General features: G+C 63.0%; 49 protein-coding genes (1 of these 49 only partly in view). 13 read left to right on the top strand and 36 right to left on the bottom strand.

What is annotated here, in order from left to right; genetic code table 11:
* Nucleotides 1-304: 304 nt before the first annotated feature.
* The 14 genes from C7I87_RS27820 to C7I87_RS27755 all read right to left on the bottom strand — a co-directional run bounded on the left by C7I87_RS27820 (nucleotide 305) and on the right by C7I87_RS27755 (nucleotide 15,897).
* Nucleotides 305-1,504: a mandelate racemase/muconate lactonizing enzyme family protein gene (locus C7I87_RS27820; protein WP_149907233.1), complete on the bottom strand. Its 1,200-nt coding sequence runs from the start codon at nucleotides 1,502-1,504 to the stop codon at nucleotides 305-307.
* Nucleotides 1,504-2,400 (bottom strand): D-2-hydroxyacid dehydrogenase, encoded by an 897-nt coding sequence (locus C7I87_RS27815; RefSeq protein ID WP_188394018.1) that lies wholly within the window; start codon nucleotides 2,398-2,400, stop codon nucleotides 1,504-1,506. Before C7I87_RS27815 ends, C7I87_RS27820 begins: the two co-directional genes overlap by 1 nt.
* An 11-nt stretch (nucleotides 2,401-2,411) precedes the next feature.
* On the bottom strand, nucleotides 2,412-3,917 hold the full coding sequence (locus C7I87_RS27810) for an aldehyde dehydrogenase (protein WP_149907231.1): 1,506 nt from the start codon (nucleotides 3,915-3,917) through the stop codon (nucleotides 2,412-2,414).
* A gap of 29 nt (nucleotides 3,918-3,946) precedes the next feature.
* A complete protein-coding gene (locus C7I87_RS27805) occupies nucleotides 3,947-4,690 on the bottom strand; it encodes an ABC transporter permease (RefSeq protein WP_149907230.1) in 744 nt (247 codons plus the stop codon).
* A gap of 49 nt (nucleotides 4,691-4,739) precedes the next feature.
* On the bottom strand, nucleotides 4,740-5,507 hold the full coding sequence (locus tag C7I87_RS27800) for an ABC transporter ATP-binding protein (RefSeq protein WP_149907229.1): 768 nt from the start codon (nucleotides 5,505-5,507) through the stop codon (nucleotides 4,740-4,742).
* Nucleotides 5,508-5,572: 65 nt separating this feature from the next.
* A complete protein-coding gene (locus C7I87_RS27795) occupies nucleotides 5,573-6,571 on the bottom strand; it encodes an ABC transporter substrate-binding protein (protein ID WP_149907228.1) in 999 nt (332 codons plus the stop codon).
* 51 nt (nucleotides 6,572-6,622) lie between these two features.
* Nucleotides 6,623-7,585, bottom strand: a complete 963-nt coding sequence (locus tag C7I87_RS27790) for a dihydrodipicolinate synthase family protein (protein ID WP_149907227.1) — start codon at nucleotides 7,583-7,585, stop codon at nucleotides 6,623-6,625.
* 99 nt (nucleotides 7,586-7,684) lie between these two features.
* Entirely contained in the window at nucleotides 7,685-8,785 is a 1,101-nt protein-coding gene (locus C7I87_RS27785; RefSeq protein WP_149907226.1) for an ABC transporter ATP-binding protein, read from the bottom strand.
* Nucleotides 8,772-9,923: an exo-alpha-sialidase gene (locus C7I87_RS27780; RefSeq protein WP_188394016.1), complete on the bottom strand. Its 1,152-nt coding sequence runs from the start codon at nucleotides 9,921-9,923 to the stop codon at nucleotides 8,772-8,774. The genes C7I87_RS27785 and C7I87_RS27780 overlap by 14 nt, the downstream gene beginning before the upstream one ends.
* 42 nt (nucleotides 9,924-9,965) lie before the next feature.
* Entirely contained in the window at nucleotides 9,966-11,174 is a 1,209-nt protein-coding gene (locus tag C7I87_RS27775; RefSeq protein WP_149907224.1) for a sialidase family protein, read from the bottom strand.
* Between the two features lie 35 nt (nucleotides 11,175-11,209).
* A complete protein-coding gene (locus C7I87_RS27770) occupies nucleotides 11,210-12,679 on the bottom strand; it encodes an aldehyde dehydrogenase family protein (RefSeq protein ID WP_149907223.1) in 1,470 nt (489 codons plus the stop codon).
* Nucleotides 12,676-13,545 carry a carbohydrate ABC transporter permease gene (locus tag C7I87_RS27765; protein WP_149907222.1) on the bottom strand — a complete coding sequence of 290 codons (870 nt, stop codon included), beginning with the start codon at nucleotides 13,543-13,545 and terminating at the stop codon, nucleotides 12,676-12,678. Before C7I87_RS27765 ends, C7I87_RS27770 begins: the two co-directional genes overlap by 4 nt.
* A complete protein-coding gene (locus C7I87_RS27760) occupies nucleotides 13,542-14,444 on the bottom strand; it encodes a carbohydrate ABC transporter permease (protein ID WP_149907221.1) in 903 nt (300 codons plus the stop codon). The genes C7I87_RS27765 and C7I87_RS27760 overlap by 4 nt, the downstream gene beginning before the upstream one ends.
* 112 nt (nucleotides 14,445-14,556) lie before the next feature.
* A complete protein-coding gene (locus tag C7I87_RS27755) occupies nucleotides 14,557-15,897 on the bottom strand; it encodes an extracellular solute-binding protein (protein ID WP_149907220.1) in 1,341 nt (446 codons plus the stop codon).
* A gap of 540 nt (nucleotides 15,898-16,437) precedes the next feature.
* On the opposite strand from C7I87_RS27755, the gene C7I87_RS27750 reads away from it, so the two are divergent.
* Entirely contained in the window at nucleotides 16,438-17,166 is a 729-nt protein-coding gene (locus C7I87_RS27750) for a GlxA family transcriptional regulator (RefSeq protein ID WP_188394015.1), read from the top strand.
* A gap of 95 nt (nucleotides 17,167-17,261) precedes the next feature.
* Here the strand turns inward: C7I87_RS27750 and C7I87_RS27745 are convergent, their stop codons facing one another.
* The 5 genes from C7I87_RS27745 to rocF form a co-directional block, all read right to left on the bottom strand.
* On the bottom strand, nucleotides 17,262-18,062 hold the full coding sequence (locus C7I87_RS27745; protein ID WP_149907218.1) for a hypothetical protein: 801 nt from the start codon (nucleotides 18,060-18,062) through the stop codon (nucleotides 17,262-17,264).
* Nucleotides 18,052-18,612, bottom strand: coding sequence for a HupE/UreJ family protein (locus tag C7I87_RS27740; RefSeq protein WP_149907217.1), 561 nt, complete (start codon nucleotides 18,610-18,612; stop codon nucleotides 18,052-18,054). Before C7I87_RS27740 ends, C7I87_RS27745 begins: the two co-directional genes overlap by 11 nt.
* Before the next feature lie 555 nt (nucleotides 18,613-19,167).
* Nucleotides 19,168-19,578, bottom strand: coding sequence for a hypothetical protein (locus C7I87_RS27735; RefSeq protein ID WP_149907216.1), 411 nt, complete (start codon nucleotides 19,576-19,578; stop codon nucleotides 19,168-19,170).
* A 322-nt stretch (nucleotides 19,579-19,900) separates the two neighbouring features.
* A complete protein-coding gene (locus C7I87_RS27730) occupies nucleotides 19,901-20,956 on the bottom strand; it encodes an ornithine cyclodeaminase (protein ID WP_149907215.1) in 1,056 nt (351 codons plus the stop codon).
* Nucleotides 20,957-20,958: 2 nt separating this feature from the next.
* On the bottom strand, nucleotides 20,959-21,891 hold the full coding sequence (gene rocF, locus C7I87_RS27725; protein WP_149907214.1) for an arginase: 933 nt from the start codon (nucleotides 21,889-21,891) through the stop codon (nucleotides 20,959-20,961).
* Nucleotides 21,892-22,024: 133 nt separating this feature from the next.
* On the opposite strand from rocF, the gene C7I87_RS27720 reads away from it, so the two are divergent.
* The 8 genes from C7I87_RS27720 (at nucleotide 22,025) to C7I87_RS27685 (ending at nucleotide 30,708) form a co-directional block, all read left to right on the top strand.
* Complete coding sequence (locus tag C7I87_RS27720; protein ID WP_149907213.1) at nucleotides 22,025-22,465, top strand: Lrp/AsnC family transcriptional regulator; 441 nt, start codon at nucleotides 22,025-22,027, stop codon at nucleotides 22,463-22,465.
* Between the two features lie 323 nt (nucleotides 22,466-22,788).
* A complete protein-coding gene (locus C7I87_RS27715; RefSeq protein ID WP_149907212.1) occupies nucleotides 22,789-23,610 on the top strand; it encodes an SDR family NAD(P)-dependent oxidoreductase in 822 nt (273 codons plus the stop codon).
* A 99-nt stretch (nucleotides 23,611-23,709) separates the two neighbouring features.
* The gene (locus C7I87_RS27710) at nucleotides 23,710-24,375 is read left to right on the top strand and encodes an EAL domain-containing protein (protein ID WP_149907211.1); all 666 of its coding nucleotides are present in this window, start codon (nucleotides 23,710-23,712) and stop codon (nucleotides 24,373-24,375) included.
* Nucleotides 24,297-24,668, top strand: coding sequence for a PLP-dependent transferase (locus C7I87_RS36540; RefSeq protein ID WP_306440520.1), 372 nt, complete (start codon nucleotides 24,297-24,299; stop codon nucleotides 24,666-24,668). Before C7I87_RS27710 ends, C7I87_RS36540 begins: the two co-directional genes overlap by 79 nt.
* Nucleotides 24,669-25,582: 914 nt before the next feature.
* Complete coding sequence (copC, locus tag C7I87_RS27700) at nucleotides 25,583-25,951, top strand: copper homeostasis periplasmic binding protein CopC (protein WP_149907210.1); 369 nt, start codon at nucleotides 25,583-25,585, stop codon at nucleotides 25,949-25,951.
* Between the two features lie 85 nt (nucleotides 25,952-26,036).
* Nucleotides 26,037-26,927: a copper homeostasis membrane protein CopD gene (copD, locus tag C7I87_RS27695; RefSeq protein WP_149907209.1), complete on the top strand. Its 891-nt coding sequence runs from the start codon at nucleotides 26,037-26,039 to the stop codon at nucleotides 26,925-26,927.
* Nucleotides 26,928-27,103: 176 nt separating this feature from the next.
* Nucleotides 27,104-29,254: an oxidoreductase gene (locus C7I87_RS27690; protein WP_149907208.1), complete on the top strand. Its 2,151-nt coding sequence runs from the start codon at nucleotides 27,104-27,106 to the stop codon at nucleotides 29,252-29,254.
* Nucleotides 29,170-30,708, top strand: a complete 1,539-nt coding sequence (locus C7I87_RS27685) for a trimethylamine methyltransferase family protein (RefSeq protein ID WP_149907207.1) — start codon at nucleotides 29,170-29,172, stop codon at nucleotides 30,706-30,708. Before C7I87_RS27690 ends, C7I87_RS27685 begins: the two co-directional genes overlap by 85 nt.
* 75 nt (nucleotides 30,709-30,783) lie before the next feature.
* On the opposite strand, the gene C7I87_RS27680 is transcribed toward C7I87_RS27685, so the two are convergent.
* Genes C7I87_RS27680 through C7I87_RS27670 form a run of 3 tightly spaced genes read right to left on the bottom strand, consistent with a single transcriptional unit; the run spans nucleotide 30,784 to nucleotide 32,909 of the window.
* Nucleotides 30,784-31,413: an HD domain-containing protein gene (locus C7I87_RS27680; RefSeq protein WP_149907206.1), complete on the bottom strand. Its 630-nt coding sequence runs from the start codon at nucleotides 31,411-31,413 to the stop codon at nucleotides 30,784-30,786.
* Nucleotides 31,414-31,446: 33 nt separating this feature from the next.
* The gene (locus C7I87_RS27675) at nucleotides 31,447-31,824 is read right to left on the bottom strand and encodes a Rieske (2Fe-2S) protein (protein ID WP_149907205.1); all 378 of its coding nucleotides are present in this window, start codon (nucleotides 31,822-31,824) and stop codon (nucleotides 31,447-31,449) included.
* Entirely contained in the window at nucleotides 31,824-32,909 is a 1,086-nt protein-coding gene (locus tag C7I87_RS27670; protein WP_149907245.1) for an amidohydrolase family protein, read from the bottom strand. Before C7I87_RS27670 ends, C7I87_RS27675 begins: the two co-directional genes overlap by 1 nt.
* Nucleotides 32,910-33,077: 168 nt before the next feature.
* Here C7I87_RS27670 and C7I87_RS27665 point away from each other — a divergent pair, with 168 nt between their 5' ends.
* Nucleotides 33,078-33,923: a LysR family transcriptional regulator gene (locus C7I87_RS27665; protein WP_149907204.1), complete on the top strand. Its 846-nt coding sequence runs from the start codon at nucleotides 33,078-33,080 to the stop codon at nucleotides 33,921-33,923.
* An 83-nt stretch (nucleotides 33,924-34,006) separates the two neighbouring features.
* Here C7I87_RS27665 and C7I87_RS27660 read toward each other — a convergent pair whose 3' ends face one another.
* From C7I87_RS27660 to C7I87_RS27625, 8 genes are all read right to left on the bottom strand, one after another.
* On the bottom strand, nucleotides 34,007-34,687 hold the full coding sequence (locus tag C7I87_RS27660; RefSeq protein ID WP_149907203.1) for a TetR/AcrR family transcriptional regulator: 681 nt from the start codon (nucleotides 34,685-34,687) through the stop codon (nucleotides 34,007-34,009).
* A gap of 44 nt (nucleotides 34,688-34,731) precedes the next feature.
* Nucleotides 34,732-36,294 (bottom strand): ABC transporter substrate-binding protein, encoded by a 1,563-nt coding sequence (locus tag C7I87_RS27655; protein ID WP_149907202.1) that lies wholly within the window; start codon nucleotides 36,292-36,294, stop codon nucleotides 34,732-34,734.
* The gene (locus tag C7I87_RS27650; protein WP_149907201.1) at nucleotides 36,291-37,325 is read right to left on the bottom strand and encodes an oligopeptide/dipeptide ABC transporter ATP-binding protein; all 1,035 of its coding nucleotides are present in this window, start codon (nucleotides 37,323-37,325) and stop codon (nucleotides 36,291-36,293) included. Before C7I87_RS27650 ends, C7I87_RS27655 begins: the two co-directional genes overlap by 4 nt.
* Nucleotides 37,322-38,287, bottom strand: coding sequence for an ABC transporter ATP-binding protein (locus C7I87_RS27645; RefSeq protein ID WP_149907200.1), 966 nt, complete (start codon nucleotides 38,285-38,287; stop codon nucleotides 37,322-37,324). The genes C7I87_RS27650 and C7I87_RS27645 overlap by 4 nt, the downstream gene beginning before the upstream one ends.
* A complete protein-coding gene (locus tag C7I87_RS27640) occupies nucleotides 38,284-39,171 on the bottom strand; it encodes an ABC transporter permease (RefSeq protein WP_149907199.1) in 888 nt (295 codons plus the stop codon). The genes C7I87_RS27645 and C7I87_RS27640 overlap by 4 nt, the downstream gene beginning before the upstream one ends.
* The gene (locus tag C7I87_RS27635) at nucleotides 39,155-40,105 is read right to left on the bottom strand and encodes an ABC transporter permease (RefSeq protein WP_149907198.1); all 951 of its coding nucleotides are present in this window, start codon (nucleotides 40,103-40,105) and stop codon (nucleotides 39,155-39,157) included. Before C7I87_RS27635 ends, C7I87_RS27640 begins: the two co-directional genes overlap by 17 nt.
* Nucleotides 40,106-40,123: 18 nt before the next feature.
* Complete coding sequence (locus tag C7I87_RS27630) at nucleotides 40,124-42,133, bottom strand: CocE/NonD family hydrolase (RefSeq protein ID WP_149907197.1); 2,010 nt, start codon at nucleotides 42,131-42,133, stop codon at nucleotides 40,124-40,126.
* Between the two features lie 245 nt (nucleotides 42,134-42,378).
* Nucleotides 42,379-42,636 carry a hypothetical protein gene (locus tag C7I87_RS27625; RefSeq protein ID WP_210250656.1) on the bottom strand — a complete coding sequence of 86 codons (258 nt, stop codon included), beginning with the start codon at nucleotides 42,634-42,636 and terminating at the stop codon, nucleotides 42,379-42,381.
* A 19-nt stretch (nucleotides 42,637-42,655) separates the two neighbouring features.
* Here C7I87_RS27625 and C7I87_RS35390 point away from each other — a divergent pair, with 19 nt between their 5' ends.
* Nucleotides 42,656-42,874 carry a hypothetical protein gene (locus tag C7I87_RS35390; protein WP_188394014.1) on the top strand — a complete coding sequence of 73 codons (219 nt, stop codon included), beginning with the start codon at nucleotides 42,656-42,658 and terminating at the stop codon, nucleotides 42,872-42,874.
* A 1-nt stretch (nucleotide 42,875) separates the two neighbouring features.
* On the opposite strand, the gene guaA is transcribed toward C7I87_RS35390, so the two are convergent.
* From guaA to C7I87_RS27600, 4 genes are all read right to left on the bottom strand, one after another.
* Nucleotides 42,876-44,438, bottom strand: a complete 1,563-nt coding sequence (gene guaA, locus C7I87_RS27615; RefSeq protein WP_149907196.1) for a glutamine-hydrolyzing GMP synthase — start codon at nucleotides 44,436-44,438, stop codon at nucleotides 42,876-42,878.
* Nucleotides 44,439-44,493: 55 nt separating this feature from the next.
* Entirely contained in the window at nucleotides 44,494-45,159 is a 666-nt protein-coding gene (locus C7I87_RS27610; RefSeq protein ID WP_149907195.1) for a 5'-methylthioadenosine/S-adenosylhomocysteine nucleosidase, read from the bottom strand.
* 4 nt (nucleotides 45,160-45,163) lie between these two features.
* Nucleotides 45,164-45,622, bottom strand: a complete 459-nt coding sequence (locus C7I87_RS27605; RefSeq protein ID WP_149907194.1) for a PaaI family thioesterase — start codon at nucleotides 45,620-45,622, stop codon at nucleotides 45,164-45,166.
* 141 nt (nucleotides 45,623-45,763) lie between these two features.
* Entirely contained in the window at nucleotides 45,764-47,053 is a 1,290-nt protein-coding gene (locus C7I87_RS27600) for an RsmB/NOP family class I SAM-dependent RNA methyltransferase (protein WP_149907193.1), read from the bottom strand.
* 321 nt (nucleotides 47,054-47,374) lie between these two features.
* Between C7I87_RS27600 and C7I87_RS27595 the strand changes: the two genes are divergently transcribed.
* The gene (locus tag C7I87_RS27595) at nucleotides 47,375-48,052 is read left to right on the top strand and encodes an MIP family channel protein (protein WP_149907192.1); all 678 of its coding nucleotides are present in this window, start codon (nucleotides 47,375-47,377) and stop codon (nucleotides 48,050-48,052) included.
* A gap of 70 nt (nucleotides 48,053-48,122) precedes the next feature.
* On the opposite strand, the gene katG is transcribed toward C7I87_RS27595, so the two are convergent.
* On the bottom strand, nucleotides 48,123-50,330 hold the full coding sequence (katG, locus tag C7I87_RS27590; protein WP_149907191.1) for a catalase/peroxidase HPI: 2,208 nt from the start codon (nucleotides 50,328-50,330) through the stop codon (nucleotides 48,123-48,125).
* Between the two features lie 179 nt (nucleotides 50,331-50,509).
* Here katG and C7I87_RS27585 point away from each other — a divergent pair, with 179 nt between their 5' ends.
* Nucleotides 50,510-51,418 (top strand): hydrogen peroxide-inducible genes activator, encoded by a 909-nt coding sequence (locus C7I87_RS27585; RefSeq protein WP_149907190.1) that lies wholly within the window; start codon nucleotides 50,510-50,512, stop codon nucleotides 51,416-51,418.
* A 19-nt stretch (nucleotides 51,419-51,437) separates the two neighbouring features.
* Here the strand turns inward: C7I87_RS27585 and C7I87_RS27580 are convergent, their stop codons facing one another.
* On the bottom strand, nucleotides 51,438-51,812 hold the 3' end of the coding sequence (locus tag C7I87_RS27580; protein WP_149907189.1) for an amino acid ABC transporter ATP-binding protein. Its footprint extends 432 nt past the window's final position; 375 of the gene's 807 nt are visible here — the last part of the coding sequence; its start codon lies beyond the right edge, outside the window — the gene reads right to left on this strand; its stop codon occupies nucleotides 51,438-51,440.

Below are 51,812 nucleotides of genomic sequence, written 5' to 3'. Positions count from 1 at the left end.
CACGTACTTCTAATATAATCCAATTTAGCGAAAACGATACCGAGTGTCCGTTTTCGACATTCGCCGGTGCAACTCGCAACCGTCCGATGGTGGCACCTGGCGTTCGGCAACGCCGGACAGATGATGCAGCGTCTAGTCTAGCAAACGGCCAAAGCGAGCTGTTGTCGCCGAATTGCGCCGACGCCCGTCTCCATGGCCGAACGGCGAGAATGACTTCAGGCTAGACGCCATAGCGCCTCCACCGCCATAGGGCATGGGGGTGTCACAGCCGGCTAGCCTTCCCCAAGGTGGCGAGGCTAATGGGTCAATCTCGCCAATAAGTGTCGAGCGGCGGGCCCCAGTCCGTGAGGACGCAGGAATAGACAGCTGTTTCGTCGAAAGGATAGCGCGCTTCCATTTCGGGAGTGAGCGTAAGACCGAGTCCCGGCGCGGTTGGGCGGATCAGGCGGCCACCCTCGATGCGTCCCTGGTCGCCGATCATCTCGGCGCCGAGCGGAAAATACAGCATCGGATATTCGACTAGCTTTCCGCCCGCAGCGAAGGCGGCGTGATAGCTGGCCATGATTGCGGCGGCACCGCCCCAGGCATGCACCACCACGTCGGTCCCCTTGGCCCTGGCCGCCTCGAATACGTCCATGACCGCCGAAATTCCGCCCATCACCGAGGCGTCGGGCTGGACGAAATCGTAGACATCGGCGTTGATGCGCTCGATCATCTCCTTGGGCGTGGTGACGATCTCGCCCCCACAGACCGGCACGTCGATACGGCCGCGCAGTTCACGAAAAGCATCGGGCTGGTCAGGACCCAGAGCTTCCTCGAGGAAGACCATCCGCTGATCGGTCAGCGCATGCACGGCTTCGACGAAGGCGACGACGTCCTCGACCGCCTGTGGCGGATCGGCCAGATTCTGGCACATGTCGACGCCGACCTTGATGCCGCGTCGGCCTGCTTCGTCCAGAACCCACGCCGTGCGCAGGATGTCGCGCTTGACCGAACGGATCTTGTAGATCTCGATACCCAGCGATCCGAGCATGTCCATCTCACGCATGAACTGGTGTTTCTGGTCGCAACACCCGCCTGAACCATAGATTTGTATAGAGTCCGATTGCGCGCCGCCGAGCAGTTCATGGACGGGAATGCCGAGACTCTTACCTTTCGCATCCTGCAGCGCGATCTCAAAGGCCGCGATGACATGGCGCGCGGCTCCTTGAAGCGACCAGTAATCGCACAGGCTGCGGAGGTCCTTGACCCTGCGGTCTATGTCGAAGCCGTCCTTGCCGAGCACCTGGGGGCGGCAGAGGTCGACGATCGACTGGAAGACCAGCGGCGCGAACACCGCCAGGTAGCCCTCTCCCAATCCTGTCACGCCATTGTCGAGCGTGACCTCGACCATGCCAATGGTGCGCTTGGGACCGTTGGGAAAGCATTCCTTGATCTCGGGGTCGTCCGCATCGGCGTAGGGCGACGACAGCAGGATGCAGCGGATTTGGACGATGTCGGTCATCAGTATCCTCGTGAGAAATCGACGACGCCTTCGAGCGGCACGCCGGCGCGGAAGCGCGAAAGGTTGGCGAGAAAGAGATCGATCTTGCGGTCCAGCTCGTCGGCCGTCCCGCCGCCTGAATGCTGGGTCAGGATCAGATTTGGCGTTGCCCAGAAGCGGTGGCCGGACGGCAGCGGCTCCTGGCGAGTCACGTCGATCACGGCTCCGCCCAGGCGACCCTCTTCCAACGCATCGGCAAGCGCGTCTTCGTCAACGATCGACCCGCGGCCGAAATTGCAGAAGACCGCTCCGGCCGGCAGCTTGGCCAGCCGCGCGACATCGAACAAGCTTTTTGTCCCAGCGGCGTCGGGCGCCGTGCAGACGACAAGATCCGCTTGGCCCAAAGCCTCATCGAGGACCGAGGCGGGGCTGCTTCGCGTGATTGGCTTGATCGAGCACCCGAAGGGCACCAGCAATTCGGCGAGACGCCGGTTTATCGCGCCGTGGCCAACGAGCACGACCGCCGCGCCCTTTAGGCTGCGCAGGCTCGCCCTCAGCGGATCCCCTACCCAGCGATGCTCGGACTGGAACCTGACCAGGACATCGATGCCACGATAAAGCGCGAGGATGCCGGCAAGCGCGGTCTCGGCCACCGGATCGGCGAAGAAGCCGGCAAGATTGGTAACGGTGACCCGGCCCTCGGGACGCGTCCAGTCGAGGCCAACATATTCGCCGAAGCCAACGGACTCGAGCTGCATCCAGCGCAGTTTGGCATTGGCCGAGACAATGGACGCTTCTGGATTGCCGAAGACGATCTCGCAATCACATGGCGCATCCTCGGCAAACAGCTTGACGGGAAGGTCCCCGACCCCGCTTGTGAGGCGGGCAAGCTGCTCACGCGAGAGCGTTGCGCACACCGCGATTTCCATCACCGCGCGCCCGTCGGCGGCGTCGTGCTGATCCAGATCGTCTTGGTCTGCACATACTGGTCCATGGCCTCCGTGCCATTGTCGCGCGCCAACGAGCCGGAGCGCTTGTAGCCGCCGAAAGGTGTCTTGATGTCGCCTTCGGAAAAGCCGTTGACCGAGACTGTCCCGCAAGGCAATCGCCGCGCCATGTGGATGGCGCGGTCGATGTCCTTGGTGAACACGGTCGCGTGCAAGCCGTAGTCGGTATCGCGCGCGATCCGCAGCGCCATCTCCATTCCAGTCACCGGCAGGATGCCCAGGACAGGGCCAAAGATCTCCTCGCGGGCAATGCTCATCGTGGGCGTCATATCGGCGAAGACAGCCGGTTCGATGAAGTAGCCAGGCCCCGCCGTGCCGCCGCCGGTCAGCAAGCGGGCGCCTTCGGCCGATCCGCGCTCAATGTAGCCCATCACGCGGGTCTGGTGTTCGGCGGTGACCATGGCGCCGATGTTGGTCTCGGGATCGAGCGGATCGCCGACCCGGAATGCCTTGGCGCGGACGGTGACGCGATGCGCGAACTCCTCGGCCAGGCCGCGGTCGACGAGCTGCCGCATGTTCGCGGAACAGTTCTGGCCGCCATTCCAGAACGCCGACATCGCGGCATGCTCGATCAGGTCGTCGGTGAGATCGGCATCATCCAGTACGATGAACGGGCTTTTGCCGCCCATCTCCAGGCCAATCACCTTGAGATTGCTTTCGCCGGCATAGCGCAGGAAATAGCCGCCAACCTCGGTCGACCCGGTAAACGACACGATATCGATATCGGGGTGTCGGCCGATCGCCTGACCCGTTGTTTCGCCGAGGCCCGGCAACACGTTGAGCACACCATCCGGGATGCCGGCTTGCTGTGCCAGTTCGGCCAGGCGCAGGACGGATAATGGCGTCTGCTCGGCGGGCTTCACCAGGACAGAGCAGCCGGCGGCGAGCGCGGGCGCCATCTTCCAGGCCGCCATCAGCAGCGGGAAATTCCATGGCAGGACGAGGCCGACGACGCCGGCCGGCTCCTTGACGATAAGCGCCAGTGCATTTTCGCCCGTGGGTGCGACCTTGCCGAATGACTTGTCTGCGAGTTCGCCATACCACTGGAAGAAGTTTGGAACCTCGCGCCCGATCTCGTTGGCGCAGTCGGTGACGGTCTTGCCGCTGTCGATGCTTTCGAGGACGACGAGTTCGTCGGCATGGGCGCGTACGAGGTCGGCGAGCCGCAACAGCGCCTCCTTGCGAAACTCGGGAGCCGCGCGCGACCATGCGCCGTCGTCGAAGGATCTGCGGGCGGCCTGAACGGCGCGATCGACATCGGCGCTGCCGCAGTGCGCTACAGCCGCGATGACCTCGCCGGTCCCCGGGTTGATGGTGTCGAAGGTCGCGCCGTCCGCTGCCGCGGTGAATTTGCCGTCGATGAAGGCCAGACCGTTTGGGGCCAGCTTCGAAGCGATCGCGTGGGCGCTGTCTTTGGTCAGGGTCACGTCTTATCTCCGTCGGATGCGTTACGAGTTCAGTGTGACTGGCGCCGCACCGAAATATGCCAGGGAATGAGAAGGCGCTCGGCGAGCGTGACCACGCCAAACAGAGCGAGGCCCAGGATTGTCAGGAAAAAGATGCCCGCGAAGGCAAGGTCTGGACGCATGTTACCGGTGACGATCTGGATGTAGAAGCCGAGCCCCTGGTCCGAGCCGATGAACTCCGCGATGGCGGCGCCGACTGTCGCGTTGATCGCGGCGTATTTGAAGCCGACGAAGCATTGCGGCAGCGCCGCTGGCAGCCGGACCTTGACGAAGGTGCGCCATACGCCCGCGCCGGTCGAGACGCTGAAGCGCGATAGCTCCTCGCTAAGCGAACTGAACGCGAGAATGGCGTTGAGCACGATGGGAAAAAAACAGACCAGGAAGACGATGATCACCTTGGGTAGCAGGCCGAAACCCAGCCAGGAGATGAAAAGCGGCGCAAAGGCGATCTTGGGCACCATTTCGACGCAGACGATAAACGGATAGATCGTTCGACGCAGGACGGACGAGAATGCGATGGCGAGACCAAGCGGCAGCGCCAGAATCACCGCCACCGCATAACCCAGCACGACCTCCACGCCGGTAATCCAGGTGTAGTAGAGCAGCCGGTCGATATCCGCCCAGCCCTTCGTAACGATCACCGACGGGGGCGTCAGGATGTAGCGCGGGATTCCGAACCAGACGATGGAGTACTGCCAGACCAGGAAGAACGCCGCGAAGAAGGTAATGGACATCCAGGACCGCGCAATCCAGCGGGCCGCGCGCTCCGGTCGAGAGGGGCGATCAAAGGACGCCATAGCCGCGAAATATCTCCTGTGCCTGTCGGACGTAGCCGATGAATTGCGGACTGCTCTTGACCTCGAAATCGCGTGGATAAGGCAGATCGAGGGAAATGATGCGCTCGATGCGTCCGGGTCGCGGCGTGATGATGGCAACGTGGGTCGAGAGCTGGATAGCCTCCTCGATGGAGTGGGTTACGAACACAACCGTCGGATGGCGCTGCATCCACAGTGCCTGCAGGTCGGTGCGGATTGCTTCCCGGGTCATGGCGTCGAGCTTGCCGAGCGGCTCGTCGAGCAGCATGGTCGCGGGCTGATGCACCAATGCCTGGCAGAAGGCGGCGCGCTGCTGCATCCCGCCGGAGAGCTCGTGCGGGTAGCGTCGCTGGAAATCCTGAAGGTGGACCGAAACAAGCAATTCGTCCACGCTGGCGCGATGGGTGGCCAGCGACAGACCTCTCAGTTCCAGCTGCAGCTCGATGTTTCCTCGCACGGTGCGCCACGGCACCAGCGTGTTGTCCTGGAACATAATGCCGATGTCGGTTTGCGGTCCGGCGACGGTGCGCCCGTCGATGGCGATACGCCCCCTCGTAGGGTTGAGCAGTCCGGCGATCATAAGCATGAGGGTGGATTTGCCGCATCCGGACGGCCCGAGCAGCGAGACGAACTCACCCTTCTCGACCTTCAGGTCGACCGGTCCGAACGCGTGCAGGGCGCCCGGGCCTGATCCGAACACTTTCTGCACGCCCTCAAGTTCGATAAGCGGATTCATCGGTCCAATCTGTTACTGCACGGCGCGAGGAACCGGAGTGACGGCAAGCCACTCCGGTCCGCCGATTACTTGACGAAGTCGTTGGTGTAGAACTGCGTGGCCGCGACCTTGGGGTCGAGGTCATTGTACTTCTTCATCAGGGTCACCATGCTTTCCCAATCGGAGGGCACGTTGAGGCCGAGGGTCTTGTCCTTGTTCGCGGCCGAATAGAGAAGGCTGAGCGTCACATCGAGCACCGCGCGGGCCTGCGCTTTTCCCTCGTCCTCGTTCATCGTTCCGCCGACGATGTCGCCGATCGCCGCGATCGCGGCATCAGGATTGGCCTCGGCCGCCTTGTAGGACTTGATGGTCGCCTGCACGAAGCGTTTTACGAGGTCTGGGTTTTTCGCGACCATCTCCTTTCGAGCCACGATGCAATATCCGATCTGGTTCACGCCATAGCTCGAATAAGGAAAGACCACCGGCGCGGCGCCGCCGTTCTTCTTGATCTCGGCCGGCTTGTCGTCGATGCCGCCAAGCATGCCCACCGTGTCGCCGGCACCTTGCAGATAGCTCGATACGAGCGCGCCGTCGGGCACGTTGGTGAGCGTGATGTCGGAAGACGCAAGGCCGGCCGTGGAAAGGACAATCGGGAAGAAGGTGTTGACGCCGGCATTGGATGTGGTGAGCAGCTTCTTGCCCTTGAGGTCTGATATTTTCGCAATGCCCGCGTCGGGGCGAACCAATATCGCATCCGATCCCATGGCGTCGATCACCGCTACCGAGATCAGCGCGGCGCCCTGCGAGGCGAGATTCACCATCGATCCGCACGAGCCATAGGAAAAGTCGCTGTCGCCATTCGCGACGAGGCGGTGAGCGGAGCCCGAACCGTTGCCTGAACGAATATCGAGATTGATCCCGGCATCCTTGTAGAAACCCTTCACCTTGCCGAGGGCGAAGCCGGCATGGGAGCCGTAATACATCCAGTTGAGGCGTAGCTTCACATCGTCGTCGGCTTTGGCGGCGCTGACGAGCAACATGGTGGTTGCCACGGCTCCGAGCATCAAATTCTTGAAATTGGTCATAGCAGTCGCTCCTGTTGGTTTGTTGCTTCTTGTTATGTTCCCTATGCTTTCCTAGTTGGCCACGAGGCGCGGCACGCCCGCGGCTCGCATCATGTCAAGCGTCCTGGCACGATAGTTCTGGCGAATGTCACGCGTCGGCGGGCGGCAGCGGCTCGACGGCAGCCCGATCAATTCCATGCACAGTTTGTCGAGATAGCCGTCACCGCTCGTGTAGCCTTTCTCGATCTCGACCCATAACTTGTAGAACGGCATGGCCTCCTCCACCATCATGCGCGCGATCTCGGTGTAGTTCTGCGCCTTGACCTCATCGATCAGCTTTATTCCCCATTCCGGCCAATAGTTGCAGAGATGCACCTCGAAGGCTTGCGCGCCCAGCGACGGCATCGCCGAGTAGGGAAAGAACAGATTGTTGTCGATGATGGTGAAGCGCTTGGAGAAATTGGACGTGACGTCCTCGAACTCCATGGCGTCGGTTCGCGGCGTCGCCCATTTCAAGCCGACGACATTGTCGATCTTGGCCAGACGATCGATCATGCCGAATGACAGGCTCGTCGACGTCCAGAACGTATTGTAGACGATGATGCCGATGCGGGGCGCCGCCTTTGCCGCGGCCATGACAAACTCCTCGAAATCGGCTTCCGTATGGGTGAAGTAGAACGGGCACGAGACCTGCAGGAAATCAAACTCCATCGACTGCGCCGCCTGCGCCAGCCGCACCAGTTCCAGCGTGCTGGTCGATTGCCCGCCAAATGCCAGGGGAACACGCCCCCGTGCTTCGTCGACAACGGTTTCGCCAACGCCGATCCGCTCTTCGAACGACATGGTCGAAAAGTCGCCGGCCGCCCCGCCAGCCAGCAGCGTGGCGTATTCGGTGTTAAGGCCATTTTCGATCAAAAAGCCCACATAGGCCCTGATCGCCTGATGATTAATCGGAAAGCCGGTGCTGTCCTCGAATGCCGTCGGTATCGTCACGTAGCATCCAGCCAGCCGCGATTTCAGTTTTTCAAAGTCCACGGTCATCTCCTCTTGCGGGCCGGCGCCGGCGCCATCCAGTGTTTCGCTTTGACCCTCACTCGCGCACGTAGGACACGCGGCGCGAAGGAGGTCCTGACCCTAAAGTTCCCGTTTGAGCGCAATCGTCTTGCCATCCTTGGCGAACAACTGCGCCTTGCTCCAATCGACCCCTACCTCGCATGGTCCCGTCCCGACGGTTCTCGCGTCCTCGTTGCCCTGGCGCATGATGAGAGCGCCGGCCGGATGCGCCGGCGCATGCAGGAAACTCTCGCCGCCGAGCCGCTCCACGAACTCGACGACGGCCCGTAGCCGCGGACCGGCCGCGCGGTGGGTGTTGAAATGCTCGGGCCTGATGCCGACGGTCACATTGCCGGAGAGCGCCGTCGGGCGCGCTAGGTCGACTTCGAGGCCGCCGGTGGTTCCCGGGATTTGCAGCGTCAGGCGCGTGCCATCCTGCCTCTCGATCGCGGCCTCGAGGAAACTCATCTTGGGCGCCCCCATGAAGCCGGCGACGAAACGGTTGCAGGGCGCGTCGTAGATCTGCGCCGGGGTTCCGAACTGCTCGATCACGCCATCGCGCAACACCACGATCCGGTCGGCCAGCGTCATCGCCTCGGTTTGATCGTGCGTGACATAGATCATCGTGGCGCCAAGGCTTCTATGCAGCTTGGCGAGTTCGAGCCGCATTTGAACGCGCAACTCGGCATCGAGGTTCGACAGCGGCTCATCGAACAGGAACACTTCGGGTTCGCGCACGATCGCCCGGCCGATCGCCACGCGCTGGCGCTGTCCTCCGGAAAGCTCCTTGGGAAGCCGCCCCAGCAGTGGGCCAAGCTGAAGCGTGTCGGCGACGGCGGCGACCCTCCTGTCGCGCTCGGCTTTGGGCATGCCCTGCATCAGCAAGGAGAAGGCCATGTTCTCGGCAACCGTCTTGTGGGGATAGAGTGCATAGCTCTGGAACACCATGGCCACGCCACGACTTGCCGGCGGCACCCCGCGCATCGGCTTGCCGCCGATCGCCACGGAGCCGCCGCTGATCGGCTCCAGGCCGCAGATCATGCGCAGCAACGTCGATTTTCCGCAGCCCGATGGACCGATGAAGACCAGGAATTCACCATGCTCGACCGTCAGATCGACGCCTGGGATAATGATCTTCTCGCCATATTTCTTGGAGACGCCCGATAGCTCAACCTTGGCCATAAGCAAGTCCTTCCTGGCGCCAGCCATCAGCGTCGGGCACCAGAACGCTGGCATGGATACCTGTGATGCCTTGGGAATCCTGCGCGTAGTAGACGACGTAGAGACTGCCGTCGGCGCGCAGCGCCAACGACGGATAGCCCAGGTCCCGGTTGGGAAGGCCCGAGCGGACCATGTAGGGATCGGCCGAATTCCAGCTGTTTCCCTTGTCTTGGGAGATGTAGAGCGCGATGCCGAACGGCGCGCGCCGTCTTCCCGCAACGCAGGCGATGCGGCCGTGGTCGAGTTCCACCATGTCGGCTGGATAGTCCTTGATTCCGGTCGGCGACGGGGCGCTCCATGAGACACCGCCATCCGCCGAACCGACGACATGCAGGATGCGCGAGACGTTGTCGCGCAGGAGCATGACGATATGTCCATCGCGCAGCAGGATGGGTGCCGGCTCCTCGAAGGCATGCCCCTCGCCCGCCGCGACAAGGCGCGGCTTGGACCAGCTTTGGCCACCATCGCCCGACCGTACGGTGAAGACCGCGGCATAGTTCGGTACATCGCAGAGCGGCAGCATGATTTCGCCGCCGACCTCGATTCCACCGCGCATTCCATAGCCGCCGCTGAAAGGCGACGTGTCGATGCGCGCCGACGCCGTGAAGGTGTTTGCGCCGTCTACCGAACGATGGACCCATGTCTGCCCGCCAGCGCGTGCCCAGGGGTAGCTTTCGGAAAGCGTGGAGTTTCGCGGCGTCCAGTCCTGGAGTTCGGCGGCCATGGCTTCAGCGCCCATCAGTTGCTCCGGCCCTGTATAGGCGCCCGGGGCAAGATAGGCCTGCGCGTAGGCGAGCGTATGCCAGTCGAACCGCCACTGGTTCAGCAGCACAGCGCCCGAACGCAGCGGGGTGAGGCCGGCGCATTCCACGCCTTGCCAGCCGAAGTCGGGGACGACGGAAGGAGCCGACCAGCTTCTCCCCTCGTCCGCCGATCGCATCAGCATGTTGCAGTACAGCGGGTCCTGCGGTGGATGCAGAACCCCAGCACGGCGGCGCGACTGCGTGAAGACCAGCAGCCAATTGTCGTTGGCCGCAACCGCGAGATGCGGATGCGCGCTGTATGCATGCGGATCGCAATGGACCGTCTGATGATCCATTCGAGGTATCAACGCTGCCACGCCGGATGTCATCTTCAGGGCTCAGATCCGGAAGCGCGTGCAACGGACATATTGCAGCGGCTTCGGATCGTCGCTCCATTCGTGATACGAGCACACGATCGAGCCGTCCTGCGTCTGTACGACGCTGGGATAGCCGATGTGCTGGTAGATGCCGGGGTGGTTCCAGTCGACACCACCGCCCTCGATCTTGCCGGAGGCCGGTGTCATGCGGCTCGAACCGGGGGTCTCGGTCACGGTCTGGCCGGGCACGCCGCCCTCGCGAATAACGAACTCGTTCTTCACATCCCAGGTTACGCCGTCGTCCGAAATGATCGCACGCACGCCATAAGGCGGCCGGCGATAACCGTAAACCATCAGATAGCGGCCATCCTGAAGAGCGATCAGCTCCGGCGGATAGCCCCAGATGTTGGTCCACTTCGGTGGCGTCCAGCTGAAGCCGTCATCCTCGGAAACGATCATGACCATGTTCTTGGCGTCACTGGTCGGATTGACATGCGTGCGCATGAAGCAGACCAGCCTGCCGTCCGCGAGCCTGACCAGGCCGGGCTCCTCATAGTCGATGATGCTGGCCGGGTCGTAGCCCAGCGTCGAGAAATACTCCCAATTGTCGCCGCCATCGTCCGAGCGCATCAACGCCGAGCGCGTGCTTTCGCCTTCACCCTCTTCCTCATAGCCATGAATACGCCCGTAGAGACCCATCAGCAGCGAGCCGTTCGGCAGCTCCCAGCAGCCGAGGCGGCAGCCGCCATGCTTGAGCGGGCGTACATTGACCGGGATGGGCTGGGTCCAGGTCTCGCCGCCATCCTTCGACTTGACGACGAAGGTGCCGAGCCAGGCCTGCGTCTTGTAGGCCCAGGTCCAGTCGCCCCATTCCTTGGTGTTGGGATGAGAGCTCCACGATGGCTGTTCAGGCTTGATGCCGCGCTTGAAGAAACCGGTGATGGTCAGGTTGACGATGAGCGTGCCATCCTGCGTTTCGCAGATGCCGCAGTCCCAGTTGCCCTGCGTTTCGGACCACGGCAGCACGACCTTTGGCGGGCTCCAGGTCTTGCCGCCATCCCTGGAGCGGGTCATCAGCGTCTGGCCGCTGTCGTGATGGAACGGGAAGCGCTCTTCGTTGAACACCGCCAATATATCGCCGTTCTTTAGAAGCCGTGTCGCGATCTGGTTGACGCAATGCGCCTTATCCTTGAAGATCGTGAAGTGTTCAACGTCTCTCATAACAGTCATTCCCTGATTTCCTCTTTTGGGTCTTATCTTACGGCCTACAGTCGGATGCCGATGTTCTTGATGTTGAAATAGTTGCGGATGCCGGGCAATCCGCGCTCACGGCCGACTCCGCTTTCCTTGATGCCACCGGTCGGGGCCTGCACGCCGCCGATGAACCAGCCGTTTATCCAGACCGAGCCGGCCTCGACGTCGCGGGCGAATGCCAGAGCGCGCGAGATGTCACGGCTGTAAACGCCAGCGACGAGCCCGAAGCCGAGGCCGTTGGCCATGGCGAGCGCGTCGGCGGCGGTGTCGAAGGACAGCGCCACTGCAACGGGACCGAAGATCTCTTCGCGGGACAGTCTGCTGGCCGGATCGACGCCGTCGAAGATGGTCGGCTCGACGAAATAGCCGGTCTCGAGCCCCTTCGGACGACCGCCGCCTAGCCGCACGGCCGCTCCCGTTGCGCGGCCTTCGTCGATGTAGGATCGTACCTTGGCATGCTGCTCCTTCGAGACCAGCGGCCCGAGATCGCAATTGTCGAGGCCTCGGCCGACGGTCAGCCGGGCCGCGCCCGCCGCCAGTCGATCGAGGAATTCCTCGCGGATCGATCGATGCAGCAGGAACCGCGACGACGAGGAGCAGACCTGGCCGCTGTTGCCGAAAGCCCCGTCAAGGGCGTCGAAGGCGGCCCTTTCCAGATCGGCATCCTCGAATACAACCATCGGGTTCTTGCCGCCGAGTTCGAGCACCACGGGCTTCAGCCCCTGTGCCGCGCCGGCATAGATCTTGCGCCCGGTCTCGACCGATCCGGTGAAGGTGATGCCGCGCACCAAGGGATGCGAAACGAGCGCCGCCCCGGCGTCTTCGCCAAAGCCCGCCACGACATTCACCACGCCGTCGGGCAATCCCGCCCTCTGGCAAAGTTCGGCGAAGGCCAGCGCCGTCAGCGGCGATTGCTCGGCGGGCTTGATGACAACCGTACAGCCGGCGGCAAGTGCCGGCGCGACCGATCGCGCAACCATGCCCAGCGGATAATTCCAGGGGACGATATGGCCGGTCACGCCGACCGGCTCCAGCATGGTGAAGTCGACGAAATCGCGGCCGAGCGGAATCGTCGCCCCCTCCATCTTGTCGGCGGCGCCGGCATTGTAACGCAGCGTCGCGCACACGCCCCGGATGTCGCCGAGCGCCTCCTTCACCGGCTTGCCGACATCGAGCGTTTCGAGCAGCGCAAATCGCTCGGCTTCCGATTCCAGCAATTCCGCGAGCCTGAAGAGCAGTCGTCCGCGATCGGCCGGGCTCAAGCCGCCCCAGTCACCACGCAGCGCGCGATGCGCGGCCCTGACGGCTGCATCGATGTCGATGGCATCGCCGCGCGCCACGATTGCCAGCACCGCCTCCGTGCTGGGATCGATCGTTTCAAATGTCCGGCCGTCGGCGGAATTCCGCCATTTGCCGTCAATGAAATGCTGGCCCGGCAAAGGATCGATAAGGTCGGTGCGGGAATAGGTTCTCAAGGTCATTGTTTCACGCTGCCTTGGGAAAGGCCCTGGATGAAGTAGCGTTGCAGGAAGCAAAACAGCGCCAGGCTTGGGATACTGAGGATCGTCACCGCGGCCATGGCGACGCTGAATCCCTCGATCTGCGTGCGCGTCCCGACCACGGGCGTGAAGGCTGCCACGCCGACTGGAAGCGTCTTCATCGATTCGTCGAAGGTGACCAGAAGCGGCCACAGGAAATTGTTCCAGTTCAGGGTGAAGATAATGACCGAAGCCGCGATCGCCGGCGCCCGCGCCAGAGGCAATGCGATGCGGAAGAACAGGTTGAACGGACCCGCACCGTCCATCTTTGCCGCCTCTTCCAGTTCCTTGGGGAACGACATGAAGAACTGGCGGAAGATGTAGACGCTGAAGACGTTGCTGATCGACGGCAGGATGAGGGCCTGGTAGGTGCTTGCCCAGCCCATTTTGATGAAGCCAAGCAACAGCGGGATCACCGATACCTCGGTGGGTATCATCAGCGAGGCCAGGAAGATATAGAACAGCGTGTCGCGGCCCGGAAACCGCATACGCGCCAGCGCATAGCCGGCCATCGCACCGAACAGAACGCAAAGGAACGTCGATACCGTCGCCTGCACGACGCTGTTGAAGCCCCAGCGTATGACAGGGTAGTCGAAGACCTTGATGTAGTTGTTCAAGGTGATGCGGTGGGGGAGCCATTCGATGTCCTTGGTCATGACATCGCCTGGAAACTTGAACGACGTCGAAACCATCCACACGAAAGGCAATGACCAGAGCACGGCAACGGCCAGGCCGAGCGGCCAGATGAGCAAATCCGCTCGCTCCAGTCCGCGCGCCTCGAGCTTTTCGTCGATCCAGGCGGTCATCATGCGCGCTCCCTGAGGAGAAAGCGCTGGGCGGCGGTAATCGCGAGGATCAGGGCAAACAGCATGAGGGAAACCGCAGCCGCGTAACCGAACAGGTTCCTGACAATCGCGAGATTGTAGATGTAGTGGATCGGCGAGGACGAGGAACTGGCCGGACCGCCATTGGTCATGACGTAGACCTGGCTGAAGATGCGCAGCGTCGAGATCAACTGCAGCGTCACCACCATGCTGATGACGGGTCGCAGATGCGGCAGGATCACATGCTTGAACCGCTCCCAGCGGTTGGCGCCGTCCACCCGCGCGGCGTCGATGATCTCGCCTGGAATATCCTGCAAGGCAGCCAGGAACAGCACGAAGGCAAGGCCCAGGTCCCACCACACCGAAGCAATGCTGACGCCGACCAGCGACCAGCGCGTGGAGGTGAGCCAGGGGATGTCGTCGAAACCGAGAAAGGACAGGTAGTAGTTGACAAGCCCATACTGGGTGTCGAGCATCCAGACCCATACAAGCCCGATCACCGTCGCCGACACCACCGTAGGGGCGAAAAAGAGCGTGCGCGCCAAGCCAGATAGCGGATAGCGCTTGTTCACGTAAAGCGCGAACAGCAGGCCGAGCCCAGTCACGCAGGGTACGATGACGAGGCCGTAGAGAAAGACGTTCTTGAAGGCGACAGCGACCCACTGGTCGGCGAACGCCTTGTGAAAATTGTCGAGTCCGACCCATCTTGGCGCACCAACAATGCTCCAGCGGGTGAACGAGACATAGACGCCGAACAGCACCGGAAGGATATTGAACAGGAAGAACGGCAGCGCGAAGAAAGCGACGAGCAGATAACCCGCGCGATCGGTCGGGTGGCGCTCGGCTCCGAAGTCGGCGTGGCCTTGCAGGATTGCCGTTGTCATGTCGATCTGTCCGTCTTGCGGCAATGGTCGGGCGCTCCCGTCGCGATGTTCGGCGCGACGGGGCCGCGACGGGGCAAGGGATCAGCCAAGGTCCCGGGAAGCTATCCCGGGATCAGCCTTCGTCCAGGTCCGATTGCCACTGCGCCTGGATCTGCTGCATCGCGGCGTCCATCGTCGTCTGTCCCGACCATACGCCCTCGAGCGTCTTGGCGAGAAAATTTCCGCCCGAGTAGATCGTGAAGTTCGGGCCGTTTACCACCGGGATCTCGCCGACGGTGGCAAAGCTCATTCCATCGACGAAGGCGCCGCGAATATCCCAGGGGCTGCCGGCGGTCTTGTAGTCCGGGCGCCCCAGGATCGATTTGCGTGGCGAGGCGCCACGCCCGACCGTCGTCCACAGGAAGCTGTTGTCCGACAGCCATTTGACGGCCGCCATCGTCGCCTCGTGGCGACCAGGGTCAGCCTGCTTGTAGAACTCCAGGCCACCCATCTCAAAATAGGTGACATGCTTGGCGCCGATCTTGGGAAACAGCGCCGTCTTGAACGGCAGTTTCTGCGCGACGTAACCGTTGAGCGTCCACGGACCGGTCCAGAAGATCGAGCCCTGTCCCGTTCCGAAAGCCTTGTAGCGGTCGGTGACGTCGCGGGTCGAAACCTTGTGCTTGTCGAAAAGATCGAGCACCCATTGCATGGCCGCCTTACCGGCCTCGGGGTTCACGCACGCGGTCTTTAGATCTGCGCTCGCGCGTTGGAATCCCATCTGCTCCGCGACGATGCCCCACGTGACGGTGGGCTGAACGCCGGAACCGGTCATCATGATCCCCGAACGTGTGACCTTGTCGCCTTCGCGCTTGGTCATGGCCTTCGCCCATTCCAGGAGCGTGTCGCCATCCATCGGCGGCTTGCTGGCGTCGAGGCCTGCTTCCTTGACATGATCGAGGTTGATCTCAGGCTGAAGGCTCATCAGGTCCATCGGGATCATGAAGACCTTGTTGTCGTATTTCGGGTAGCGCGAGGCCGTGATCGACGACGCGCTGAAGTCGGCAAGGTCGAGGCCCGAACTGGCGATGAGATCATCAAGCGGTATGATGACCTCGTCGCGCGCCAGCTGGGCGGACTTTCCCGCCGTGCCCCAGCCAAAGTCTGGCGCCTTGCCGGTGGCCGAGGCCGCGAGCACCTTGGTCACATATTGCTCTTCCGGAACCACCTCCATGCGGATCTGGACGCCCTTGTCCTTGTGGGCATCGTTGAAGTTGCTGATCATCTTGGCCCACACTTCGCCGTCGGAAGCGGCGAGCCAGCTCCAGTGCACGATCTCGGTCGGGTTGGCGGCCGAGGCGCGACCAGTCCAGATGTGCGGAACGGCAAGCCCTACCCCAGCTGCCGCGGCCGACCTCAGAAGTGTCCGGCGGTTCAGAGCAAAAGTCGATTTGTTCAATGAAGTCAAATCCATGACAACCTCCCACGCGGCATGCGCAAGGCGCTCGCCACGCTCTGTTAGAGCTTATTTTTCTATGTTCCCTCGTCGAGACCGTTCCACAACGTGCTCTCGGCGTGGCCACAGTGTTGGCCAATTGGCGCCCTAAGAGTTGATCCGTAGCGTCACATAATATATCTGCAACGTCATCGGTAATTTTCCCAGACGCTTGTCATGGTCACAGATACGAATCCGGTCATCGCAGCCGCTTCCAACCGCCGGCCGCGGTTCGCCTTCCTGCTGCAACCCGAATTTCCCATGAATGCCCTGATCATGGCGACGGAGGCACTGCGCATAGCCAACCAGAACAGCGGTCAGGGTCTTTTCGAATGGATCATGATTTCGGACTCGGGCGACTCGGTACGGGCCAGCAACGGCATGTGGGTTGCCTCGAACCACGACCTGGCCAGCTTTCCGCGCTGTGACTTTGTAGTGGTCCTGGAAGGCAATCTGCCGACGCAGAATATATCCGCCAATGTTCGCGGAGCCTTGCGCAATGCCTACCGGCATGGGTCGATGATCATCGGCCTCGACACGGGCGCCTTCGCCATTGCGGCAGCCGGCCTCACCGGCGATCGCGAGGCCGTTGTGCATTGGGAAGCGGTATCATCTTACCTTGAGCACTTTCCGAGGGCCGAGACAAAGAACCAGATCTACTTCATCGATCGTCAACTTGCTTTCTGCGCGGGCGGGGTGGCGACGCTCGACATGATGCTCGATTTGATCGGAAGGTTGCGCGGAACGAGCCTTGCCAAGGAAGTCGCCAATGCGCTCATCCATACGCCGCGCGAAGCCATTCATAGGCAGCGAGCCGACGATGATGCGATTGGCGAGGCACAGCCTTCCCTGTCGCACAGGATCGTGGGGTTGATGGAAGACAATCTCGATTTCCCATTGTCGCCGAAGAGCCTCGCGCGCCACCTAGGTATCTCGGTACGGACGCTGGAGCGCTACTGCCTTCGCCAATTCAACCAGACGCCAAATCAGCTCTACCTTCGTTCTCGGCTCCAGGCGGCGCGCAACCTGCTTTTCTACGAAGAACGCGACATCAAGGATATTGCCTACGCGTGTGGGTTTTCCTACCCATCGGTTTTCACCAAGGCGTTCACCGCCCAGTTTGGCCAGTCGCCAAGCGCGTTCCGCCAGTCATTCCGCGAAACACAGATCACGGTGCGGCCAGAGATTGTGCGCATGTCGCGAACCGCGCTTGCCAGGGTAGCTGCTGTCCAGGACGCGGACGGATAGCGATGCATCGGCGGCGAGACCCGGCATCGTGCGCGATACGGATATGGCTGTCGGCAATGTTTGGCCAGGTTCACGGCAGCTTTGACGACGCTTGTTCACGGAAGGGAGCGCCGTGCACCGGACCCCGAAAGATCGCGCGGCCGATTCACTTGTGGAAACGGTGTTTCGAAGCGGCGAGCGTTCGCTCCGCCCTCGGGTAACGGCAACGGTTCCCGCGGCGGCAGCGGCGCGAGCACCGGAGGCCTGGTGGCAACCGCCGCTCCTCCAACAAGGAGGCCGATCACAATAAGCCAGCTGCCAAGGATTCGAGCGGCGATCGGGAACCAGCCTCGCCAGAAGGCCTGCCCGCTAAGGCCAATGACGGCCAGGATCCACAGTGCGATGAGAATGGCGATCAGCGAGATTGCCGGATCATTCAAGGTGGGGTCGGTGAGCGTTGTGGCGACACCAAGCATGGCGCCAATCAGCACGGCGACAAGGGGAAGAAACCATGGTCTGGCACGGGCAGGCATGAGGAGCAGCATACCGGCCGCCAGAGCCGAAACTGGCCCGGTCAGGAAAAGATGCGTTGTCGCCCCGGGGACGCCCGCCATGAGCGCGAGATACCGATCCCGAAAGAGCATCCCGAGCACGACGCCCAGAAGAAATGTCACCGGTGCGACAACGACATGGCGTCCGCGCACCAGAGCGATCGCCACCCCCAGTCCCGCAAGCGGAATGACGCGCTCCGGGGAAAGGCCGCTATTGAGTATCCACCATGACGTGACAGTACGTTCGGACTGCGTCTCCAATGCGAGGGCGCAGATCGCCGCAGCGCCCGCGAACGCCAACACGGGGCCAGACCAGCGCAGCCAGGCGCTGGCGGCTGGCCGTTCCGTCCTTTTCTCAGGCGACAAGGAAATAAACGCCTCCAACCGCGATCAGCCCGCCCAGCGCCCGCGACAACCGCCCGCCAAACGGCTTGCCTAAAACAAGCCCGACCCCAATGCCAAGAAGATGGATCAGGCCGGTGGCGATGACAAACCCGATCGCGTAGTCGGCCGGGTCGGCTGCGTTCGGCAACTCCGCGCCGTGAGCATGTCCGTGGCAGATCGCAAACACTGCGATCAACAGCAATGCGATCCATTCTGCGGGGTGCCAAGCGCATGCAACAGCCAGTCCCAACGCGATCATCGAAAGCGCGATTCCGACTTCCACGCCGGGCAGAGGGATCCCCGCAATGCCAGCGACGCCACCGAGAACCATGATCAGTGGAAATGCGACCGGCAGCGTCCAGATCGATCGTCCCCCGATCTGCGCGCCCCATAGGCCGACGGCGAACATCGCCAGAAAGTGATCGAGGCCGGTCAACGGATGCTCGAAACCGCTGCCAAATCCCCCTGTCCCCGATTGAATGATATGGGCCTGCCCCGTCGTCGGCACCGCCAACAGCACGACTACTGCCATCAACAAGCAGCACAAAAGACTGCGGGTTCCGACTGGATTACATTCGCCCACTGTGCCCTCCCATAGGAGGAAGAGGCTATACCGAAATCCGGCAGACATTTCGCGACGAAGTTCGTCTTTATGCCCGGAAAAGTTCCCTCGTGATCGATGAGCCGCGCATAACGATCAGAGCAATTGCCTGATGTAGCAGGCCTTTGGGCAGCCGTTGGCCAATAGACGCCTACAGAATGTCGCGCGATGAATCCGCCGGCAATTCTCGAGAAGCTTCCGTCGCTGCTTCTTCCAGGTCCTGATCAGTTCACCACCTTGCTATGCTTACCCGCGAAAGCGGCGTCGCCTCGCAGGTGATCGACACCCAGATGTTGGGATCTTGATGCGACTGATGCTTGAGCAAATAGTAGCCGGCGGCATTCCCATGCCCGAATGTTGTTGACGATGTTGCCGAGATAACGCGCGAAACCGCCGTCCTCGAATTGCAGGCAATCAGCGTCAATCGGTCCTTACCGGAGCCGCCGGCGTCGCCGCGGATCCCCGGCCTTGTGTAATCCTCTCGGTTCAACGCGCTGTCGACGGTAGCACCGCTGCGGAGCGCGCCGTCTCGGTTGAGAAGACCACAAAGGCGAACACCAGCACTGCCGCGGCCACAATGAGCGAGCCACCGGCGACGATCGGTTCGAGGTCTGCCCGTCCGCTCTGGAGCATGAGGTAAAGGGCGGGAAGCATCACCACGATGCCAACTGTGTACATGCCGTAATGGATCATGGCGATCCGGCGCGCTGCCTTGGCTGGGTTCAGTGCGTAGTACCCGCCGAATATCGCGCTCGTCACCCACCCCAAGAGGTTGATATGGGCGTGAGCCGGGAAGGCGCCGTGATCGCCAGAGATCGCCATCTGCAGGCCGGCTCCGATTCCCAGGATGAGAAATACGATTGCTGTCTTGAAGAAAAGTTCCGAAACTTTAGGCATGGTTTTCCTCCCTGGCTGCCTTTTCGGGCGCCTGCACTATGCTCCTCTTTCCGCGACCTCGCCAACTGTTCTCGACGTTGCGACTTTCAGAGCCTCTTCGCCCGGAAGGCAGCTAGAAAGCGGACACGTAAACAGGATCGGTAGCTAGACGTCGCCAGGACCGCTTGATGGTCAGGCGTTTAGGTCATGAGTGCCGGGGCGGCGCGAAGGGGTCGCCGTCGAACATGCCTTTGAGCAGTTCGCCAGAGTTAAAGCACCAGCACGACGCGCGCATTTGCTTTCAGATTGCCACAGTCTAACCTGCCTGGCTTTCGCAACTTCCTCAAGCGGCCGGCTGCAGGGCCGCCCTCAGCAGCATGCCAAACAGGTCGCGCGGCTCGTCGGGATCGGCCAGCAGATCAAGTTCCTCATAGAGACCTGTGGCCTGCAACTGGTCGCGCACATAGCGCAGTGCCGAAAAATCCTCGATGGCGAAGCCGACTGAATCGAACAGTGTGATCTGCTTGGCATCGCGGCGCCCTAGCGTCTTGGCGGCGATTACTTGCCAGAGCTCAGTCACCGGATGACCGGAATCCAGTTGCTGGATCTCACCCTCGATGCGTGTTTGCGGCGGGAATTCGACGAAGATATCGGAGCGCAGCAGGATGTCTCTGTGCAGTTCGGTCTTGCCGGGGCAATCGCCGCCGACGGCGTTGATGTGGACGCCGGAACCGACCATGTTGTCGGTGAGAATGGTGGCGCACTGCTTGTCGGCGGTGACGGTTGTGATGATCCCGGCACCTTCGACCGCCTCCTGACCACTCCCACAGATGGTGATGTCGAAGCCCATCCCAGCCAGGTTCTTCGCGCACTTTAGTGACGCGGACCGATCAAGGTCATACAGCCTCAGCTTATCGACACCGGTCAGCGCCTTGAAGGCGATCGCCTGGAATTCCGACTGGGCGCCATTGCCGATGATGGCCATGGTGCGAGTTCCGCTCGGCGCCAGATACTTGGCGGCGACGGCAGACGTGGCGGCGGTTCGAAGGGCGGTCAGGATGGTCATCTCGGTGAGCAGCATCGGGTAACCGTTCCCGACATCGGCGAGCACGCCGAAAGCGGTGACCGTCTGCAGACCCTGGCGCATGTTCTTCGGATGGCCATTGACATATTTGAAGCCGTAGAGGCGTCCATCGCTTGTCGGCATCAGCTCGATGACGCCGTCATGGCTGTGCGAGGCGATACGGGGCGTCTTGTCGAACAGATCCCAGCGCCGGAAATCTTCCTCGATGTAGCTGGCGAGCTCGGTGAGGAAGCGCTCGACGCCTATGACGTTCACCAGTTTCATCATGCGGTCGACACTGACGAAGGGGACGACGTTCAGTTTTGCCGTGGTCACGATCAAAAGCTCCCGGAATGGCTGCGGGTCGGGCGGTCCATGATGCGGCGGCCCATCAGGCTGGCCGTCAGGTCGACCATCAGCGTCGCGGTTCGGCCACGCTCGTCCAGAAAGGGGTTCAGCTCGACAAGATCCAAGCTTGAGACGAGGCCGCTATCGGACAGCATCTCCATTATCAGATGCGCCTCGCGGAACGTCGCGCCGCCGGGGACCGTGGTGCCGACCGCCGGCGCGATTGACGGGTCGAGGAAGTCTACATCGAGGCTGACATGCAGCAGGCCGGCTTCCGCCGACACGCGCCCCAGGAAAGCGCGCAGCAGCGGCGCGATGCCATGCTCGTCGATGGCGCGCATGTCGTGCACAGTCACGCCTGCCTCGTTTTGGGCTCTGCGCTCGGCAGGATCGACACTGCGAAGTCCCATGGTGCAAATACGCGATGGATCGACTGCAGCCGGAAGATCCGGAAAATAGCCGTGGAAACCCGGCTGGCCGCTGGCGTAGGCCAGCGGAACACCATGCAGATTGCCGCTGGCGGTGGTGTCGAGCGTGTGGAAATCCGGATGCGCGTCGAGCCACAGCACGAACAGCGGGCGTCCGGTCTCGGCGGCCCGGCGGGCAAGGCCCGATACGGTTCCTGCTGAGATCGAATGGTCGCCGCCGAGAAAGATCGGCATGGCATCGTCGCTCGCCGCGTAGGCGGCCTCGGCAATGGCCGAGGTCCACGCCGATATTTCAGGCAGAGCCTTGAGTGCCAGGTTGCCATGCACGACGCGCCTTACCGGAATTGGCTGGACGGCACCCATATCTTCCACGGCATGGCCCAGGCCGGACAGCATCCCGGTCAGGCCGGCGGTCCTCAGCGCGCTCGGCCCCATCTCGCATCCCATTCTGCCAGCGCCGTCCTGCACCGGCGCCCCGACGATTCTGCAACGCATTGTTTTCCCAACGACCAGTTTCGAATGGCCAGGAGAAGACCATGGCGAGCCGGCGATATGAACAGGGTGAATTGGCAATCCGAAAAGCATTGTTTATCGTAATGGCGGCGAAATTGATCAAAATGGTACCTCGATGGATGCGCTGGACGAACGCCTCGTGACCTTGCTACGGCATGATGCGCGCCGCAGCGTGTCTGATCTTGCCGTCGATCTCGGCGTCTCGCGCGCCACGGTCAGGGCTCGTATGGAGCGACTGGCACGATCCGGCGAGATCATCGGCTACACCGTGGTGCTGCGCGCCGACGCCGTCGATCAGCGCATCCGCGGCATCATGCTCATCGAGATAGAGGGCCATGCCGCCGACCGAGTGGTCCGTGCACTGGGTGGCTTCCCGGAGGTCTCGACCATCCATACCACCAATGGCCGCTGGGATCTGGTGGTCGAGCTCGGGACAGCATCGCTGACTGATTTCGATGCCGTTCTGCGCCGCATCCGACTCATTGCCGGCATCACAGGAAGCGAAACCAGCCTTCTCCTGGCCACGCCACGCACGACCCGAGCGCGGCTAACGTAGCTGGTCATAAGACTACGGCCGCTATGACTACCGTCGGATCGCCGCACACGGCAGGCAACTGTCGGCCCAGGCGCGGGCGTCGTGGGCCGTTGCGCGTATAGTACTTCGAGGCCAACCGTGCGCGACCCAGCGCCGGCGCGTTGTTGTCATAGCATCCGAAAGGCGCGTCCCAACGATCGATGCCTAATCCTTTGTCAGTTGTGGTTCATGCTGATTTGAATGACGAGATATATCCTTGTTTATTCACGCCACTCTACGGAGAGGTGATCAGAGATGCCGCATTTGGTGCACGTCTGCGCGCCAGTGGCGAGCAGGAGATGACCATGCGGTTCAAAGGCAAGGACGTCCTGGTGACCGGCGGGAATTCGGGGATAGGACACGGGATCGTCCACTATTTCCTGAGAGAGGGAGCCAGGGTGGCTTTCGCAGGTCGCGATCGCGAGAAGGGTCGCGCCGTTGAAGCGGAAGCAGGGGCGATCGGAGGCGAAGCGCGCTTTTTCGCATGCGATCTGTCCGAGGAGCATCAAGTCGAGGACCTGATCGGCCAGATCGGCCGTTGGGGGCGGCTGCGTGTCGTGATCAACAACGCAGGTGCTGGTTCGCGCCGCAGCGGCATTGAGCCGGGCGATCGTCCCGGAGTGAGATGGGACAAGATGCGGGGCGCCAACCTGGATTCCACCTATTTTGTGTCTTCCTACGCCATGCCGCTGATACGGGATTGCGGCGGAGGCGCGATTGTAAACATTTCGTCCACCGCCACACTGCACGGCAATTGGGGGTTGTACTGCGTCGCCAAATCGGCCGTCGAAGCGCTTACGCGCTCGCTGGCAATTGAAGGCGCTCCCTTCGGAATCAGGGCGAACTGCGTCAGCCCTGGCTGGATTGCCACCGCAACCGATATAGAGGCCCCGGCTTCGGGTAGCGCCGGCGATTGGACGGTGCCGCCAAGCATATTCGGCCGGATGGGGACGCCGGCCGAAATCGCTGCGGCCGTGGCGTTCCTGGCGAGCGATGAAGCTTCATTCATCACGGGTCAGACCTTGGTCGCCGATGGGGGGCTCTCGATCGTGGACTACACGTCGAGTTCGCTTCTCGAGCAGCGCGGCTCGGTCCTGTTCTCGGGCACGGTCCGCGACACTCCATAAGCAAGGCCTTAAACAGACCGGAAGCACTTGCGTGTCTTTCCCATTCGAATAATCGATAATTTTCTGCGCGGGTTGGTGGCGATAGTACCCCATTAACAAATGCATGCTTGCGTGGCGCATGGTCGCCTACTTCCCATCCACACTGATCTCGCAGAAACCGGTGAGATCGTTGCGATTGGAGAGTGGGTGACGCGCACGGCTTGCCGCGCGGCAAGCCGTTGGCCGGATCAGATCAAGGTTGCCGTCAACCTGTCCGCCGTCCAGATTCGCCCAACACTTCCACTCACGATCGCTTCAGCCCTTTCTTATAGTGGTCTTAGTGCCGGCCGACTTGAGTTGGAAGTCACCGAATCGGTGCTGTTGCAAGACACCGAAGCAAATCTAGAAATCCTGCACCAACTTCGCCGGCTCGGCGTGCGCATCGCTATGGATGACTTTGGGACTGGCTTTTCCTCGTTGAGCTACCTGAGCCGGTTTCCATTCGACAAGATCAAGCTGGACCGAAGCTTTATCATCCAGCCCGCCGGCCGGCGCGAGCCGGAGGCCATAGTGGAGGCCATGGCCGGTCTTGGCCGCAATTTGGGGATGACAATTACGGCAGAGGGCGTGGAAACAGCCACTCAATTGGCAATGGTAAGAGAGAAGGGTTGCCATGAAGCGCAGGGCTATGTGTTCAGTGCACCAATATCTGCCGAACAGGCGCTCGAGATGGTACGGAACGGGGCGGCCAAACGCCAGGCGCGGATTTCGCGGTCGAGGCGCTGACCAAGTATATCGGGGGCCATTCGGACCTGCTGCTGGGCTCCGTCACGGTATCCGATCTGGACCTCCGGCAAAAAATCAAGGTCGTCATTCGCGATCTCGGCATCGGCGTCTCTCCGGACGAGGCAGCGATGGCTTTGCGCGGTTTGGAGACGATGGGCGTTCGGGTAGCTCATATCGGGCGGATATCCGAAGAGTTCGCACACAATCTTTTGCTTTCACCAGCAGTTGCGCGCGTTCTTCACCCGGCACTGCCTTCTTGCCCTGGACACGAATTCTGGGCTCGGGATTTTTAGGGGCTCCACCGGCGTCTTCAGCATAGTGCTTAAGCCGGGTGTCGACCACTTGCTGACGGAGGCCCTCAACGGGCTCAAAATATTCGCCATCGGTGCATCCTGGGGCGGCACCCGCAGCCTGATCGCGCCAATGGCGGTCAAGGGCGACCGCACCGTCAATGAATGGACAGCACAGGGCGCTATTCTGCGCATCAGCATTGGACCGGAAGATCCCGACGAACCATGGCGGGACCTCGATGGCCTTCTCCAGAGGATGGAACAGATGGAAGAACCTAAGATGGTTCGGGCCTGACCCACAGATTATCGGGAGCATGAAAACTGGCCGGCAAAGCCGGTATGGATTGCCGATTCCTTTCGCCAAGTCGCTGCCATCCTGACTTGCTCGTCTATAGCGCTTCACCTTGCCGCAAGCTGCGCCTATGCTCAGCAGCGACGGTGGCTGATATAGAAAGCCGGAAGGGACGATCTCGGCGATGCCAAGGCTGCGAAAGACATCGCCGTTTTGGATGACGGCCATTGCTCTGGTGATCCAAGCAGCCTTCCTGGCAGGGCAGTGGGCTGGCATTCAAGCATCCGCCTCGCCCCTTGATGCGTTCGGTAATGCAATCTGCACATCGAACGCCGACGGCTCCTCCAGGACGCCCCACAATGGCTGCCACGACTGCGATTGCTGCCTGTTCGGATGCGACGCGTCCACCGGCATCATTCCTGAAACGGTTCAAGTTGCAGGCCAGTCCTTGCGGTTTGCGGTATCGTCCGACAGCAAGCGCCCGCCAACTGATCCGGTGCGACGCAGCGAACTGCAGCCGCTGAGCCCGCGTGCGCCTCCCCTTTGGGCCAAACCAGTCCTTGCATAGCAAAAAATCGTCTCACGTCAGGTCAACCAAGGTTGCCTGAACACAAGGAACACCCAAATGCGTAAAGTCATTTTTTCTGCCACGGTCGTAGCTCTCTCGTCCATCGGCCTGTCAAGCGTTGCCTTTGCCCACGCTCATCTGGAAGGTGCCCAGCCTCCGGTCGGCGGAACCGTGAAAGAAGCCCCCACGGAACTCGACCTCAAATTCTCCGAGGAGCTCAACCTGAAATTCACCGGCGTGAAGGTGACCGGACCTGACAAAAAGGAGGTCAAGACCGACAATGCCATGCTGATGGGCGGCGACAAGACATACATGGTCAATGTGCCCGCCGGGCTTGCCGCCGGTACCTATAAGGTTGAGTGGCACGCGCTCTCCCAGGACGGTCACAAGACCCACGGCGACTACAAATTCACCGTGAAGCCCTGATCGATCAGAGGGGGCACGATCGTGCCCCCTCCTTCGCTCCGCTTCCCATGGTAAATCTCCTCGTGTTGTGTCACCCGGCCGCCCCATGACGCCGGACACGCTCCTGATGGCCTGCCGCTTCGTTCATGATGCCATGCTGATGATGCTCTGGGGCAGCTTCGGCTATCTTGCCACGCTTGTGCCACAACGCCTGGCAACGTCGGTAGCAGACAGGCTGGCAATTTTTCGCCTTGTGGCGGTTTGGCTTGCTTTGGTCAGCACGGCTTTCGCTTTGCCAATCCAGACCGCGATGATCGGCGACGGCTGGCCGGATGCCGTCGACACGCAGATTCTGACGGATGTCTTGACGTCCACGAGCGTCGGCACGGCGTGGCTGGCACAGCTTGTGGCTGTTGTTGTCCTGGTGTTGTCGCAACTCTTTCCCGCCCGTCTCAAACCGGCAGCGACGGCAATTGCGTCCGCCCTGTCGCTGGCCAGCCTCGCGCTTGGCGGACACTCCGTCATGCAGGATGGCTGGCAAGGCATTCTCCATCCGCTCAACGATGTCCTGCACGTTCTTTCCGCCGGCGCATGGTTCGGCGCGCTGCTGCCGCTGCTGATCGTGCTTTCAAGATTCGACCAGCCGCAATTCAAGGCGGAAGCCGGACTTGCCCTCCGCCGCTTCTCGACAGCCGGCCACTGGGTGGTCGCGCTGGCGATCCTGTCCGGGATCGGCAACAGTTTATTCATCGTCGGTTGGCCGCTCGGCTGGTCATCGACCTACCGGACATTGCTGACGGCAAAGGTCGTCGTTGTCCTAGGGATGACGGCGGCCGCGGTCCTCAACCGCTATTGGTTCGTGCCGCGTCTCGGCCGCAACCGTGCATCGGCCGTCGCGGCGATTCGGACAGGGACGCTCGTCGAGGTCGGCCTCGGCCTTGCCGCCATCCTTCTGGTCTCGATCTTTGGGATGCTGGATCCGAACGGAGCTGACTGAACGAGCCTACCTGTCACGATGGAGTGATAGAATGGCGACCCTCGGGTTGCCGATTGACCGCCGAGCCCGGCTGTGGCGCGTCGCCGCATGCGCATAGCGGCATTGGGATTGCGTTTTGCCCAAAGGGCGAATATGCTTGTTGTACGATCGTTCAACAAGCATATTCACCAGATCCAATGCATTGCAATCCCCGCTACGAAATCCTGTTCGAACCGGTTCGCATCGGGCCCGTCACCGCGCCGAACCGCTTCTACCAGACCCCGCATGCGACCGGCATGGGCCACCAGAAGCCCCAGAGTGGCGCGGCCTTGCGCGGCATCAAGGCCGAAGGCGGCTGGGGCGTGGTCTCGACGGAATATTGCTCGATCCATCCAAGTTCCGACGACTCGCCGTTTGGCTTCCTGTCGCTGTGGGATGAGGACGATGTCCGCGACCTGGCACGCACCGCCGACGCCATCCACGCGCATGGCAGCCTGGCAGCGGTCGAGCTGTGGCATGGCGGCGCCCACACCAACAACCGGCTGACGCGCGAACCACTGCTGGCGCCCTCGGCGCAGCCGGCGAAATTCGTCCAGCCCGGCGGCGCGCGCGCCATGGACCGGCAGGACATCAGCGATTTCCGTCGCTGGCAGCGCGAAGCCGCGATCCGCGCGCGGCGGGCGGGGTTCGACATCGTCTACTGTTATGCCGGGCACGACTACCTGCCGTTCCAGTTCCTGTCGCGCCGCACCAACCGCCGCACCGACGAGTATGGCGGCGCCTTGCAGAACCGCGTGCGGCTGCTGCGCGAAATGATCGAAGAAACGAAAGAGGCGGTGGGCGAGACATGCGCGGTGGCGGTGCGGCTGGCGGTCGATGAACTGCACGGCCCGCACGGCATCACCTCGGAAGGCGAAGGGCGCGAGATCATCGAGATGCTGGCCGAGCTGCCGGATCTCTGGGACATCAATGTTGCCGGTTCGCTCGGCAACGATTCCAAATCGTCACGCTTCAGCGCGGAAGGTTTTCAGGAAAAGTATGTCGGCTTCGTCAAAGGGCTGACGACAAAACCGGTGGTCAGCGTCGGGCGCTTCACCTCGCCGGACACCATGGTCGGCCAGATCCGGCGTGGCATCCAGGATTTCATCGGCGCGGCGCGCCCGTCGATCGCCGACCCGTTCCTTCCGAAGAAGATCTTCGAGGGACGCGAGGACGATATCCGCGAATGCATCGGCTGCAATATCTGCCGCTCGGCCAACAATGAAAGCGTGCCGCTGCGCTGTACCCAGAACCCGACGATCGGCGAGGAATGGCGACGCGGCTGGCATCCCGAACAGGTCGACAACAAGGGTTCGGAAGCGCGCGTGCTGGTGGTAGGCGGCGGCCCCGCAGGGCTCGAATGCGCACTGACGCTTGGCCGGCGCGGCTATGGCGTGATGCTGGCCGAAGCCGGCAACGCGCTCGGCGGCCGCGTCTCGCGGGAGGCGACATTGCCCGGGCTGGCGTCATGGGCGCGGGTACGCGACCACCGCCTGCACATGCTCGGCAAGCAGCCATCGGTCGAGATCTATCCCGGGAGCCGGCTCGACGCCGAGGACGTGCTGTCGCTCGGCGTCCACCATGTCGTGCTGGCGACCGGCAGCTTCTGGCGGCGCGACGGTGTCGGCGCCAGCGTCGAGATGCCGGTCGGGATCAAGGCGTCGCCGTCGATCCTGACGCCGGACGACATCTTCGCCGGAGTCCCGGTAACGGGTCCGGTGCTGGTCTATGACGACGAGCATTATTTCATGGGCGGTGCGCTGGCGGAGAAACTGCGCGTTGCCGGCCACGCGGTGACCATCGCCACGCCGCTGCCAGTGGTGTCGAGCTGGACGCAGATGACCGACGAGCAGTTCTTCGTCCAGAAGCGGTTGATGGAAAGCGGCATCGGCCTGCTCTTGTCGCAAAGCCTGATGTCGGCAGCGAACGGCGTTGCCGAATTCGCCTGCACCTACACCGGCCGGGTCACGCGCCGCGACTTCGGCACGCTGGTGCTGGTGACGGGACGCATCGCCGAACAGGCGCTGTTCGACGCGCTTTCCGCGGCAAGTGCGCGCAAGCGCGAGAACAACCCGTCAATCACGCGGATCGGCGACTGCCTGGCACCGTCCTCGATCGCCGACGCGGTGCATTCCGGCCACAAGTACGCCCGCCATATCGACCTGCCGGCAGGGGCAGCAATACCGCTGCGCGAGCGACCAGTTTTTCCCACAGGGACCAAGCCATGGAACGCAGTACAGCCCGTCGCAGACCCGGCCGCCCGCAGCGCGAAATCGGCGGCATCGCTCAGCGCCCCTGGAAGCAGCTGACACGGCCGTACGCGCCGATCGAGATCCTGTCGGCCGACCAGGTGCGGTCGATCCACGAGACGGGTCTCACCATCCTGGAAGAGATCGGCATGCGGGTGCTGCAGCCGCGGGCACGACAGCTCTATCGCGCGGCGGGCTGTGATGTCGACGAAGGCGAGATGCGCGTGCGTTTCGACCGCGCCATGATCATGGAGCGCATAGCCACGGTGCCGTCGTCGTTTGAACTGCGCGCCCGCAACCCTGAGAAGAACGTCAAGGTCGGCGGACGGCATTGCATCCTGTCGTCGGTGGGCGGACCGGCCTATGTCATGGACAATGATCGCGGTCGCCGGCCCGGAACCTATGCGGAGATGTGCGACTACCTCAAGCTGATCCAATCGTTCAACGTGCTGCATCAGGAAGGCGGCGGGCCGTTCGAGCCGCTCGACCTGCACCAGAACACCCGTCACCTCGACCTCTACTATGCCGAGATCACGCTTCTCGACAAGAACTGGCAGCCGCAGGCGCTCGGGCGTGGACGCACCATCGACGCGCTGGAGATGGTGGCGATTTCGCTCGGCACCACGCGCGAGGACCTCGTCCGGGAGATGCCTTCGTTCACCGGCATCATCAACACCAATTCGCCGCTGCAGCTCGATGAGCCGATGGCCGAGGGGCTGATTGCGCTGGCTGAACACGGACAGGTCAATGTCATCACGCCGTTCACGCTGGCTGGTGCGATGAGCCCGGTGACGCTGGCCGGCGCTCTGTCGCAGCAGCATGCCGAGGCGCTGGCCGGCATCGCGCTGACCCAAATCGTGCAACCCGGCGTGCCGGTGATGTATGGCGGCTTCACCTCCAATGTCGACATGAAGACCGGCGCCCCGGCCTTCGGCACGCCCGAATACACCCAGGCGGCACAGATCACCGGCCAGCTCAGCCGCCTGATCGGCGTGCCGTTCCGGTCCAGCAACGTCACCGCCGCCAATTCGGTCGATGCACAGGCGGCCTATGAGAGCGCCATGTCGCTGTGGGGCTGCCTGATGGGCGGCGCCCATCTGGTGATGCACGCCGCCGGCTGGCTCGGCGGTGGCCTGACGGCATCGTTCGAGAAACTGGTTATCGATGCCGAGATGCTGCAGATGATGTCGGCCTATTTCGATCCGCCGGTCGTTGACATCGACACGCTGGCGCTGGAGGCCGTGCGCGAGGTCGGCCCGGCCGGGCATTTCTTTGGCGCCGCCCACACCATGCAGCGCTACGAGCGCGCCTTCTATTCGCCATTGGTATCCAACTGGGACAATTACGACACCTGGATTGAGCGCGGCCAGGTGACCGCGCGCGAGCGCGCCAATGTCGTCTGGAAGCGCATGGTCGCCGAATACGAGCAGCCGCCGATCGATCCCGGCATCGACGAAGCGCTGCGCGACTATATGGAGCGCCGTAAGCGCGAAGGTGGCTCGCCACTGAATTGAAGGGGCACCCTTCTAGGGAGAAATCGGGCAGGACAAAGCGGGGGGTTCAGGCCCTGGAAAAATATCTCAGCCTCGTCAAGCGCTACTGCCCGACCGCTCGGCGGCGGTCGCGTCATCCGACATCGCAATGCGCATTCCGGGCCTGACGACGGCGGGATCGTGGCTCTTGCGGGCGAACACTTCCCGCACCAACGACGCGAAGAAGTTCAGCGGCCGTGTCGGATAGTCCGGATCGAAGCTCGACTGGTCCCATTTCTCGCAGAACTCGGCGCAGTCGTCGAAATAGGCGTTGTCCCTGAACGCGTCCCGCTTGTGTGGGTTCGCACCGACATGCTCGCCAAAGTAGATCAGCTGGAAATCGCCATGCTTTTCCACTACCCAGGCGCATTGCTCGCGCACGAAGGGACGCAGGATGGCGGCCGCGTATTCGTCGTGATTGTAGGGAGCGTAGACGTCGCCGATGTCATGCAGCAGCGCCGACACCACCCAGTCGATATCGGCGCCGGCATTCCAGGCGCGCGTGGCGGCCTGCAGCGAATGGCCGAGCCGCGTCACCTTGTAGCCTGACAGCGATTTGTCGAGTTCGACCATGGCCGCCAGCAGCCGGTCGGCCGTGCCGGCGGCATATTCGGTTTCGTGTTCGGTCAGGAAGGCATAGTCCTCGCCGTCGCCATCCTTCATCTGGGTGAACTTCACGGTTTCCATTGTCGAAACTCCAAGATTTGCGGCACGTGGCCGTCAGCGGCGCATTTCGAGATAGATGTCGTCGCCGTCGACATGAATGGGAAAGGTGCGCGCCCTGAGCTTCTCGTCGACGAGGCATTTGCCGGACCGGATGTCGAACTCCCATCCATGCCAGGCGCAACGAATGAGCTCGCCGGCGCGCTCGTAGACGAACTCCGTGTTGTCCGTTTGCCTGGTGGTGCCAGAGATCGGCCCCTCGCAAAGCTGGCCTGCCCGATGCGGGCAGATGTTGAGCAGGGCAGCATAGCCATCCGCGAGCTGGAAGATGCCGACGCGGATGCGGCCGATGGTGACGATCCTGGGCTTGCCGACAGCGACCTCGGCGGCCTTGCAGGCAAAGGTCAGCGCCGGAGCGGTTGCAGCGGCGCTCATCAGGCGACCCTCGCAGTGACGGCCGGAACCTCGATACGCTTGTAGACCTCCAGCGCATTCAGTCCCATCACCTTGTCGCGCCAGGCCGGTGGAATATGCAGGTTGGTCGGCGCGTCAAAATCCCAGTGCGGATAGTCGGACGCGAAGAGCAATGTGTTCTGGCCGTCCATGTGCTCCAACGTCTCCCACAGATGTTTCACGTTCTGCGGTTGCTCCAGCGGCTGGGTGCTGAAGCGGATGTTGCGGCGGCAATATTCCGACGGCAGCATCTTCAGCCACGGCGTCTCCTTGCGCAGTGCCTTGAAGTTGGCGTCGAGCCGCCACATCAGCGACGGCACCCAGGACACGCCGCATTCGATGACCACGAAATAGAGGTCGGGATATTTCTCGAACACGCCGTTGGAGATCATGCTGACCACATGGGTCATCGCCGGCTGGCTGAGCAAGGCGTGCGTTTCCCAGTAGTAGGCAGTCGGACCGCTGGCGACCGCATTGTGGTTGACGCCGCCCTGGCCGCCGAAATGGATGGCGAAGGGCAACCCGACCTCGGCGCAGGCCTCGTAGATCGGATGATAGAAGGGATCGCCGTAAGGGCGCTGCGCGCCGTGGCTGGCCAGAACCTGCACAATGTCCTTGTGGCCGCCGAGGCGCCGGATCTCGGCTGCGGCACCGTGCGGGTCGGTCGGCGAAATGATGATTGATCCCTTGAAGCGGCTGTCCTTTGGCAGCCACCAGTCGATCATGTAGTCGTTATAGGCCCTCACCAGCGCGTTGGCATAGTGGTAGTTAGCCAGCGTCGAGGCTTCCAGCGGCTCGTCGGCGGTGAGGATCGCCACATCGATGTCATAGAGATCGAGGTGCTTCTCCTTCATGATCAGATAATTGTCTTCCTCGGTCTGCGGCTTGATGTCGTTACGAGAGAACCCCTCGGGATGCAGCCACGGACGGTGGCCGTGCGGAAAGCTTCCCCTAGGCCCGGGCTTTTCGCCGCGCACCAGGAAATCGCGCCAGTAGGGCTCGAGATAGGGAAGCAGAACCTCGGCGCTGGACCAGTAATTGTGGACGTCGGTGTCGACGATGAACATGGGTGTCTTGCCTGCCATGGGTGGGAATTGCGTCAACCGTGCGCTTCCAAGGCAGGACCGGCAACGCAGCCAGCGGCGAGATGTTAATCGAAGAATCCGATTACCCGTTGTCGGACCGGCCCGAAAAGCGTTAGCCATTGGAGGAATTCCTGGCGCTGGATGGCCGAGATGCAGATCGAACTCTTGGACACGTTCCTGGACCTGATCGAAACCCGCAACTTCAACAGGACGGCGGAGCGGCTGGGCATCACCCAGTCGACCGTTTCAAGCCGCATCCGCGCGCTCGAGGCATTGCTGGACAAGCAGCTCTTCATCCGCGGCAAGAGCGGCACGGAACCGACCGTCGCCGGGCTGAGGTTCGAGGAGCATGCGCGCGCGGTCAGGTTGCGCTGGCTCGACGCCCGTCACGAAATCCAGGCGGTCGGCAAGTTCGACCGGCTGATCCGCATCGGCATCCAGTTCGAGCTTTACGAGCGCGTGCTGGAAGGATGGCTGGAATGGGTGCGGGCGACGATGCCCAAACTGGCGATCTACGTCGAGATCGACTACTCCAACCAGATGATCCTCGACCTCACCACCGGCAGCCTCGATCTGGCGGTGCTCTATTCGCCGCAGCACCTGCCGGACATGCATTACGAGCAGATCGCCGAGGAGAATTTCGTCATGGTCTCGACGCGTGGCCTTGCCTTCGGTGCGGTCACGCCGGCCGACTATATCCGGGCTAACTATTCGGCTTTCTTCAACCGCGCCCACAAGCAGATGCTGCCGGAGCTTGAAAGCACCCCGGTCTCGACCGGAAATGGCGGCGCTGTCGCCTATCTCTTGCGAAGCCGGGGCGGCACCGCTTTCGTTACCGAGACGGTGGCGACCAGGTTGCGGCAGGAGGGCGTGGCGGAGTTCGTCGTCGATGCGCCAAAGATTTCACATCCCATCTATTCGGCCGTTCATGTCAGGCACCATCATTCCCACACCCATATTCGCCTGCTCAAGGCGCTCAGGCAGATGACCGCATAGCCGCTGTGCAAGAAGCAAGAGGGACGTGAGGCGGAAACTGCCGGCTTGGCCCGGCAAGGTGCGAAGAAGCGCTGCCCTCCCATTCAGCCGTCGCGAAGCGGCCCCACTTGCGCCTCGAGCATCTCAAACCCTGCCGCCTCCGCGGCCTGTGGCGTCACCACGCTCTCATCGAGGCACCATTCCAGCCACAGCCCGTCGACCAAGGCGATGAAATTGCGCGCCAGCGAGGGAGCATCGACTTGCCTGAGTCGCGGTATGGCAACAGCCGCGATATCCTCCGCCAACTCCGCCCGGTAGGCGTCGTAAAGCTCGCGATGCGCTGCCTGAAGACGCGGATTGACGGCGATCTCGCCCCACAGCGACAGCCAGATCAGCAGGTTCTCGCGGCTGAAGTAATCCGGCGAGAAGTTGGAGCGCACCAAGGCGGCGAGCGAAGCCTCCGGGGGCCAGTCCGACGCTTCGGCGCGGCGGCGCTTGGCCTCGGCGATCTGGTTGTTGACGCTGGCGTAGAGCGAGGATTTGTAGACCTCGACCAGCAACCCGTCGAGGCTTTCGAAGTGATGGTTGATGAGGCCGCGCGAGACGCCCGCCTCCCTGCAGATGCGATCGATGGTGAAGGCGCCTATGCCGCCGACGGACAGGCAGCGCGTCGCCGCTTCAATCAGCATGGAGCGGCGCACATCCGCCTGTTCGCGGCTGAAGCGCGGCGGCGATTTCTTGGCGCCGCGCTTGCGTTTTTCAGGGGCTGATCCCGCTTCGGTCATGGACCCCAGCTAATCGATTGCGTCCTTCGTGTCCATGAAAGCATTCAGGCCTTCTTCTTGAACAGCACCGGATTGGGGTGACCGTCGGGATAGATGACCGGATCGAATGCGGTCTTGTGGATGGCGACCAGCGGCTGATGGCAGATGAACAAGAAGCCGCCGGACTGCTCCATCAGGTCCTCCATTCGGTTGGACAGGGCAACCCGCTTGGCATCGTCGCTTTCCGCCACCAGTTGCTGGTAGCTTGTCTCGAACTCGGGGCTGTCGAAGCCGGACCAATTGTAAGCGCCGATCTGGTCGGGGCGGAACCAGACCAGATTTTCGGAAGGATCGATGCCGCCGGCGAAGTCCATCAGTGCCAGGTCGATGTTCTTGTAGCCATCGCCCTGCGTCTTGTCGCCGACACCCCAGAAGGCGGCTTCGTCATAGGGCTGGATCTCGACCTTTATGCCGGCCTGTTCCAGACTGGCTTGGATGATCTGGGCAGTCGCGGTGCGGATGGAATCATTCATCACGGTCAGCGTCAGCGACCGGTCGCTGACGCCGGCTTCCGCCAAAAGCGCCGCCGACTTCGCATAGTCTGGCGCGGCGATCAAATTGCTAGCGCGCGCGAATTTGGTACCGGGCTGGACGACACCGGTCGAGCGCTTCGTCAGGTCGTCATAGACGCCGGTCAGGATCTGGCCGACATCGACGCCATACTGCACGGCCTGGCGGACTTTCAGGTCCTTGAGGCGCGGACTCAGCATGTTGATGGTCAGCCAGACATAACGGGTCGACTGGGCCTCGATCAGGTTCGTGTCCGCGAGCGGCTTCGCCTTGACGGCCTTGGTCGCCGAAATGGCGATCTTGGTGTAGTCGAACGCGTCGGCCTCGTAGGCGAGTTGGGCTGCCTGATCGTCTGACACGACATAGATCTCTACCTTGCCGAAATCCGGCTTCGGTCCCGGCCAGTCCGGATTGGCTGATAGCGTCACCTTCTGCTTCTGCTGCCAATCCGAGAAGAGATAAGGACCGCAGGTCGCCGGCGGCTGGGTGGTGAATTTGCCGCCAGCCTTCTCCGTGCCGGCGCGGCTGATGATGTGGCCGCCGTAGTAGGGCAGGCTGGTGACGAAGATCGGCTGGTATGGCTCTTTCAAATGGATGATGCCGTTGCGGGCATCGACGACCTCGACGCGGTCGAGTTTTTCGAACTGATAGGCCCAGGGCGACGACAGGGCCTTGTCGGCTATGCGCTCAAACGAGAATTTCACGTCGTCGGCAGTGACCGCGCCGAATCCACCAGACCATTTCAGCCCGTCGATCAAGGTGAAGGCGATGGTTTTCGGGTCTTTCTGTTCGAGCTTTTCGGCGCCCCACAGCGACCAGGGCGAGCCTTTCCGAATGTCGCCGAAATGGTTCAGCGAGACATAGATGCCGCGCATCATGACATCCTCGATGCCGCCATTCATGAAGGCAGGATCGAGGCACTGCAGGTCACCTTCCATGCGGATGCGCAGCGTGTCGCCGACGGCCGACCAGGCGAAATCCGGCTTCATCGCCAGGCCGGCGCCGAGTACGCCGGCCGCTTTCAGGAATGCACGTCTGTCCATGGTCCATTGCGTCATGTCAGTTTCCCCTTTGGTTTGCGGAAGCGCGTGAGAAGGGCTTCCCGTTCTTGCCCGCCTGTCTGCTGCGGGAAATGACAGCGCACCATGCGATCGGCGCCCATCGGCCGATAGACCGGCGCCTCGGTCCTGCAGCGCTCGCGTGCGATCGGGCAGCGTGTGTGGAATTCGCAGCCCGAAGGCCGCCGGAATACGCTCGGGATCTCGCCGGTGACGGCAGGGTTCTGGCTGCGCCGGCGCGGATCGGGTATCGGCTCCGACTGGATCAGCGTCGCGGTGTAGGGATGCATCGGCGCGGAAAACACGTCTTGCGTCGGCCCCGTCTCGACCAGCCGGCCGAGATACATGATGGCGAGCCGGTCGCTGACGTGACGGATCATGGCCAGGTTGTGGGTGACGACCATGGCGGCGAAACCGAGCTCGCGCTTCAGCTCGCCGATCAGGTTGAGCACATCGCCCTGCACCGAGACATCGAGGCCGGCGGTCGGCTCATCGGCGAGCAGCAGATGCGGCTTCATCGCCAGGGCGCGCGCGACGCCGACCCGGCGCGCCTGTCCGCCCGACAGTTCATGCGGAAAGCGGTCGACGAACGAGGCCGGCAGGCCGACCAACGCCAGCAGCGCTTTCGCCGCCGCACGGCGGTCCGGCATCGGCAGCCCCTGGATGATCTGCGGTTCGGTGAGCAGCGTACCGATGCGCAGGCGCGGGCTGAGCGATGCGACCGGGTCCTGGAACATCATCGCCGAGCGCCGGCGCATGGCACGGAAATCGGCCGGCGTCGCAACATCCCTGCCCTCGAAGACGATACGGCCCGCTGCCGCGCGCACGAGACCGAGGATGGTGCGGGCGAGCGTTGTCTTGCCGGAGCCGGATTCGCCGACCAGCCCGAGCGTCTCGCCCGGGATCAGCGACAGCGTCACGCCGTCGATGACGTTGAAGGCTGGCAGCGGGAACGGATTGATCAGCCGGTTGAGCAAGCCGCCCCTGGTGAAGCTTACGGAGAGCTCTTCGACGGCGAGCAGCGGGCTCATGGCGTCACCGCGTGGCAGCGCGCGACATGGGACGCGGCGAGTTTCATCAGCGGCGGCGCGATGGTCGCGCATGGCGCGAAGGCACGGTCGCAGCGCGGTGCGTAGACGCATCCCGACGGCGGCTGGGTCAGGTTGGGCAAGGAGCCGGGAATGGTCGGCAGCCTGTCCAGCCGTTCGTGGAAACGCGCGGGATCGCAGGCGAGCAGCGCTTGCGTGTAGGGATGCCTGGCGCCGTGGAAGATCGCGTCGACTTCGCCGCCCTCGACCACCTCGCCGGCATACATGACATAGACCCGGTCGCAGAGCTCGGCGATGACGCCCAGATGGTGCGAGACGATGATGATGATGCCGTTATAGTCTCGCCGCAGTTCGCGCAGCAGATGGATGATCTGCGCCTCCATGGTGACGTCGAGCGCCGTCGTCGGCTCGTCGGCGATGAGCAGGCCGGGATCGGTCAGCAAGGCGGCGGCAATCGCCACGCGCTGGCGCATGCCGCCGGAGAGTTCATGCGGATAGCTCTGCATCCGGCGCTCGGCATCGGCGATGCCGACGCGGCCGAGCATGGCGGCGATGCGCGCCCGCTTCTGCGCCCGGCCAAGGTCCTTGCGGTGATGCTGGAAGTCGACGAGTTGGTCGCCGATGGTCAGCACCGGGTTGAACGCCGTCATCGGATCCTGGCTGACCAGAGCGATCTCGTCGCCGCGCAGGAGGCGTTGACGGTGCGCGTCAAGCTTTGCCAGATCGACGCCGTTGTAGCGGATCGACCCGTCGATGCGGGCATTGGCCGGCAACAGGTTGGCCAAGGCCGTAACCAGCGTGGACTTGCCGCAGCCGCTCTCGCCGACGATGCCGATCACCTCGCCGGGATGCGCCTCGATATCGACATGGCGAAGCGCGTACACTGCGCCATGCGGCGTCTCGTAACGGACGCTGAGATCGCTGGCGGCGAGCGAGCCGGTCATGCCGGCCTCCGCAACTGCAGGCGCGGATCGAGATAGTCACGCAGGCCTTCGCCGAGGAAAGTGAAGCCAAGCGTGGCGAGCACCAGCGGCAGCCCGCCGAAGATGACCATGAAAGGCGCGGAGCGGATCGAGGTGTAGCCGTCATAGAGGATCGAGCCCCAGGACGGCGTCGGCGGCCGGACACCCAGGCCGAGGAAGCTCAAACCAGCCTCGACCATGATGACGACCGGGATATCCATCGACAAAAGGATGATCAGCGGGCCGACGACATTGGGCAGGAGATGGATAAAGATGATGCGCGCGGCACTCGCATCGATCAGGCGTTCGGCAAGGATGTAATCGCTGTTCTTCAGCGCCAGCGTTTGCGCCCGGATCAGCCTGGCATAGCTCGGGAATGAGGTCGCCGCGATGACGATGATCAGCGTGCCGGCGCCGGCGCCGAGCACGGTGATGATGGCGAGCGCGAACATGATCATCGGCAGCGAGTTCAGGCTGTCGAAGCTCAGCACCAGGATAGCATCCAGCCAGCGCGGGCCGTAGCCGGCGATCAGGCCGAGCAGCAGGCCGATGGCGCCGGCGATGGCCACCGACATCATGGCGATCGTCAGCGCCGTGCGCGCGCCGTAGATGACGCGCGACAGGAGATCGCGGCCGAGATGATCAGTGCCGAACCAGTGTCCGGCCGATGGCGGCTGCAGCTTGTGCAGCACATCGATCTTGACCGGGGAATAGGGCGCCAGCCACGGCGCGAGGATCGCGGTGACGAGGAAGCCCGTAACCAGGATCAGCGCCACGCCGGTAAACGGATCCGCAAGCAGTGCACGCAACAGCGCGAACCGTTGTCGATCGGGCGTGGACAGGGAGGCCTCAGCCACGGAAGACATCGCGCACCCTCGGATCGAGCCGCGCAATCAAGAGATCGGCGGCAATGGTGATGGAGACGTAGATGGCGGTCATGATCAGCACCGTGCCCATGACGACCGGATAGTTGCGGGTGTTGACGGCGTCGGTGATCAGCTTGCCGATGCCTGGCCGGGCAAACACCGCCTCGACGAAAACGGCACTGGAGAGGATGCTGCCCAAGCCGACCGCGACCAGCGAGATGGTCGGGATGATGGCGATGCGCAGAGCGTATTTGGAGACGATCTTCCACTCTGGCAGGCCGAAGGAGCGCGCGGTGCGGATGTGCGGTTCCCCCATCACCTCCATCATCGAGGCACGCACCATGCGGGCGATGTAGCCGATCCAGCCCAGCGCGATCGCCGCGGCCGGCATGACCAGCGCCTTGGCCTGGCTGATGAAGTCACCCGCCTCGCCCGCGCCGATGGCCGGCAGCCAGCGCAGCGTGACGGCAAAGACGAGCAGCGAATAGATGGCGACGACAAAGGACGGCACGGCGATGACGCCGACGGAGAGCACGCCGATGACCGCATCGGCTGCCGTCCCGCGCCGCATCACCGACAGGCAACCGAGCGGCACGCCGAGGAGGAGCGCGACCGAAAGTGCCGTCAGGCTGAGGATCAGCGTGTTCGGCAGTGCCTCCAGCACCAGCGTGGAAACCGGCCGGTTCGACCAGACGTCGTAACCGAGATTGCCGGTCAGCGCGTTGCGGAAGAATTCGACGATCTGCCACCAGACCGGCTGGTCGAGGCCCATGCGCTCGATCAGCAGCCGCTTCAGTTCCGGCGTTGCGCGCGGACCGAGTGCGACGGTTGCCGGATCGCCCGGAACCAGGAAGACGGCCGCGTACATCGCGACCATGACGAGGACGAGGATCAGGATACCGAGACCGATGCGCTTCACTGCATACGCAAGCATGGCCTTCCTCCCCTCGCCTCAGGCGAAATCGCGCCTGATGCGCCGCGTCGCCGAGGCGCTGTGGACGAGCTTGCCCCGTTCTCGCGCCTCGACACACCAACTCAGGTTGAAATGGGTTTCGTCCGATGTCAGTTCGGTCAATGCCGTCGCTTCCGTGTCGGCTCCAGCGCTTGCGATCGCCCAGCGATATTCGGTGACGAGTTTCGCCGACAGCGGATCATCGGCGCGAATGCTCATCGTGTCGCTGTTGGCTGAGGACACGGTGATGGCGCGATCGTCATAGCGCCTGCGTCCATGGTCCGAGGTCAGCGCGATGGTCTGAATGCCGCTGCCGACATCGTCGGTGACGACGCGACGGTCGAAGCCTTCATCCAGCGTCGTGGTCGGAACCGGCGGCGCGGTTTCGGCCGCCTCGAAGCGGACATCGCGGTCGCGCGACGACGGCGGGCGCAGCGGAAGCATGACCGTGCTGTCGCCGGTCGCGACCGACAGCGTCGACAGGTGCGGTTGTGGCCACAGGACGGGCCAGTGCTGGTTGGCCAGCGCCAGCCGGATGCGATGGCCCTTGGGAATGGTGCGGGCGAAATCGTTGAGCTTCAGTCGCACACGGAACGGCGTTCCGACTGGACAGGGCGTCGGATGCTCGTGGCTGTCGCGATGGCTGAGGTTGAGCACGCCATAGGTCATCAGCGCCGAGGTGCCATCGGGATAGACATCGCAGAGCCGTGCGGCGAGGTTGACATGCGGCTGGTCGACGGTGACGAGCAGATCGAGTTCCGGCGCGCCAAGCAGGGTCAGGTCATCGTCGAGCGGTTGCGTATCGAAGCAAAGCGCCATGCCGTCCTCGCGGCGCTGGTCGATGGGCATGTCCGGACAGGAGCCGCCATAACCGCCCCAGCGGCCGCAATCACGCCCGGCGGTGGCTGGCGAGCGGACGGAAAGCACAGCGCCCGGAGCGGATTCGCGGCGCAATCCGGCGGCATTCAGGTGCAACACACGGCGCTCGATGCGCGGCGATGGCCACGCATCCTCCGCGGCCCAGTTGCCCGCATGATCGGGCAGATAGAAAGGTTGCGGCCGCTCCTCTCCCGTTACCCAGACGCGGTAGAGTGGCTCGTCCATGATGCCGGTGTCTTCGCCGGCGAGCCAATGGCGCCACCAGCGCAGCGCCTCCTGCAGATAGCCGATCAGCGGTCCCGGCGCACCGCGGCAGGGATAGGCATGCGACCACGGCCCGACAATGCCAAGCTTCGGTCCCGGCAGATGCTCAAGCAGGCGCGGCACGAAATTCGAATAGCTGTCCTCCCAGCCGCAGACGGCCATGACCGCGCATTCGATGGCGGAGTGGTCTTCGCAGACCGAGCCCTGTCGCCAGTAATCGTCGCGGCGCTGATGCGCGAGCCAGATTTCCGACAGCGAGGTTGTCGCCGCAAGCCGACCCATCCACATGGCGCGCCAAGCATCGCCGACGATCTGTGGGTCGGGCGCCATCGTCTTCTTCACCAGCATGAAGTTCGACCACATCTCCTGCTCGGTCAAAAGCGCGCCGCCCATATAGTGGATGTCGTCGGCATAACGGTCGTCGGTGGCGCAGTTGGCGATGATTGCCTTCAAGGCCGGCGGCCGACGCGCCGCGACCTGCAGCGCGTTGAAGCCTCCCCAGGAAATGCCGGTCATGCCGACCTTGCCGTTGCACCAGGTCAGTGCTGCAAGATGGGCGATGATCTCGCAGGCATCCTCCTGTTCGCGCGGCAGATATTCGTCGGCCAGATCGCCGTCGGAATCGCCGGAGCCGCGAATGTCGATGCGGACGCAGGCAATGCCGTGGCCGGCGAGCCAGGGATGGATGTCGACGTCGCGCGCCACCGTGCCGTCGCGGCGGCGATAGGGAACCATTTCGACGACGACAGGTACCGCGGCCTCACTACGTGGGCGCCATAAAGTGGCAGCGATGCGGGTGCCGTCGGCCAGCACGATCCAAAGAGGATCGACCGTTTCGACGGCAAAGGGAAATTCGGTTCTTACCAAGGCAGGTACCCGCAAATGGTCTTGTTGAACGTTCGTACAACAAGACCATTTGCGGCGCAATCCCGCATCTGGTGCTTTTGATGTCTAATGCAAACAGGCCTATTCGCGGGCAGCCAGCGAGATTCCCATGAGCAGATCGCGAAGATCGCTGGCCAACCCGATCTGTCGCGACAGGGACGGCTCCTTCGCCGAGTGGTGACTTGGATGGGTGGCGGCCCACAGAGATTCCTCCCTCCGATACGAGCTTACCAGAACTGCCCGACCGGGAGATCAAGATCGATCGTTGCGCGGGTGATCTCCAATCCGGCCGTAACGGCCTTCGGCGAAAAAAGACGCATCAACACGACTTTGCCCAGCGTATCGCTGCGCAAGGCACCTGTTGCCCGGCTTCCGACCAGCACTGCATCCGGCACAATCGGCCATGCTCCCACCCGGGAGTAAAAACCGGCGAGGGGCGGGTCACAGGTAAAGACGCCGAAATCGATCCCGCTGTGTTCCATCAAGCGGGTCGGCCTCGCCGAGATGCAGAACAAGCGTCATCGCGGCGTTCGGGTCCAGCGTTGTGAATTCGTGACCAAGCGACAGCGCAACGCCCTCGCCATCGCGCGTCAGCGTTGCCTTGTTGTTGATGGGATTGGTCAAAAGCCAGGAGAGCGAAAAGCTGCCGTGGTCGAGGCCCCACAGCGGCAGGCTGATATCCTGCGAAGTGTTGAACTCGCTGAAATGATCCAGAAGGCCTGAATCATTCCCACTCGATTGTTCCGGGCGGCTTTGACGTTACATCATAAACCACGCGGTTGATGCCGCGCACTTCATTGATGATGCGGGTGGCGGCGGCACCTAGGAAGGCCATGTCGTAGTGGTAGAAGTCAGCTGTCATGCCGTCGACGGAGGTGACGGCGCGCAGTGCGCAGACGAATTCGTAGGTGCGGCCGTCGCCCATCACGCCGACGGTCTGCACCGGCAACAGCACGGCGAAGGCCTGCCAGATCGCGTCGTAGAGGCCGGCCTTGCGGATCTCGTCGAGATAGATGGCGTCGGCCTCGCGCAGGATCTCCAGCTTCTCGCGGGTGATGCCGCCGGGGCAGCGGATGGCGAGGCCGGGGCCTGGGAAGGGATGGCGTCCGATGAAGCTTTCGGGCAGGCCAAGCTCCTTGCCCAGCGCCCTCACCTCGTCCTTGAACAGTTCGCGCAGCGGCTCGACCAGTTGCATGTTCATGCGCTCGGGCAGACCGCCGACATTGTGATGCGACTTGATGGTCACCGACGGACCGCCGGTGAAGGAGACGCTTTCGATGACGTCGGGATAGAGCGTGCCTTGTGCCAGGAAGTCGGCGCCGCCGAGCTTCTTCGCCTCGTCCTCGAACACTTCGATGAACAGCCGGCCGATGGTCTTGCGCTTCTTTTCCGGGTCGGCCTCGCCTTCCAGCGCCGAGATGAATTTTTCCGAGGCGTCGACCAGGATCAGCGGCAGATTGTAGTGCTGGCGGAACATCGCCACCACGCCGGCGGCCTCGTCCTTGCGCATCAGGCCGTGGTCGACGAGGATGCAGGTGAGCTGGTCGCCGACCGCCTCGTGGATGAGCAGCGCCGCGACGGAGGAGTCCACGCCGCCCGAGAGCGCGCAGACGACCTTGCCCTTGCCGACCTGCTTGCGGATCGCCTCGACCGCGTGCTCGCGGTAGGCGCGCATCGTCCAGTCACCTTCGATGCCGGCGATGTTGTGGACGAAGTTCCGGAGCAGCCTTGCGCCGTCCGGCGTGTGCACCACCTCGGGGTGGAACATGATGCCGTACATCCTGCGCTCGACATCGCCGAAGATGGCGAAGGGCGAGCTTTCCGACTTGCCGAACACCTCGAAGCCCGGCGGCAGGGCGATGACGCGGTCGCCATGGCTCATCCACACCTGATGGCGCTGGCCGGTCGCCCAAAGGCCCTCGAACAGCGGGCTGTCCTTCTCGATCTCGACGAAGGCGCGGCCGAATTCGCGATGGTTGGAGCTTTCGGCGACGCCGCCCATCTGCACGCACATGGCCATCTGGCCGTAGCAGATGCCCAGCACCGGCACACCGGCGTCGAAGACGATCTGTGGCGCGCGCGGGCTGCCGATGTCCGATGTCGAGGCTGGACCACCCGACAGGATCACCGCTTTCGGGTTGATGCGCTTGAACGCGGCTTCGGCCGACTGGAACGGCACGATCTCGGAAAACACGCCGGCTTCGCGGATGCGGCGGGCGATGAGCTGGGTAAACTGGCTGCCGAAATCGACAATCAGGACGGTGTCGGTGTGATTGGCTGTCGTCATGGCGAGCCTTTAGAGAAAGAAACGAGTCGACGCAATGGGTTGCGTCAGCAGACTTTCAGAGCGGTATCGCCTCGTCACGGGGTGCTGCCGGCCGGAGCATGCCCGAGCCGATCGCCCTTTCGAGGCGCATGACGGCGTCGGCCAGCTTTTCGTCGACGACGTGTAGATATTCGGTCCAATCGCCGACATGCCTGAGATCAGCCGCGCCGTCCGAAATGCCGCGCAGCCCGATGAGCGGAATGCCGAAAAGCTGGCAGGCACGCAAGCAGGCGAAGGTCTCCATATCGACCATGTCGGCGACGATCGCTTCGTAGGCCGCGCCGGTGATGATTGCGCCGCCGGTCGACAATGTCGCCTGCTTGATTTCGGGAATACGCAACGGCAGCGGTGCGGTCACCGGCAGGTCGAGAAACGGTGTGGCGCCCTTCTCGAAGCCCAGCGGCGAGGCATCGATGTCGCGATAGGCGACCGAGATGGCCTGATAAATTTCCGTCTGTTCCAGGGTCCGGCTGCCGGCCGAGCCGAGCGATACGACAAGGTCCGGCAATGCTTTTGCGGATTTCAACCAGGACAGCTCGGCGCCCAGCCGGACGCCGGCCTCGACCGGGCCGACACCCGTCATCAGCGGGGTGAACAGCCGCTGCAAATGCGGCCCGTATTCGGCCTGTGCCGCCATGACGAAAAGGACGTCCTTGCCACCAATGCGCACAACGTTGCTCATCGGATCATCCTGCTATGCCGTCGCGACCAACCATCGTCATCATCGTGCCGGTCATGGTGGCGATCAGCTTGGCCTCGCCGTCGGCGGCGAAGGCATAGGCCTGGCCGTCGGCAACGATGATGGTGCGGCCGGGTTTGGTTACCGAACCGCGGAACAGAAAGCGTTCGCCCCGGCCCGGCGCCAGAAGGTTGACCTTGAACTCGATGGTCAACACGCCGGAATTCTCCGGCATGAGCGAGAACGCGGCATAGCCGCAAGCCGAGTCCAGCGCCGTCGAAATGACGCCTGCATGCAGAAAACCGTGTTGTTGGGTCAGCGCGGCCGAATAGGGCATCTCGATCTCGATGATGCCGGGTGTCACCAATGTCAATTCGGCGCCGATCGTCGCCATCGCCTGCTGGCGCGCGAAGGACGTCCTGACGCGATCCTCATAGTCCGGAGCCGGTACGATCTTTGCTGCCATCGCCGTTGCCTTCACGTTTGCCGGGAAAGCTTATCGCAGAGGCATGAGCGGCAGGCAATCTCAATTGCTGCACTGCAACAATTGGCCTCGTTGGCCGTCGCCGGCCAAGTGGACGCGAATTGGTGGCGGATCCGGTAGGGCTCAGTCCGCCCGACGCATGGCGCAGAAGTAAAATCCGTCAGTGCCACTCAGCGCCGGCGAGAGCGAAATGCCACCCAGGGCACCGATCCGCATCGCGGCAGCATGGCCTGGAAAGCGGCTGTCCCAGAGCTGGCGATGATCGATCGGGGCAAAACCGCTGTGCCGCTCGCGAAACGCCGCGACCTGTTCGCCATTTTCCTCGTCGAACACCGAGCAGGTGATATAAACCAGCAGGCCGCCGGGTTTGACATACATCTTGGCGGCATCGAGGATCGTCGCCTGCTCGCCTTTGCGGGCGTCGAGTTGTCTCTCCGTCAGCCGCCATTTGGCGTCGGGGCGACGCCGCCAGGTGCCGCTGCCGGTGCAGGGCGCATCGACCAGCACTATGTCCATATGGCCCACCAGCGGGGCAAGCTCGGCCGGCTTGGTGGCGACCTGCACATTGCGGGTCTCAGAACGGCGGATGCGGTCGAAGATTGGCGCCAGCCGCGCCTTTTCGGCATCGTGGGCGAAGATCTGACCGTGATTGTCCATCGCCGCCGACAACGCCAGCGTCTTGCCGCCGGCGCCGGCGCAGAAGTCGAGCACCTGCATGCCAGCCGTCGCGCCGGCAAGCGCTGCCGCGATTTGCGACCCCTCGTCCTGGACCTCGAACCAGCCCTTCTGGAAGGCCGGCTCGGCCTGCACGTTCGGGTGTCGGCCGTCGCCGTCGATCGGCGGGATGCGGATACCGTAGGGTGCGATCCGCGCGGCGGCGGCACCGGTCTGTTCCAGTTCGGCCAAGACCTTGGCGCGATCGGCCTGAAGCGTGTTGACCCGGATGTCGAGCGGGGGACGGGTGGCGAGCGCCGCGCCCTCCTCGACCCATGTCTCGCCAAAGGCCCGTTCGAAAAGCGGTTCGCACCAATCGGGTATGTCGGCGCGAACCGCGAGCGGCGCGTCGGCAAGCCGGCGTTCCGCGATTGCCTGGAGTTCGGTGGGGCTCAGCAGCGGCGGCGCGAACTTATCACCCTCGAGCGCGGCGTTGAGCGACTGCCCCGTCTGGCTCCACTCGAGCAGCAGCGCCCCGAAGCCGATGGCGCGCGGCGTGTCTTCGCCCAGCAACCAGCCGGCGGAGCGCTTGTGGCGCAGCGCGTCGTAGACGATGTTGCCGATCGCGGCGCGATCACCCCCGCCGGCGAAGCGATGTGAAAGGCCCCAGTCCTTCAGCGCGTCGGCCACCGGCCGGTGACGCCGCCCAATGTCCTCCAGCACTTCGATAGCCGCAGCCAGCCGTCCGCCCAGTCGCATTCGTCATTCCATCAAATCGAGCACAGATCTTTCGGCCTGCTCTTAGAGCCTTTCAGGTCCGGATTGAACCCCGCTTCGTCTTGCAACGAGGAGGCAGCCTGACCATGGCCAGCGAAATTTGCCCGACCAATAAATCTCTCCTGCCGACGACAACAGATCGATCAATAGATGAAAGATCTCTAATGTTCATAACTGGCGACCGCAAGCACGGCACGTAGCGCTACAGCTCTGCTTTCCAAGTTTTTCGGTTGGGAATACTCTAGCCGCCATGATTCGCGGCGCGGAAAACGTGGACCGGCGGATCGTCACGAGGAGAGGGCAATGAAGACTTATCTGGCGGAAGTTCTAGGCACATTTCTGTTGGTGTTCATCGGCACGGCGTCGGTGGTGACGGGCGGCTTCGGCGGCGCGCTGCCGCTTGGCCAGGAGGGCATCGGCCTGGCATTCGGCATCGGCCTGATCGCGGCGGCCTATGCGATCGGCCCGATTTCGGGCGCGCATCTCAATCCGGCGGTGACGCTCGGCGTGTTCCTTGCCGGCCGGCTGCCGGCCAAGGACGTCATCCCCTACTGGATCGCGCAGATCATCGGCGCCATCATCGCCTCGCTGGCGTTGTGGATCATCGTTTCCGGCCAGGCCGGCGGCCACACCGGCGGCTTTGGCGCCAATGGCTGGGACGAGACGAAATGGGGCATGAGCTCGGCGTTCCTGTGGGAACTGATTGGCACGTTCACCTTCGTCACGGTAATCCTCGGCGTTACCGCTGAAAAGCACTCGACGGCTTTTGCCGGCCTGGTCATCGGCCTGACGCTGGCAGGCATTCACTTCGCCATGATCCCGGTCACCGGCACCTCGGTCAATCCGGCCCGTTCGATCGGCCCGGCGCTGTTTACCGGTGGTGCCGCACTCAGCCAGCTCTGGCTGTTCATCGTCGCACCGCTGATCGGCGGCGCCATTGCCGGCGTCGTCGCCAAGGCGCGTATCTTCGAGAAGGATTGATTTCCAAAGCCTGAACGCAAAAGGGCGCGGGCCGTGGCCCGCGCCCCTTTTTTACGTCCTCAAGCTCGGATCAGGCCGCGATCTCAAAGCGATCGGCGTTCATCACCTTGGTCCATGCCGCAACGAAATCCCGGGCGAATTTCTGCCCGGCGTCCCCGGATCCATAGACTTCGGCCAGCGCTCGCAACTGCGCATGCGAGCCGAAGATCAAATCGGCGCGGGTGCCGGTCCACCTGACTGCCTTGGTCTTGCGGTCGCGCGCCTCGTAGACCTCTTCCGAACCCGGCTCGGACCCGGCAGCCGGATCCCAGACCGTGCTCATGCTGAGCAGGTTGACGAAGAAGTCGTTGGTCAGCGTGCCCGGCCTGTCGGTGAACACGCCGTGCTTTGACCGGCCGGTGTTGGCGCCGAGCACCCGCAGGCCGCCGACAAGCACCGTCAGCTCCGGTGCCGTCAGGCCCAGCAACTGCGCCCGGTCGACCAGCATGGCTTCGACCGACATGGGCTGCTTGCCCCTGACATAGTTGCGGAAGCCATCGACTTTCGGCTCGAGCGCGGCAAAAGAGTGGACGTCCGTCTGCTCCTGCGATGCATCCATGCGGCCCGGTGTGAATGGCACCTTCACATCATTGCCGCCATCCTTCGCAGCCTTCTCGACCGCGGCGACGCCGCCGAGAACGATCAGGTCGGCCAGCGAGATCCTTTTCTCGCCGGTCTGTGACGCGTTGAACTCCGTCTGGATGCCTTCGAGCTTGGCAAGCACTTTCGACAGTTCGGCCGGCTGGTTGACTTCCCAGTCCTTCTGCGGCGCCAGCCTGATGCGAGCGCCGTTGGCGCCGCCGCGCTTGTCGGAGTTGCGGAAGGTCGAAGCCGAGGCCCAAGCCGTCGAAACCAGTTCGGAAACCGACAGACCAGAGGCCAGGATCTTGGCCTTCAGCGATGCGATGTCCTGGTCGCTGACCAGTTCATGATCGACCGCCGGGATCGGATCCTGCCAGATCAACTCTTCCTTCGGCACCAACGGGCCGAGGTAGCGTACGACCGGGCCCATGTCGCGGTGGGTCAGCTTGAACCAGGCGCGTGCGAAGGCATCGGCGAACTGGTCCGGATGCTGGTGGAAACGCCGTGAGATCTTCTCGTAGGCCGGGTCGGTCCGCAGCGCGAGGTCGGTGGTCAGCATGGCCGGCGCGCGACGCTTAGAGGGATTGTGCGCATCCGGCACCGTGCCGGCACCGGCGCCACCCTTTGGCGTCCACTGATGGGCGCCTGCGGGGCTCTTCGTCAGTTCCCATTCATAGTTGAACAGGTTGTCGAAGAAGTTGTTGCTCCACTTGGTCGGCGTCGTGGTCCAGGTGACTTCCAGGCCCGAAGTGATGGCGTCGCCGGCAATGCCCGACGCATACTTGCTTGACCAGCCGAGACCCTGCGCCTCGATGCCAGCACCTTCGGGCTCGGCGCCCACCAGCGAGGCATCGCCGGCGCCATGGGTCTTGCCGAAAGTGTGACCGCCCGCGATCAGCGCCACGGTTTCCTCGTCGTTCATGGCCATGCGGCCGAAGGTTTCCCGGATATCGCGGGCCGAGGCGAGCGGATCGGGCTTGCCGTTCGGCCCTTCCGGATTGACGTAGATCAGGCCCATCTGCACGGCGCCGAGATGACCGCGAAGCTCACGGTCGCCCGAATAGCGCTCGTCGCCGAGCCACTTGGTTTCCGAACCCCAGTCCACATCCTGCTCGGGCTCCCACACGTCGGCGCGGCCGCCGGCGAAGCCGAAGGTCTTGAAGCCCATCGATTCCAGCGCGACGTTGCCGGTAAGGATCAACAGGTCGGCCCAGGAAATCTTGCGGCCATATTTCTGTTTGACCGGCCACAGCAGGCGGCGCGCCTTGTCGAGATTGGCGTTATCCGGCCAGCTGTTCAGCGGCGCGAAACGCTGCTGGCCCGCTCCGGCACCGCCGCGGCCGTCGCCGATGCGATAGGTGCCGGCGCTGTGCCAGGCCATGCGGATGAACAGCGGCCCGTAGTGGCCGAAGTCAGCCGGCCACCAATCCTGCGAGTCCGTCATCACATGGTGGAGGTCCTTGATGACCGCGTCGAGATCGAGGCTGGCGAATTCCTTGGCATAGTCGAAGTCCTCGCCCATCGGGTCCGACAGGTTCGACTGCTGGTGGAGAACGCCGAGGTCAAGCTGGTTCGGCCACCAGTCACGGTTGGTCCGGCCGGCGGATCCATGCGCGACAGGGCATTTGCCCGTGTTGTCGTCGGTTTTCGCGTCCATCTTTCACTCCAATTTTGCCGAGGTTTGATTTTGCCGAGGTTGATTTTTGCCGAGATTTTGGGGGCGGCCAGCGGCCCGCGCCAATCTGGAACCGGTCCAGACTAGGCCACACCGGCGATAAAAACAAATTGCCTTTCCTGTTTATTTCGATAGGAATTTCTTATGATAGGCTTGACCGCATGATCGGATTGACAGTTCGCCAAATGCATTATTTCGACGCGCTGGCGCAGACGCTGCATTTCGGGCGTGCGGCGAAACTTGCCGGTGTCAGCCAACCGGCGCTGTCTTCCCAGATCGCCGAAATGGAGCAGCGGCTGAACTGCCGGCTGTTCGAACGCGGTGGCAAGTCGGTACGCATGACGGATGACGCGATCGCCCTGCTGCCGCGTATCGAGCGCATCCTGGCCGACATACGTGACGTGGAAACGACGGCCCGGCGAGGCCGCACGGCCATGGAGGGACGGTTCCGCCTGGGCATCATCCCGACTGTCGCGCCCTACCTTCTGCCGCGTGCCTTGCCCGAACTGAAGAGGCATTTCCCGGCCTTGCTGCTCGAACTGCGCGAGGCGGTCACCACCTCCCTGGTCGAGGACACCGCATCGCGAAAGCTCGACGCCTTCATCGCCGCGCTTCCGCTCGATCATCCCGGGCTGATCACCGAAGCGCTGTTTCCCGACCGGTTCTTCCTGGCCGTGCCGTCAGGCGATCCGGCCTTTGCCTCGCCGCCGGTTCCACCCGAGAGCCCGGCGCTGGAAAGACTGATGCTGCTGGAAGAAGGCCATTGCCTGCGCGAACAGGCGCTCGCCGTCTGCGGCAATGTGCGGCCGATGGCGATGGCAAGCTACGGCGCCACCAGCCTGACCACCCTCTTGCAGATGGTGGCGCACGGGCTCGGCGTCACGCTCATCCCCGAAATGGCGGTGGGGCCGGCCGGCACGATCCCCGACCTCAAGATCGTGCCGTTCCAGGAGCCGATGCCGCAGCGCATGATCTGCCTTGCCTGGCGACGCAACAACGCGCGGCATGGCGAATGCGTCGAACTGGCGAAGATTATCCGGGGCCTCGGCACGGCGGTGCTGGCGGCCTGACAGCGGGTCAAACCAGGCGTTACAGCACCCGCGACAGGAACTCGCGGGTCCGCAGCGAAGTCGGATTGGCAATCATCTCGCGCGGCACGCCGCGTTCGACGATCACACCGCCGTCCATGAAAACGAGCTGGTCACCGATCTCGCGGGCAAAGCCGATCTCGTGGGTGACGACGACCATCGTCATGCCGCTCTCGGCAAGGTCGCGCATGACCTGGAGGACCTCGCCGACCAGTTCCGGATCGAGCGCCGAGGTCGGCTCGTCGAAGAGCAGCACCTTGGGCTTCATCGCCATGGCGCGCGCGATCGCGACGCGCTGCTGCTGACCGCCGGACAGTTCGCGCGGATAGCGGTCGACCTTGTCGGAGAGGCCGACGCGCCGCAGCAGGACTTCCGC

Source organism: Mesorhizobium sp. SARCC-RB16n (genome assembly GCF_008520305.1).
Taxonomy (GTDB): domain Bacteria; phylum Pseudomonadota; class Alphaproteobacteria; order Rhizobiales; family Rhizobiaceae; genus Mesorhizobium.
The sequence above is the reverse complement of the archived record's forward strand: the minus strand, read 5'-3'. Positions and strand labels throughout refer to the sequence as shown.

Excerpts from the sequence above, each read along its gene's own strand:
- C7I87_RS27820 (WP_149907233.1), bottom strand. The coding sequence starts at position 1,504 with ATGACCGACATCGTCCAAATCCGCTGCATCCTGCTGTCGTCGCCCTAC.
- C7I87_RS27805 (WP_149907230.1), bottom strand. The coding sequence starts at position 4,690 with ATGTCCATTACCTTCTTCGCGGCGTTCTTCCTGGTCTGGCAGTACTCC.
- C7I87_RS27800 (WP_149907229.1), bottom strand. The coding sequence starts at position 5,507 with ATGAATCCGCTTATCGAACTTGAGGGCGTGCAGAAAGTGTTCGGATCA.
- C7I87_RS27795 (WP_149907228.1), bottom strand. The coding sequence starts at position 6,571 with ATGACCAATTTCAAGAATTTGATGCTCGGAGCCGTGGCAACCACCATG.
- C7I87_RS27785 (WP_149907226.1), bottom strand. The coding sequence starts at position 8,785 with ATGGCCAAGGTTGAGCTATCGGGCGTCTCCAAGAAATATGGCGAGAAG.
- C7I87_RS27780 (WP_188394016.1), bottom strand. The coding sequence starts at position 9,923 with ATGGATCATCAGACGGTCCATTGCGATCCGCATGCATACAGCGCGCAT.
- C7I87_RS27775 (WP_149907224.1), bottom strand. The coding sequence starts at position 11,174 with ATGACTGTTATGAGAGACGTTGAACACTTCACGATCTTCAAGGATAAG.
- C7I87_RS27770 (WP_149907223.1), bottom strand. The coding sequence starts at position 12,679 with ATGACCTTGAGAACCTATTCCCGCACCGACCTTATCGATCCTTTGCCG.
- C7I87_RS27765 (WP_149907222.1), bottom strand. The coding sequence starts at position 13,545 with ATGATGACCGCCTGGATCGACGAAAAGCTCGAGGCGCGCGGACTGGAG.
- C7I87_RS27760 (WP_149907221.1), bottom strand. The coding sequence starts at position 14,444 with ATGACAACGGCAATCCTGCAAGGCCACGCCGACTTCGGAGCCGAGCGC.
- C7I87_RS27755 (WP_149907220.1), bottom strand. The coding sequence starts at position 15,897 with ATGGATTTGACTTCATTGAACAAATCGACTTTTGCTCTGAACCGCCGG.
- C7I87_RS27750 (WP_188394015.1), top strand. The coding sequence starts at position 16,438 with ATGATCATCGGCCTCGACACGGGCGCCTTCGCCATTGCGGCAGCCGGC.
- C7I87_RS27740 (WP_149907217.1), bottom strand. The coding sequence starts at position 18,612 with ATGGCAGTAGTCGTGCTGTTGGCGGTGCCGACGACGGGGCAGGCCCAT.
- C7I87_RS27735 (WP_149907216.1), bottom strand. The coding sequence starts at position 19,578 with ATGCCTAAAGTTTCGGAACTTTTCTTCAAGACAGCAATCGTATTTCTC.
- rocF (WP_149907214.1), bottom strand. The coding sequence starts at position 21,891 with ATGCGTTGCAGAATCGTCGGGGCGCCGGTGCAGGACGGCGCTGGCAGA.
- C7I87_RS27720 (WP_149907213.1), top strand. The coding sequence starts at position 22,025 with ATGGATGCGCTGGACGAACGCCTCGTGACCTTGCTACGGCATGATGCG.
- C7I87_RS27715 (WP_149907212.1), top strand. The coding sequence starts at position 22,789 with ATGCGGTTCAAAGGCAAGGACGTCCTGGTGACCGGCGGGAATTCGGGG.
- C7I87_RS27710 (WP_149907211.1), top strand. The coding sequence starts at position 23,710 with ATGCATGCTTGCGTGGCGCATGGTCGCCTACTTCCCATCCACACTGAT.
- copC (WP_149907210.1), top strand. The coding sequence starts at position 25,583 with ATGCGTAAAGTCATTTTTTCTGCCACGGTCGTAGCTCTCTCGTCCATC.
- copD (WP_149907209.1), top strand. The coding sequence starts at position 26,037 with ATGACGCCGGACACGCTCCTGATGGCCTGCCGCTTCGTTCATGATGCC.
- C7I87_RS27690 (WP_149907208.1), top strand. The coding sequence starts at position 27,104 with ATGCATTGCAATCCCCGCTACGAAATCCTGTTCGAACCGGTTCGCATC.
- C7I87_RS27685 (WP_149907207.1), top strand. The coding sequence starts at position 29,170 with ATGGAACGCAGTACAGCCCGTCGCAGACCCGGCCGCCCGCAGCGCGAA.
- C7I87_RS27680 (WP_149907206.1), bottom strand. The coding sequence starts at position 31,413 with ATGGAAACCGTGAAGTTCACCCAGATGAAGGATGGCGACGGCGAGGAC.
- C7I87_RS27675 (WP_149907205.1), bottom strand. The coding sequence starts at position 31,824 with ATGAGCGCCGCTGCAACCGCTCCGGCGCTGACCTTTGCCTGCAAGGCC.
- C7I87_RS27670 (WP_149907245.1), bottom strand. The coding sequence starts at position 32,909 with ATGTTCATCGTCGACACCGACGTCCACAATTACTGGTCCAGCGCCGAG.
- C7I87_RS27665 (WP_149907204.1), top strand. The coding sequence starts at position 33,078 with ATGCAGATCGAACTCTTGGACACGTTCCTGGACCTGATCGAAACCCGC.
- C7I87_RS27660 (WP_149907203.1), bottom strand. The coding sequence starts at position 34,687 with ATGACCGAAGCGGGATCAGCCCCTGAAAAACGCAAGCGCGGCGCCAAG.
- C7I87_RS27655 (WP_149907202.1), bottom strand. The coding sequence starts at position 36,294 with ATGACGCAATGGACCATGGACAGACGTGCATTCCTGAAAGCGGCCGGC.
- C7I87_RS27650 (WP_149907201.1), bottom strand. The coding sequence starts at position 37,325 with ATGAGCCCGCTGCTCGCCGTCGAAGAGCTCTCCGTAAGCTTCACCAGG.
- C7I87_RS27645 (WP_149907200.1), bottom strand. The coding sequence starts at position 38,287 with ATGACCGGCTCGCTCGCCGCCAGCGATCTCAGCGTCCGTTACGAGACG.
- C7I87_RS27640 (WP_149907199.1), bottom strand. The coding sequence starts at position 39,171 with ATGTCTTCCGTGGCTGAGGCCTCCCTGTCCACGCCCGATCGACAACGG.
- C7I87_RS27635 (WP_149907198.1), bottom strand. The coding sequence starts at position 40,105 with ATGCTTGCGTATGCAGTGAAGCGCATCGGTCTCGGTATCCTGATCCTC.
- C7I87_RS35390 (WP_188394014.1), top strand. The coding sequence starts at position 42,656 with ATGCAGAACAAGCGTCATCGCGGCGTTCGGGTCCAGCGTTGTGAATTC.
- guaA (WP_149907196.1), bottom strand. The coding sequence starts at position 44,438 with ATGACGACAGCCAATCACACCGACACCGTCCTGATTGTCGATTTCGGC.
- C7I87_RS27610 (WP_149907195.1), bottom strand. The coding sequence starts at position 45,159 with ATGAGCAACGTTGTGCGCATTGGTGGCAAGGACGTCCTTTTCGTCATG.
- C7I87_RS27605 (WP_149907194.1), bottom strand. The coding sequence starts at position 45,622 with ATGGCAGCAAAGATCGTACCGGCTCCGGACTATGAGGATCGCGTCAGG.
- C7I87_RS27600 (WP_149907193.1), bottom strand. The coding sequence starts at position 47,053 with ATGCGACTGGGCGGACGGCTGGCTGCGGCTATCGAAGTGCTGGAGGAC.
- C7I87_RS27595 (WP_149907192.1), top strand. The coding sequence starts at position 47,375 with ATGAAGACTTATCTGGCGGAAGTTCTAGGCACATTTCTGTTGGTGTTC.
- katG (WP_149907191.1), bottom strand. The coding sequence starts at position 50,330 with ATGGACGCGAAAACCGACGACAACACGGGCAAATGCCCTGTCGCGCAT.
- C7I87_RS27585 (WP_149907190.1), top strand. The coding sequence starts at position 50,510 with ATGATCGGATTGACAGTTCGCCAAATGCATTATTTCGACGCGCTGGCG.